At 34.1% G+C, this 57,671-nt stretch carries 49 protein-coding genes, 1 tRNA gene and 3 pseudogenes (1 of these 53 running past the window's edge); 34 read left to right on the top strand and 19 right to left on the bottom strand.

Translation table 11 applies throughout. From position 1 onward, the window contains the following. The first annotated feature begins 96 nt into the window (after positions 1-96). The gene (locus AB3210_RS04250) at positions 97-504 is read left to right on the top strand and encodes a transposase (protein ID WP_019236369.1); all 408 of its coding nucleotides are present in this window, start codon (positions 97-99) and stop codon (positions 502-504) included. 231 nt (positions 505-735) lie between these two features. On the opposite strand, the gene gltX is transcribed toward AB3210_RS04250, so the two are convergent. Beyond that, the gene (gene gltX / locus AB3210_RS04245; RefSeq protein ID WP_052264733.1) at positions 736-2,070 is read right to left on the bottom strand and encodes a glutamate--tRNA ligase; all 1,335 of its coding nucleotides are present in this window, start codon (positions 2,068-2,070) and stop codon (positions 736-738) included. Positions 2,071-2,292: 222 nt separating this feature from the next. On the opposite strand from gltX, the gene typA reads away from it, so the two are divergent. Both typA and AB3210_RS04235 read left to right on the top strand, forming a co-directional pair. Beyond that, complete coding sequence (typA, locus tag AB3210_RS04240; RefSeq protein ID WP_007302691.1) at positions 2,293-4,122, top strand: translational GTPase TypA; 1,830 nt, start codon at positions 2,293-2,295, stop codon at positions 4,120-4,122. A gap of 333 nt (positions 4,123-4,455) precedes the next feature. Then, on the top strand, positions 4,456-5,682 hold the full coding sequence (locus AB3210_RS04235; protein ID WP_019236367.1) for a CCA tRNA nucleotidyltransferase: 1,227 nt from the start codon (positions 4,456-4,458) through the stop codon (positions 5,680-5,682). Here AB3210_RS04235 and AB3210_RS04230 read toward each other — a convergent pair. From AB3210_RS04230 to AB3210_RS04210, 5 genes are all read right to left on the bottom strand, one after another. Continuing rightward, entirely contained in the window at positions 5,675-8,005 is a 2,331-nt protein-coding gene (locus AB3210_RS04230) for a hypothetical protein (protein ID WP_019236366.1), read from the bottom strand. The genes AB3210_RS04235 and AB3210_RS04230 overlap by 8 nt on opposite strands. Before the next feature lie 101 nt (positions 8,006-8,106). After that, on the bottom strand, positions 8,107-8,640 hold the full coding sequence (locus tag AB3210_RS04225) for an HK97 family phage prohead protease (protein WP_007302694.1): 534 nt from the start codon (positions 8,638-8,640) through the stop codon (positions 8,107-8,109). Positions 8,641-8,991: 351 nt separating this feature from the next. Beyond that, the gene (locus AB3210_RS04220; protein WP_019078577.1) at positions 8,992-9,120 is read right to left on the bottom strand and encodes a hypothetical protein; all 129 of its coding nucleotides are present in this window, start codon (positions 9,118-9,120) and stop codon (positions 8,992-8,994) included. A 264-nt stretch (positions 9,121-9,384) separates the two neighbouring features. Beyond that, positions 9,385-10,254 carry a hypothetical protein gene (locus AB3210_RS04215; protein WP_038197751.1) on the bottom strand — a complete coding sequence of 290 codons (870 nt, stop codon included), beginning with the start codon at positions 10,252-10,254 and terminating at the stop codon, positions 9,385-9,387. A gap of 211 nt (positions 10,255-10,465) precedes the next feature. Beyond that, positions 10,466-10,825 carry a hypothetical protein gene (locus tag AB3210_RS04210; RefSeq protein WP_019236364.1) on the bottom strand — a complete coding sequence of 120 codons (360 nt, stop codon included), beginning with the start codon at positions 10,823-10,825 and terminating at the stop codon, positions 10,466-10,468. Positions 10,826-10,976: 151 nt separating this feature from the next. Between AB3210_RS04210 and gap the strand changes: the two genes are divergently transcribed. From gap to AB3210_RS06800, 4 genes and pseudogenes are all read left to right on the top strand, one after another. Beyond that, the gene (gene gap, locus AB3210_RS04205; protein ID WP_019236363.1) at positions 10,977-11,948 is read left to right on the top strand and encodes a type I glyceraldehyde-3-phosphate dehydrogenase; all 972 of its coding nucleotides are present in this window, start codon (positions 10,977-10,979) and stop codon (positions 11,946-11,948) included. Positions 11,949-11,951: 3 nt separating this feature from the next. Continuing rightward, on the top strand, positions 11,952-12,710 hold the full coding sequence (gene tatC / locus AB3210_RS04200; protein WP_007302699.1) for a twin-arginine translocase subunit TatC: 759 nt from the start codon (positions 11,952-11,954) through the stop codon (positions 12,708-12,710). Between the two features lie 134 nt (positions 12,711-12,844). Then, complete coding sequence (locus tag AB3210_RS04195) at positions 12,845-13,651, top strand: AAA family ATPase (protein ID WP_230609127.1); 807 nt, start codon at positions 12,845-12,847, stop codon at positions 13,649-13,651. Between the two features lie 187 nt (positions 13,652-13,838). Then, positions 13,839-13,991, top strand: a pseudogene (locus tag AB3210_RS06800) (IS630 family transposase); the annotation flags it as partial. A gap of 185 nt (positions 13,992-14,176) precedes the next feature. On the opposite strand, the gene AB3210_RS04185 reads toward AB3210_RS06800, so the two are convergent. Continuing rightward, positions 14,177-14,329, bottom strand: coding sequence for a hypothetical protein (locus AB3210_RS04185; RefSeq protein WP_180708363.1), 153 nt, complete (start codon positions 14,327-14,329; stop codon positions 14,177-14,179). Between the two features lie 223 nt (positions 14,330-14,552). Here AB3210_RS04185 and AB3210_RS04180 point away from each other — a divergent pair, with 223 nt between their 5' ends. The 4 genes from AB3210_RS04180 to AB3210_RS04165 all read left to right on the top strand — a co-directional run bounded on the left by AB3210_RS04180 (position 14,553) and on the right by AB3210_RS04165 (position 19,202). Further along, entirely contained in the window at positions 14,553-15,737 is a 1,185-nt protein-coding gene (locus AB3210_RS04180; RefSeq protein ID WP_007302701.1) for a hypothetical protein, read from the top strand. A 157-nt stretch (positions 15,738-15,894) separates the two neighbouring features. Further along, the gene (locus tag AB3210_RS04175) at positions 15,895-16,494 is read left to right on the top strand and encodes a peroxiredoxin (protein WP_019236360.1); all 600 of its coding nucleotides are present in this window, start codon (positions 15,895-15,897) and stop codon (positions 16,492-16,494) included. Then, positions 16,481-17,428, top strand: coding sequence for a thioredoxin-disulfide reductase (trxB, locus tag AB3210_RS04170; protein WP_017532617.1), 948 nt, complete (start codon positions 16,481-16,483; stop codon positions 17,426-17,428). The genes AB3210_RS04175 and trxB overlap by 14 nt, the downstream gene beginning before the upstream one ends. A 91-nt stretch (positions 17,429-17,519) precedes the next feature. Next, on the top strand, positions 17,520-19,202 hold the full coding sequence (locus tag AB3210_RS04165) for an ankyrin repeat domain-containing protein (protein WP_214303412.1): 1,683 nt from the start codon (positions 17,520-17,522) through the stop codon (positions 19,200-19,202). 143 nt (positions 19,203-19,345) lie between these two features. On the opposite strand, the gene ubiB is transcribed toward AB3210_RS04165, so the two are convergent. Both ubiB and AB3210_RS04155 read right to left on the bottom strand, forming a co-directional pair. After that, positions 19,346-20,767 carry a 2-polyprenylphenol 6-hydroxylase gene (gene ubiB, locus AB3210_RS04160; protein WP_012481747.1) on the bottom strand — a complete coding sequence of 474 codons (1,422 nt, stop codon included), beginning with the start codon at positions 20,765-20,767 and terminating at the stop codon, positions 19,346-19,348. Further along, positions 20,764-21,495, bottom strand: a complete 732-nt coding sequence (locus AB3210_RS04155; RefSeq protein WP_007302706.1) for a metal ABC transporter ATP-binding protein — start codon at positions 21,493-21,495, stop codon at positions 20,764-20,766. Before AB3210_RS04155 ends, ubiB begins: the two co-directional genes overlap by 4 nt. Between AB3210_RS04155 and AB3210_RS04150 the strand changes: the two genes are divergently transcribed. Then, the gene (locus AB3210_RS04150) at positions 21,487-22,362 is read left to right on the top strand and encodes a zinc ABC transporter substrate-binding protein (protein ID WP_007302707.1); all 876 of its coding nucleotides are present in this window, start codon (positions 21,487-21,489) and stop codon (positions 22,360-22,362) included. The genes AB3210_RS04155 and AB3210_RS04150 overlap by 9 nt on opposite strands. 359 nt (positions 22,363-22,721) lie before the next feature. Here the strand turns inward: AB3210_RS04150 and AB3210_RS04145 are convergent, their stop codons facing one another. Together AB3210_RS04145 and rpmG are read right to left on the bottom strand one after the other, a co-directional pair. Then, a complete protein-coding gene (locus AB3210_RS04145) occupies positions 22,722-23,018 on the bottom strand; it encodes a hypothetical protein (protein ID WP_007302708.1) in 297 nt (98 codons plus the stop codon). A 709-nt stretch (positions 23,019-23,727) separates the two neighbouring features. Next, a complete protein-coding gene (rpmG, locus tag AB3210_RS04140) occupies positions 23,728-23,928 on the bottom strand; it encodes a 50S ribosomal protein L33 (protein WP_012481745.1) in 201 nt (66 codons plus the stop codon). Between the two features lie 149 nt (positions 23,929-24,077). On the opposite strand from rpmG, the gene AB3210_RS04135 reads away from it, so the two are divergent. The 5 genes from AB3210_RS04135 to AB3210_RS04115 all read left to right on the top strand — a co-directional run bounded on the left by AB3210_RS04135 (position 24,078) and on the right by AB3210_RS04115 (position 30,941). Beyond that, complete coding sequence (locus AB3210_RS04135; protein ID WP_052264748.1) at positions 24,078-25,826, top strand: Rne/Rng family ribonuclease; 1,749 nt, start codon at positions 24,078-24,080, stop codon at positions 25,824-25,826. A gap of 73 nt (positions 25,827-25,899) precedes the next feature. After that, positions 25,900-27,813 carry a molecular chaperone DnaK gene (gene dnaK / locus AB3210_RS04130; RefSeq protein ID WP_052264747.1) on the top strand — a complete coding sequence of 638 codons (1,914 nt, stop codon included), beginning with the start codon at positions 25,900-25,902 and terminating at the stop codon, positions 27,811-27,813. A gap of 72 nt (positions 27,814-27,885) precedes the next feature. Next, positions 27,886-28,170: a BolA family protein gene (locus AB3210_RS04125; protein WP_012481743.1), complete on the top strand. Its 285-nt coding sequence runs from the start codon at positions 27,886-27,888 to the stop codon at positions 28,168-28,170. 7 nt (positions 28,171-28,177) lie between these two features. Further along, positions 28,178-29,410 (top strand): cystathionine beta-lyase, encoded by a 1,233-nt coding sequence (metC, locus tag AB3210_RS04120; protein WP_019236355.1) that lies wholly within the window; start codon positions 28,178-28,180, stop codon positions 29,408-29,410. After that, positions 29,379-30,941: a Mur ligase family protein gene (locus AB3210_RS04115; RefSeq protein ID WP_007302714.1), complete on the top strand. Its 1,563-nt coding sequence runs from the start codon at positions 29,379-29,381 to the stop codon at positions 30,939-30,941. Before metC ends, AB3210_RS04115 begins: the two co-directional genes overlap by 32 nt. Before the next feature lie 358 nt (positions 30,942-31,299). Here the strand turns inward: AB3210_RS04115 and miaA are convergent, their stop codons facing one another. After that, on the bottom strand, positions 31,300-32,193 hold the full coding sequence (gene miaA / locus AB3210_RS04110; RefSeq protein ID WP_019236354.1) for a tRNA (adenosine(37)-N6)-dimethylallyltransferase MiaA: 894 nt from the start codon (positions 32,191-32,193) through the stop codon (positions 31,300-31,302). Between the two features lie 75 nt (positions 32,194-32,268). On the opposite strand from miaA, the gene AB3210_RS04105 reads away from it, so the two are divergent. From AB3210_RS04105 to AB3210_RS04085, 5 genes are all read left to right on the top strand, one after another. After that, a complete protein-coding gene (locus AB3210_RS04105; RefSeq protein WP_019236353.1) occupies positions 32,269-32,739 on the top strand; it encodes a hypothetical protein in 471 nt (156 codons plus the stop codon). Positions 32,740-32,878: 139 nt separating this feature from the next. After that, positions 32,879-33,466: an L-threonylcarbamoyladenylate synthase gene (locus AB3210_RS04100; protein WP_007302717.1), complete on the top strand. Its 588-nt coding sequence runs from the start codon at positions 32,879-32,881 to the stop codon at positions 33,464-33,466. 17 nt (positions 33,467-33,483) lie between these two features. Beyond that, the gene (locus AB3210_RS04095; protein ID WP_007302718.1) at positions 33,484-34,335 is read left to right on the top strand and encodes a DNA polymerase III subunit delta'; all 852 of its coding nucleotides are present in this window, start codon (positions 33,484-33,486) and stop codon (positions 34,333-34,335) included. Positions 34,336-34,371: 36 nt separating this feature from the next. Beyond that, entirely contained in the window at positions 34,372-35,166 is a 795-nt protein-coding gene (locus tag AB3210_RS04090; protein ID WP_019078583.1) for a hypothetical protein, read from the top strand. A 29-nt stretch (positions 35,167-35,195) separates the two neighbouring features. Continuing rightward, positions 35,196-35,846: a VirB8/TrbF family protein gene (locus tag AB3210_RS04085; protein WP_007302720.1), complete on the top strand. Its 651-nt coding sequence runs from the start codon at positions 35,196-35,198 to the stop codon at positions 35,844-35,846. Between the two features lie 14 nt (positions 35,847-35,860). Here the strand turns inward: AB3210_RS04085 and AB3210_RS04080 are convergent, their stop codons facing one another. After that, entirely contained in the window at positions 35,861-37,360 is a 1,500-nt protein-coding gene (locus AB3210_RS04080; RefSeq protein WP_372436128.1) for a proton-conducting transporter membrane subunit, read from the bottom strand. Positions 37,361-37,695: 335 nt separating this feature from the next. Beyond that, positions 37,696-39,138, bottom strand: coding sequence for a replicative DNA helicase (locus AB3210_RS04075; RefSeq protein WP_007302722.1), 1,443 nt, complete (start codon positions 39,136-39,138; stop codon positions 37,696-37,698). 102 nt (positions 39,139-39,240) lie between these two features. On the opposite strand from AB3210_RS04075, the gene AB3210_RS04070 reads away from it, so the two are divergent. From AB3210_RS04070 to AB3210_RS04050, 5 genes are all read left to right on the top strand, one after another. Continuing rightward, positions 39,241-39,323 (top strand) — tRNA-Leu (locus AB3210_RS04070). A gap of 22 nt (positions 39,324-39,345) precedes the next feature. Continuing rightward, positions 39,346-39,948 (top strand): RDD family protein, encoded by a 603-nt coding sequence (locus tag AB3210_RS04065; protein WP_007302723.1) that lies wholly within the window; start codon positions 39,346-39,348, stop codon positions 39,946-39,948. A gap of 91 nt (positions 39,949-40,039) precedes the next feature. After that, a complete protein-coding gene (locus AB3210_RS04060; RefSeq protein ID WP_019236352.1) occupies positions 40,040-42,541 on the top strand; it encodes a lipase family protein in 2,502 nt (833 codons plus the stop codon). 104 nt (positions 42,542-42,645) lie between these two features. Continuing rightward, positions 42,646-43,965 (top strand): dihydroorotase, encoded by a 1,320-nt coding sequence (locus AB3210_RS04055; RefSeq protein WP_052264764.1) that lies wholly within the window; start codon positions 42,646-42,648, stop codon positions 43,963-43,965. 84 nt (positions 43,966-44,049) lie between these two features. Beyond that, positions 44,050-45,234, top strand: coding sequence for a ribonuclease D (locus AB3210_RS04050; protein WP_052264765.1), 1,185 nt, complete (start codon positions 44,050-44,052; stop codon positions 45,232-45,234). Here the strand turns inward: AB3210_RS04050 and coaE are convergent. Then, positions 45,224-45,802 carry a dephospho-CoA kinase gene (gene coaE / locus AB3210_RS04045; protein WP_007302729.1) on the bottom strand — a complete coding sequence of 193 codons (579 nt, stop codon included), beginning with the start codon at positions 45,800-45,802 and terminating at the stop codon, positions 45,224-45,226. The two genes, AB3210_RS04050 and coaE, sit on opposite strands and share 11 nt — an antisense overlap. A 135-nt stretch (positions 45,803-45,937) precedes the next feature. Between coaE and AB3210_RS04040 the strand changes: the two genes are divergently transcribed. From AB3210_RS04040 to metG, 3 genes are all read left to right on the top strand, one after another. Continuing rightward, positions 45,938-47,341 (top strand): NAD(P)H-dependent flavin oxidoreductase, encoded by a 1,404-nt coding sequence (locus AB3210_RS04040; RefSeq protein WP_052264766.1) that lies wholly within the window; start codon positions 45,938-45,940, stop codon positions 47,339-47,341. Positions 47,342-47,424: 83 nt separating this feature from the next. After that, the gene (locus tag AB3210_RS04035) at positions 47,425-48,339 is read left to right on the top strand and encodes a hypothetical protein (RefSeq protein WP_096097170.1); all 915 of its coding nucleotides are present in this window, start codon (positions 47,425-47,427) and stop codon (positions 48,337-48,339) included. A gap of 126 nt (positions 48,340-48,465) precedes the next feature. After that, the gene (metG, locus tag AB3210_RS04030; RefSeq protein WP_052264938.1) at positions 48,466-49,995 is read left to right on the top strand and encodes a methionine--tRNA ligase; all 1,530 of its coding nucleotides are present in this window, start codon (positions 48,466-48,468) and stop codon (positions 49,993-49,995) included. Here the strand turns inward: metG and AB3210_RS04025 are convergent. Beyond that, complete coding sequence (locus AB3210_RS04025) at positions 49,992-51,839, bottom strand: hypothetical protein (protein WP_230609123.1); 1,848 nt, start codon at positions 51,837-51,839, stop codon at positions 49,992-49,994. The two genes, metG and AB3210_RS04025, sit on opposite strands and share 4 nt — an antisense overlap. Positions 51,840-52,153: 314 nt before the next feature. On the opposite strand from AB3210_RS04025, the pseudogene AB3210_RS04020 reads away from it, so the two are divergent. Next, a pseudogene (locus tag AB3210_RS04020) lies at positions 52,154-52,549 on the top strand (hypothetical protein); the annotation flags it as partial. 30 nt (positions 52,550-52,579) lie between these two features. Here AB3210_RS04020 and AB3210_RS04015 read toward each other — a convergent pair. After that, positions 52,580-52,918, bottom strand: a complete 339-nt coding sequence (locus AB3210_RS04015) for an outer membrane protein assembly factor BamE (RefSeq protein WP_007302809.1) — start codon at positions 52,916-52,918, stop codon at positions 52,580-52,582. A gap of 129 nt (positions 52,919-53,047) precedes the next feature. Here AB3210_RS04015 and AB3210_RS04010 point away from each other — a divergent pair, with 129 nt between their 5' ends. Both AB3210_RS04010 and AB3210_RS04005 read left to right on the top strand, forming a co-directional pair. Further along, positions 53,048-54,037: a ribonucleotide-diphosphate reductase subunit beta gene (locus AB3210_RS04010; protein WP_052264911.1), complete on the top strand. Its 990-nt coding sequence runs from the start codon at positions 53,048-53,050 to the stop codon at positions 54,035-54,037. A 75-nt stretch (positions 54,038-54,112) separates the two neighbouring features. Further along, positions 54,113-54,778: pseudogene (locus tag AB3210_RS04005) on the top strand (IS6 family transposase). 756 nt (positions 54,779-55,534) lie between these two features. Here the strand turns inward: AB3210_RS04005 and AB3210_RS04000 are convergent. Both AB3210_RS04000 and AB3210_RS03995 read right to left on the bottom strand, forming a co-directional pair. Further along, positions 55,535-56,353, bottom strand: coding sequence for a hypothetical protein (locus AB3210_RS04000; RefSeq protein ID WP_230609121.1), 819 nt, complete (start codon positions 56,351-56,353; stop codon positions 55,535-55,537). A 127-nt stretch (positions 56,354-56,480) separates the two neighbouring features. Next, a complete protein-coding gene (locus AB3210_RS03995; protein WP_006012580.1) occupies positions 56,481-57,278 on the bottom strand; it encodes a YgfZ/GcvT domain-containing protein in 798 nt (265 codons plus the stop codon). A 112-nt stretch (positions 57,279-57,390) separates the two neighbouring features. Here AB3210_RS03995 and AB3210_RS03990 point away from each other — a divergent pair, with 112 nt between their 5' ends. Continuing rightward, positions 57,391-57,671: the 5' portion of a co-chaperone GroES gene (locus AB3210_RS03990; RefSeq protein WP_007302813.1), read on the top strand. Its footprint extends 10 nt past the window's final position; 281 of the gene's 291 nt are visible here — the first part of the coding sequence; its start codon is at positions 57,391-57,393; its stop codon lies beyond the right edge, outside the window.

The following is a 57,671-nucleotide window of genomic DNA, read 5'->3' as shown; positions in this document are numbered from 1 at the left end:
AGGTAAGAAAGCTGCATGTAATGCTGGAGATAGGTAGCAAAAAAGTCATAGCTGCAAAATATAGTAGAGGAGTTTATTCTGATCATTACGGAACCTGTGATCTTATTGAAAGAGTTGAAGCTCAATATAAGCACACTGTATGGAGATAGGGCATATAACCGAAAGAAATTATATAAATTGTGCAATGAACTTGGGATAAAGACAAAAATTCCTCTGCAAAATAATGCAGTAGAGCATCCAAAGTTAGACTATATGGCAGAGAGAAATGCTGCAATTAGACTAATAAAGTCATATGATAAAGATAATATAAAGATGTGGAAAAGGCAAATAAACTACGGAAAAAGATCTTATATAGAAAGTTTTTTCTCGCGACTGAAACAAATATTCGGATTTAATTTTCGTAACAAATCTGAGGTTAATCGTGAAAAGGAACTGCTACTCAAGTGTTATTTGCTTAACAAATTTACTGATTTTGGTATGGCTAAATTTGAAATAGTTACATGAATTTGTCGTAAATCACCACTACATGAAGTGTTATGCAACAAAGCCCACTGGGATCCAGAAATATGGGATATGTATAGAAGTTATTTTAAAATACAACGTTTTGGCGAGATTATGGATTCCAGTGTTAGCTACTTGAATGACAGGAGCAGAAACTGGAATGACAAGAAATCTAATATTTTCACATTTCCTGAACAATGCTTATTGGTGTCATTCAAAATACATTCGGTGCATTTAAACCTTTTGTATAATTCTTTGGCTTTCTTCTAACCTTGCAATAATGCTCTCTCTACCGATAAAAATTAATAATTTAGCGAGTTCTGGACCTGTTTCTGTTCCTGTTAAAGCGAGGCGCAACTGCATAAATAGATCTTTTGCCTTTATATCAATTGTCTGTCGAATATTTTTAACCCACTCTGATAATGTGTTTTCATTACAATCACCTTGAGGTAATGTGCTTAGCGCTATTTTTATAAACTCTTTATTAAGAACCACAGGTTCTATACCAAATTTGCATATTTTCCACCATTTGGCCACTTCAGAAAACTTTTCTATATTACTCCTTATAAAATACCAAAACTCTGAGCCAATTTGACTTAAACGATCTTGCACCATTTCAAATGGCATTTGTTGTAGCACTTTGCTATTTAGCTTATACATTTCACTCAAGCTGAATTGTAAAGATGCTGAACTAAATTTTTTGATATCAAATGAGTCAATTAAAGACTGCATATCAATATAAGCTTCTATCGGATCAGATGTTCCAAGCTTTGCTAAATAGCTAGTTAGCGCCATTGATTCAATCTCATCTTCTCTTATGGACTTAATATCCAGCCCGCCTTTCCGTTTCGATATTTTGCTATCATCAAAGTGTAGTAAGGGAAGGTGGGCAAAGATAGGAATTTTCGCTTTTAATGCTTGAATCATTTGAATCTGAACTGCGGTATTAGTTACATGATCTTCCCCACGTACAACATGGGTTACATTAAAGTCAATGTCATCAATAACAGAAGGTAGCATGTACGTATAAATTCCATCTTCTCTTTTTACTACAGGATCGCTGATATGAATTGTTGCAATATTTATTTCGCCTTTAACTTCATCATTCCATTTTACAGTTTTATTTCTATCCAATTTAAATCTGAAATGTGGTTTTCGTCCTTCTTGCTCATAACGAATTTTCTCTTGCTCAGTTAAAAGCAACGCACCTTTATCGTAAACAGGGGGAAGACCTTGTTTTAATTGCAATTTTCGTTTAGTGTCTAATTCTTCTCTTGTTTCATAACATGCATAAATATGACCTTCTTTCATTAACTGTAAGAACACCTCGTTATAGCGCTCAAAACGCTCTGATTGCTTAAAACTTGAATTCCAATTTATGCCAATCCATTTTAGGTCTTCTATGATATTATCTACATATTTGATATCTGAACGCTCAAGATCAGTATCATCAAAACGTAGTAAAAATTTTCCATTTTGATTACGTGTGTACATCCAACAAATGAGTGCAGTGCGTATGTTTCCTACATGTAGGTAGCCAGTTGGGCTTGGAGCGAATCTTGTTAGCATTTAAATGATTACTTTAGTTTATTTTAATTTTATATAAATGTACTGCTAAAGCAAGATTCTTCTTTGTCTTGGTGTTAGTTGCTACAAAGTACAGCGAACATGAAACCTTTTTGTTAGAGTTCCATGATCTGCCTAAAATACTCTGAAAGCACGGCTTTAGTTATTTACTCTAAATATATTATACGTATACTTGTTATTAAATTAAATTTGAAATGATAAGAAATGAGTGAATTTAAATCAATCCGCAATATTGCAATAATTGCACACGTTGACCACGGAAAAACTACTTTACTTGATAACATGTTAAAACAAAGTGGCACGTTTCGTGAGAATCAAGAAGTTCAAGAACGAGTGATGGATAGTGGTGATCAAGAACGTGAACGTGGGATTACAATACTTGCAAAATGTACGTCAATAATGTGGGGTGATGAGAAAATCAATATCATTGATACACCAGGACATGCGGATTTTGGTGGAGAAGTGGAAAGGGTGCTCTGCATGGCAGATGGTGTATTACTACTGGTTGATGCTGCAGAAGGTCCAATGCCACAGACTAAGTTTGTGTTGTCAAAAGCACTAAAGGCAAATTTAAAACCGATTGTGATAATCAATAAGGTTGATCGACCAGACAGCAGAATTGATGAAGTACTAAATGAAATATATGAGTTATTTTTTAACCTTGATGCAACCAACGAGCAACTAGATTTTCCAGTACTCTATGCTTCAGGTAGAAATGGTTGGTGTGCTAAGGAGCTATCTGATGAGAGAAAAGATTTAAGCCCATTATTTTCAACGGTGATAGATTACATAAAACCTTCCGTTTATGATCAAAATGCACCTTTTGCTATGCTAGTTACTTTACTTGAATCTGATAAATTTCTTGGCAGAATATTGACAGGAAAGATTTACCAAGGAATCGCGCAAGTTAACTCAGATCTTAAGGTAATTGATCTTGATGGTCAAGTGGTTGAGCGAGGGAGATTAACTAAGTTACTCTCATTTTCTGGCTTAAAACGCGTTCCAGTAGAGCAAGCTGTAGCTGGTGATATCATTGCCATTGCAGGACTTGAGAAAGCTTCAGTTTCAGACACTATAGCAGCACCAGAAGTTACAACTGCGATCAGCTCAACTCCAGTTGACCCGCCAACAATGGCGATTACTATAAGCGTGAATGACTCACCTTTTGCTGGGCAAGAGGGAACAAAACTTACCTCAACTGTTATAAAAGATCGTTTATATGCAGAAGCAGAAACAAACGTTGCAATTACTGTAACTTTGGCTCCAAGTGGTGAAGCATTTGAAGTAGGTGGACGTGGTGAGTTGCAGCTTGGGGTACTGATTGAAAATATGAGAAGGGAAGGTTTTGAACTTTCAGTTTCACGGCCTCGAGTGCTGTTTAAAGAAGAAGATGGCAAAAAACTTGAACCTATAGAGGAAGTAGTAATTGATGTAGATGATGAGTATAGTGGAATCATCATGGAAAAACTTAGCTTTCGAAAAGGTGAAGTAACTGACATGAGACCTTCTGGTAGTGGCAGAACTAGGTTGACATTTTTAGTGCCATCAAGGGGATTAATTGGCTATCAAGGAGAATTTTTAACTGATTCTCGCGGCACTGGTATAATCAACCGTTTATTTCACAGTTATGCTCCACATAAAGGTTCAATTTCCGGAAGGCGTAATGGGGTTTTAATTTCAACAGACAAAGGCGAAGCAGTAGCGTATGCAATTTTCAATCTGCAAGATAGGGGAATTATGTTTGTTAAGCCACAAGATAAGGTATATTGTGGTATGATTGTCGGTCAGCATAGTCGTGACAATGATTTAGAAATAAATGTACTTAAAGGTAAGCAATTAACAAACGTAAGAGCTTCAGGTAGCGATGAAGCTATAAAGCTTACTCCACCAAAAATAATGACACTGGAGGATATGATAGCATATATAGACGATGATGAATTGGTAGAAGTAACTCCAAAATCTATACGTTTGCGTAAGAAGTTCCTCGATCCAAATGAACGTAAACGTGCAGGAAGGGCGAAGAATAAAGAGTAATCAACGTTCCTGATAAAAAGCTGGATGAGCTACTCGGATAACACCATCATAAAGGGAACCAGTGTCAGTTACTTGAGCAGGTACTGGGATGACAAGAGAAGGCTACAAAGGTGTCATGCAAGTAGCTCATCCAGCTTTTTTATAATCATCGAAAACATTGTATTTTAACATTACTTTTATACTTATAAGTTTCTAGGCACTGGATTTGTTGTAGACTTACTCTATCACTTTACCCTCTTATTTTACCACTCTCCTGCCTATATATTTTTATATGAGGATTTTTGCAAAAGTTTCGCATTTTTTGTAACATGATTTTCAGTATGTGTAACCTAAATGCAAATTGATCACGAAACTAGTGTAATTATTGAGGCCATAGAGAAATTTGGTGGTGAGGCAAGGCTTGTTGGTGGATGTGTTAGAGATTCAATTTTACAGCGTGACATTCACGACATCGATCTTGCTACTAATCTGCTGCCTAATCAAGCAGTTAAAGCGTTAAAACTCCGTAATATAAAAACTATTCCAACTGGCTTAAAACATGGAACTATTACTGCGATTTTAAATAAAAGATCCTTTGAGATTACAACGCTAAGGCATGATGTAAAGTGTGACGGTAGACATGCGAAGGTAGAATTTACTAATGATTGGCAAGCTGATGCTTCAAGGCGCGACTTTACGTTTAATGCTCTTTATGCGGACAAGCATGGCCATATATACGACTACTTTGGTGGCATTCAGGACTTAAAAACACGAAAGTTAAACTTTATAGGTAACGCTGAAGATAGGATTAAGGAAGACTATCTACGTATTTTAAGAGCGTTTCGTTTTCACGCTAAAATATGCATAGGAGATTTAAGTGATGAAATATTGGATGTGTGCAAAAAGCATTCACACATGATTCAAAACCTCTCTGGAGAGAGAATAAGAGAAGAAATATTTAAGTTGTTGGAATGCAATGATCCTGCTCCAACACTTAAGAGCATGCAAAAATCTGATGTTTTACAAAAAATCATTCCAAAAGAAGTAAAATGTGAAATTTTATCTTCACCACTTCTTATCAACACTAAACCTCTTACAAAACCCTCAGCGTATGTCCATACGCCTTTCCTAGATCCCACAATCGATGCACTAACAAAATTAGCTTTGCTTCTTAGGACTGCCGAAGATAGAGTTAGTCTTGGAGAAGAAGTGAGCAAGTTTTTACGTCTTTCAAATAAGCAAAAGAAAAAGCTATTATTTTTATTATCAAACAATATTAAAACAGAGCTTTCAGAAAAAGAGCAAAAGAAATACATATCTTTATTTGGTAAGGAATTATATTGTGACTTAATGAAGATTTGTGGTATTGAGTCTGGAATAAATGTTGATGAGTATATTTCATTTGCTAAGATGTTTAACATTCCAAAATTTCCTTTATCTGGTGATGATTTAATAACTATAGGTCATCAACCAGGGAAAAGTTTAGGTAGAAACTTGGAATTGCTACGACAACATTGGGAAGACAGCTCCTACACTTTAACAAAGGAGGAGCTGATACTTTATGCTAAAAGTTTTATCTAGACTTTGCTTCTTGCTTCACACTTACCGGAGTGCTATTAGTGTGACTCATGGAAGAGTTAGGTGTGTATTCTTTTTTAGCTTTATCTGTTAATTCATATTCATTGTTTTCTTTTGAAGTTTGAACGCACATTTTCTGATCTGGAGATAAAAATTTATCTCGTATGCTTGATGCTAGTTGTAACAACTCGATATTACTTGAAAAAAATTCCATTCTACCTTTTATTAACTCCTCCGAAACAATTTCTTGGAGATTGCTATTATCTTTGCTATAAAAGTTGTTCAAGACAGAATCTGTAATTGCATTAGCAGCTTCCTCATCCCAACTTAAATTTTTCATGCATTTTTTAATAGAAAGTAACAGCTTGTCTTTTAACACACCATCACGTAACTCCTTATCTATATTTCCAATATTACAATATTTTTTGACAACTCCTTTAACTTCAGCTTCTATGATCTCACTTGCTAATTTTTTCAAATTATTTTTTAATAATTCAAGTAACTTATTGCTTTCAAATTTACCATCACTTTGATTTGATAGAGATTTTATAGTTTCACCAAGCACGTTATGGCAAAAGTGTTTTCCTTCAAGTTCAGGAAAACCTTTTTTCAACTCTCTATTTTTATGAGATAAAAATTCCTTGAGCTTCTTATTACTGAAAAGATTATAAGAACCATTTGAAAAGCTTGACTTCATAGAATGAAAAAGTGTTTTTTTTGTAGTAGATGCTATACTAATTGCATCTACCTCTTTAGTTTTTTTATCCATATCTTCTAACTTTGTATCAACATTTCTCTTCTCTTTTTTCAATTCCAGTAACTCTTGATTATTTAACTTTAGTTGTTTCTGTAACTGTTCTTGCGCAACTGACAAATTTTCCTTTAAGCTATCTATTTTAACTAACAGACCTCTTTTTTCTTCCTGTGGTTTTGTAATATCAGCTTTCGCTTGATATTCTGCTTGCTTACGTTCCTCTTGTAACTGCTCAATCTGCTTCTCTTGCTTTGCAAGTTCTTCTTTTAACATTTCTGTCAGATTCGAATGAGTTTCCTTTAAGCTATCATCTATTCCCGCTGATTCCCACTCTTTACTTTTTTCTAATGCCTGTACTTGTTCTTGTAGACTAGTAATCTTACTTTCTAATTCTTTTTTCTCTGTTTCAGTAGCATTTAGTTTACTAATTGAATCACTTTTGTCTTTCTCTAATTGTTGTTTAAGATTCTCTACTTCAGCATCTTTTTCCTTAGCTTGTTCTTTCAATTCATTAATTTCACTTTCTAAATCTTGTTTCTTTTTTTCAATGGTATTTAGATTAGTCTTTTCTTGCTCTAATTGTTGCTGAGCACTTTCCAATTTTTTTTCTAAATTTAGTATTTTTTCCTCAGCTTGTGTGAATTCTGCTTGTTTCTCCTTAAGTTGATTTTCTAATTGCTTTATTTTAGTATCAGACTCGTTGTTTAACTTACTCAATTTACTATTAAGTTCTGTGTTTTGCGCTCTTAGGCTTTCATTATCTTTCTTCACAGTTTCATTTATATCTTTATTTTCACGAAATGAATTTATCAAATCGTCTTGCTCTTTTATTTTTTGGTCTTTTGTAAATATAGTTTGCTGTTGTGCATTATTTTTATTCTCCATTTCCTTTTTCTCTTGTTCTAATCTTTCATTTAATTGCGTTAAACTACCTATTTTCCCATCTTTTTCTTCTACCCTTACTGAGAGCATTTCTATTTTATTTGCAAATTCTTTGCTGCACTCAATTAATTCTTTCTGCAAATGTAATATCTCCTCAGACTTTTCCTTGAACTGTGCTAAAAATTCTTCTCCTCTTTTTTGTGCAATTTTTACCAATTCACTATAGTTCTTTTTAAGTCCTGCAAGTTTAGACTTTAACTCTTCATTTTCTAATTCTAAGTCTTCAATCTGCTGTGCTTGTGCTGCAAAAAATTTAGCAAATATTTCTTTTTCCTCTCCTAATGATTTTACTTGTTCTTTAAGTTTAGTAATTTCTTTCTCTTTTTTAGTTAATTCCTGATTTAAATTTGACTGATTTTCCTCCTTCTTACTACCTTCTTTCAACTTTTCTTTTAATCTCTCATTTTCATCCTTCAATTCCTTTTCTCTGTTAGAATTTAAAAGATCATCAGTCTGAACCACATTATCTGCAATATTGTAATGTAGGATACTCTTTGCCCATTGATTCCACTTTTCTGGCAACATTCGTCCAATTGTTTTTAGATATAGCCAAGCAAGCACAGTGGATAAGCTATATTTTTTTTCCTTTTGTTTAGGTTCGTAATTAACCTTATTGTTAGCATTTAGCATAAAATTACCTAATTTTTAAAGTATTGAAGTTATATATATTAATATAATTATTAAATAAATTATAATATAAATGTTAAATTGTGTGAAAATTTTTATAGATTTTAAGTAGAAATACACATGTTCGTAAGCACAGAATTTGCTTTTTCTATTGCTCTTGCTAACATTTCTTGTTCATTGTGCTGATTTTTCACGTTGATTACCTGAGCTGCCAAATTTGCAGGGAAAGTGACCAAACTAACTTCCCATAGCTCCACTTGTTTTAACACTCGAGCTCCGCTTTCATGATCAACATCATACTCTATTGGTATATAGCCAATCGAAAGCCCGTTAATAGTTCCAGTTTTGAGCATTAAATATGCTTCCTCTGCTTTTTGAATACCAAAAAGCAAATGTGCAGTTATATATAGGCCAATATCATTTTCGCAAATATCCGTAATATTACCTATAGGCTCGCTCGGATTGTGCTGCCAAAGAAGTTTTATCTGACTTTTATTTAAGTTATTCTTAAATGCTCCTGGTAATATCAGATCATTTTGCTTATCAACTATATTAAAAACGCTCGCATAGCCAGAAAATACTCCGTTTTCTTCTATGCTTTTTATTGATAATGGTGAATAGAGAAATTTCTTATTCATAAGTCCTCCTTGTAAATTATGGTATTGGGTTTGCCAGCGCTCTGAGCCAGCTTAAAATGTTGTATAGATTGTTTTCCTATATCTCAGGATGAGTATAAGGCACTACAATATAATTCTATTGTATGCAGTGCTTTGAAAATGTGGAAGTACTTTTTTAGTTATAAAATTTGTCATTTTATATACATAAGGGTAGGGTTTGTTGCACATTGGGTTGTTCAACAGCAGCGTTTTCCAGATTTGTAGAAACAGCTTCGTTTGTAGCTTTTCCTAGAAGGAAGCCAAATCCCAATGAAACAGCGGCTATAAAACCATTCATTAATGACTCTGTCCATCTCGTATTCTTGATAGATTTTAGAATATATCATTATTGGCTTCATTCGGGTTTAAATTTCTTCCCAACTCTTCTGATGTTTTCTCCCCAGCATCTTGGGATTTTGTTGATGAACTTTTCTGTAAGTTTTCTAATTCTTGTGCGTCCATCAACACCTCACTATTAAAGCTTAAGTACAAATTATACAGCACTATAATTGTTTAGTCAAGGTAAATACTAGTATATTAAGTAAATATTTACTATATTAATATGATTGCTTAAATTCACAACTAATTGTTTGGGGGAATAAAAAGATTGTGTTTTGTAGGTGATTTTCGTAGCGGAAGGTATTACCCCAGTTTTACAACACCCGGGGTAACGATAAAGAAGGAAGTAGGGAAAGTTATTTATAATAGTTTGAAGCTATTACAAGTTTATATGCTCTGTCCTTGAATATTTGTTTGTTCAATAGTAGTACTTTCCAAATTTGTGGAGATAGTAGCAAACATCCTTCTCGCTAAAGCCGTTGACAATGTAGCACCAATTCCAGCTCCAGTTGCAGCTATAAAACCAGGGCCTAATAATTCCATATTTGTTTCAGTGCTGCTGCTAGTTATATTGTTAATTAACATCATCGCGCCTGCTCCTAAAGCTGCTACTAACCCAATCCTTGACGGTTTACTTGTTGCATCAAGAGAATATTGTACTACTTCTCTAAGCTCTGAATTACTGTTTTTTAACGCTACTGCTATTGATGCTGGTAACATGACCATTATTGGCATGGATAATAGTCCTCCAAGTGTTGCACCAATAATTTCACTCACTTTTGATTTTCCAAGATTAACTCCTAGATTAACTCCTAAGGCTGTTATACCTAATACTCCAATTGAGGTGATAATCCTTACATTTCTCTCTTCCATTTCTCTCACATGCGCCTCATATTGTATTGTAGCTTCTGCTACCGCTAACCCAATACTATTTGGTTGCTGTGGAATCTGATTTACTCGCCCTAACTCTTGTGAAGTTTTCCCTCCAATACTTTTGACGGCATCTTCTAAGTCTAATAACGATCTGTTATTTAACCTTACGTTATCTTGACTATCACAAAAGACAATGTAGTCTAAAATTGTCATTCTCAGATTATTCATTTCTATATCATCATTAATATGATCTTTTAATATACTTATAATCTCTAATGCTCGCTCCTTCATATCTCTTTCTTCTTCTGCACTAGCTGGTGCAAGTATGAGAAAAATTATTCCAAGAAAATCTTGTTGTAATTTTTTTAATTGTTCTAAGCTCATAATAATTAACATTAATATATATTATTAAATAATATAGTACTATAGTTACTTAATCAAGATTTATATTAATATATTAAGAAATAAGCACTAAAAAATGATATCCTTAGTCGTAAAATACAAAAAGAGCGGAGCACCCAGTGCCACAACACTGGATAACGATAAAGAAGGAAGTAGAGAAAGTTATATGTAATAGTTTAAAACTATTACAAGTTTATATGCTCTGTCCTTGAATATTTGTTTGTTCAATAGTAGTACTTTCCAAATTTTGTAAAGATTCAAATTCTTCTTGCATATCCAGTATGTCTTCTATTACTTGCTGATCTTCATCTCTTTCTTCTAATTGAAATGCTGCTGCTTCTTGAGGTGCTTCTAGCAGTTTTTTTAATATTTCTGTGCGCAGTTTCTCTGTTATTGATTTCCACTGTAGCATTACTAGCATTTCATTTTGCAGCACTGACATTTTCTGTAGTGTTTTCACTTTTTCTGACAGTCCTTTATTTTCTTTTTGCAATGCTTCTATTTTTCTTTGCTGATACTGATTATCTGAATTTGTCATTGGTAATCCATGCATAACCTACTCCAAGTTAAAATTTAGACATTATTAATTAAGTGATACAGTTTCTTTAGTCAATCAATATATTATAACATTAGGATTAACAACTAAAAGAATAGAATGAAATATCAGGCAATATTCCGTATAATTAAACTTTTAAGATGGAAAAATGACAATTCGTGTAGGAATTAATGGTCTTGGTAGAATAGGCAGAAGTGTATTGCGTGCTATTTTTGAAGTAGAAAACTATAGCGAGCAAATAGAAGTTGTGGCGGTAAATGGGTCGCTCAGTGCTGAGCAGCATGCACATTTGATTAAATATGACTCTGTTCATGGCAAATTTAACGGCGATATTGATTTTAACGAGTCTGAAAATTGGCTATCTATAAATGGCAGGAAATTTTCTTTATATAGAGAACGTAGCCCTGAAAATATTCCTTGGAATGTTGATGTAGTGCTTGAATGCACTGGTGCATTCAACAAGCGTGCGGAAGCAGCAAAGCATAATGCAGAGAGAGTAATTGTCTCTGCTCCAGTTTCAGATGCTGATGTAACTGTAGTTTACGGCGTAAATAACGATATGCTAAAAAAGGAGCATAAAGTGATCTCAGCAGGTTCTTGTACTACAAACTGTCTGGCTCCGATTGTACACGTTTTACACTCCAATTTAGGTATAAAAAGCGGTTTTATGACCACTATACATGCCTATACGAATGATCAAAATATTCTTGATGGCAACCATAGAGACTTACGTAGGGCAAGAGCTTGTGGCCTTTCTATGGTGCCAACTACAACTGGAGCAGCAAAAACAATTGGTTCTGTCATTCCTCAGTTAAAGGGTAAGCTAGATGGTACTGCTATTAGAGTTCCGGTTAGCAACGTTTCTATGGTTGATTTTAAATTTACGACTGATAAGAAGGTAACAGCTGGAGAAATAAATGAAATGTTTAAGAATTCAGCAAATCATGTGCTTTCCGTATGTAACGAGCCTTTAGTTTCAATAGACTTTGTCCATAACCCTTATAGTGCAATTGTGGATTTAGCTGGTACATATGTCACAGGTGATATCTGTAGAGTTGCAGCGTGGTACGATAATGAATGGGCTTTTTCACTGAGAATGTTAGATATAGCTTTATTGTAAAGTATGAACGAAAACTCACAAAAATATGCTTCATTTTATGAGCACTTTGCGGAACTTAGAAAAAGGGTTATTTTTTGCTTTCTATTTTTTTGTGTTACCTTCGGGTTTTGTTACTACTTTAAAGAAAATATATACCGCTTTTTACTTGCACCTTTAATAGAAGTTACAAAAGATAGCAATGATTTTTCTCTAATCTATACAGACTTAACAGAAGCGTTTTTTGTATATCTCAGGGTTGCAATAATGAGTGCACTGTTGTTTTCTTTTCCTGTGTTTGCATGGCAATTCTATATGTTTCTAGCACCTGGCTTATATAAAAGAGAAAGGGCAGTGTTATTGCCATACTTAATTGCAACACCGGTTTTGTTTGTAACGGGAGCCGCTGTAGTTTACTACTACATATTTCCCTTAGCCTGGAAATTTTTTATTGCTTTTGAACATAGCGGTAAATCTTTCGGTATACCAATAGAGTTTATGCCATCAGTTAGTGAATATTTAGACCTTGTTCTTCAATTCGCGTTCGCTTTTGGTACTGCATTTCAAATTCCAGTCATACTAACCTTAATGGTGAGAGTAGGGCTAATCACTGCACAAAGTTTGTCAAATAAACGGAGAATTGCGATAGTGGTAATTTTCATTATTGCTGCAATCTTAACTCCACCTGATGTACTAAGCCAAGTAGGGCTTGCAATTCCAATGTTGGTATTATATGAGCTGTCTATTCTGATATGTAGATATATTGAGAAGAAAGCAAAGGATTGAATCAAGAATATTATTTATAAACAAAGAATGAGCACCGGAGCACTTTTTCTTGAACATTGAAATGGGATTATGTAAACTGCCCTTATTGATTTTTTAGTAGACGCCAAGTGAATTAAAATATTACGAGGTGTGTTATGATAATAGTTGTTGGTGGTCAAAAAGGTGGTACTGGTAAAACGACCATAGCCACAAATATAGCGGTGATGCGTGCTAGGGAAGGTAGAAATGTCCTTCTCTATGATCTTGACCCATTAATGCTAGCTACCTTGTGGGCATCCCAGCGAGACAAGGACAAAAGTTTACCGAAAATTAACAGTATTCACAAGGTGTTAGGCCAAATTAACATTGGTGTAGTAATCAGAAATGAGCTACAAGCTTTACAGTCCAAATATCAAGATATTATTGTTGACGCAAGAAGAGTAGATGAAACTTTAAGGGCTGCCTTATCATTAGCTAATCTAGCTATATTTCCGATTCTTCCATCTGCAGCTGATATGTTGACGTTTAACACTCTGAGCAACTTAGTTAACGGTGCTCAAAGTTGTAACAAAAACTTTCAAGCAAGAATCCTACTTAATCAAATGAATACTAATCCAGTTGTAACCAAAAAAGGAATTGAGAAATGTGATGCTTTTTTAAGCTGTTTTGAACACTTAACAAGGTTCGATAGTTTTTTGAGTCAGCGAATTGCAATTGAAGATGCCTATGGCGAAGGTATGGCAATTGTTGAATCAGCAGACTTAAAAGCAATTAGGGAAATTGAATCTGTTTATGAGGAAGCCTTATCTACTGTTAGAAAATCAGAGCCAGCACAGTCAGTGTTAAGGTTGCCACCTAGTTTACATCAAAAATTGAGGGAAATAGCCTTTATAACAAAAGATACAGTTTCTAACATTGGATTCAGGGCTTTAACGGAATACATTAAAACTTTAGAGAAATAAGAAACCAATCAAAATGAAGAAGAGAGGTTTGTTTCCTTGATTGTCTTTCAACTATTTTTCTGAAGTTGGAGGTTCGATAGGTTGCTGTGTAAAAGATTAGGAAGTAGTTTTGTTAGTGTTGAAAATTATAGCTCTTTTCCTAATAGTCGGAACATGATGGAATAGGTAAAGTAGTGAGGAGATGTGAATGCCAGCAGCATATAGTTATGATTTAAGGAAAAAAGCATTGGATGTAGGGGAAAGTAGAGCATTTGTAGCCAAGAGGTTTAAAGTTAACATTCTATGAATGGCAAAAAGGTGCAAGAAAATAGGCGATTTTAAATCAAAATGTAGATCCAATAGAGCGTGATTGATATCTTGCTAGTAATAGTGTAACAGCTTTTATTAAGATATTTTTTGCCATATGGCAGCAATAACAAAGTTAGAAAATTGATGGCTGAATATGTTGGCATTGATAAACAGTATATTATGCTTCAAGCAATATTTACTTTAGTAGCTTCTACAACTTTTTTTAGTATATTGGTGCTATGTACCAACAGCAGTATTTGCACTTGCTACGTGTTTCTTTGTTAAAAATGATGTACATGCTGCATTTTCTGCAAAAGAACTTTCTCCTGAGTTTGCCGAAATTATTACTGAAAAAGTAGTAAATAATGTTGAGCTCAATGCAGAAGACAACTCTCAATCGAGAAGCTACTTGTATGAGACTGTGTTATATAGCGAAACTAGATTTCACTTTTACACACCTAGATAAGGGGTAAAAGCAGATACTAGAATGACGAAATCGTTATTCTGCTACGCATTATCGCCGTATAACTATAGCTATATATGAACTAAAAAAGTAATATTCACTAGATCTTAATATTTTAGATCTATATTTCAATAAAATATTACAATTAGTATGAATGATCCATTTAAAAGTGAGGATTATAAAAAAAATCTCGATTCTCTGATCAAAGCTATAAAGCTAGGGAATTCAGAGAAACAATATGGTAAAACAGTAACAGATTTATCTCATGCTTTAGAGGGTTTTACAGATAAGGCAGAAGATGTAGCTAAACTTGTTATACGTGATGACTTGAATAATTGTGTAAAGAAGGCAAATAAAAAGCCATTAATTCTTAGGATATTCAATAGAATATTAGGAAGAGATGTTTCGATTAGGAATATAAGTAATTTTATAAAAGATAAATTGCCTCCTTCAACTGCTAGAACAGCAATCGAATATACAGATGTTATTCAAAAAATTTCAGATTTAGAGCGAATAGAAAGAAGTCAAGATAAATATAGGTCATATGGAATAAATTTAGAAAATAGACAGCAAAAGAAAAATCTCTTATATGAGCGAGAAGATTCAGGTTATGGAGGTTCATTAAACGAAGATCCTGAGTATGAAGAAATATCAAATTATCAAGAGGAAAAGAGCAAATCTTTAACAAAAGATTTGCGTAATCTACAATCAATTAAAGAGGAGCCGATTTATGCAACAATTCCTAAAGAACATATAGAAGCAAAAAGAGAAAATAGGAAGAAACAACAACTTCAATCTCTTGCACCACCAAAACCACCAAGAGTACCACCAGTACCAGAGAAAATGTTTACTATCAATCAAAAAATTAGACAAGAACCGAAAAAAGATAAACCTGCAGTACCACCAAAGCCTAAAGATTTAGGCGAAAAAGTAAGCACAGAGCAAAAAATAGTAGTGGAAAAATCAGCTGAGAGTAACCCTACACTACCACTAAAATCTGAAAATCAAGATGGTAAAGAATCAGCAAAAAAAGCTGATGGACCAAAAGTACTAGTAGTTGCTATGAAAAAAGAAGTGACTCGCGAGAGTAGTAAAGTAAAGGCATTAAAAGAAAGATTTGAGCGAAATCAAGTAAAGAACGTGTTGCCTGCTGAAAACAAAACTGCTTCAGTAACACAAACGGATATCAGTGTGAAGAGAAAACAATCTCGTTCATTTCCAGTAGGGAATAAAAAATCTTCGATCAACCATCTTGCCAGCAAAAATTTACCTTCCACGAATGTAAGTGTAAAAGAAATGGTTAAAAAATTTGAAGGGAGAAAAGGTGAAAGATAGTAATATTTGGGTATTTCCCTACTCATGAAAATTAGCTCTTATCATAACATTTTTACAGCCATAAGAGGAAGTTTTTATAAAATTGGGGCTAAAGAAAACTTGCATGTAAATGTATCAAGGTATAAAATTATAAATATTAAGAATGAATAGGTTAGTTATGAATCTTGTAACAAAATCCGCTATCGATTTTACTGCTTCGGCTGTTCTTGCTAGTGGAAAAATAGTTGATGATTTCTGTTTAAGTAAACATATAAAGGATAAGTATGCTATCCTTTTTTTCTATCCACTTGATTTTACTTTTGTCTGTCCAACTGAGTTGATATCATTTAGCAACAAAATAGAAGATTTTTCAAAACGTGATGTTGAAGTGATAGGAATAAGTATAGATTCAAAATTTTCACATTATAAATGGCGAAACACTCCAGTTAATGATGGTGGTATTGGAGAGGTTAGCTACAATTTAGTGTCTGATATCAAAAAGTCTATATCAAGAGACTATGGGGTCTTATATGATGACTCAATTGCACTAAGAGCAACTTTTGTTATTGATGATAAATTTGTTGTACGTCATCAATCGATAAATGATTTTCCTTTAGGGCGTAATATCGATGAATTCATTAGAATCATTGATGCAATAAAACATAATGAAGAGCATGGTGAAGTATGTCCAGCAGGGTGGAAAAAAGGCAAGCCTGCGATGCAGGCAAGCGATGAAGGAGTGGCTGATTATCTAAACTCACACAGTGCAGAATTATAAATTGAGTACAAAAGTTCTTATTATTGGATCTGGAGCAGCGGGTTATGCTGCTGCTATATATGCAGCACGTGCAAATTTAGAGCCAATTGTAGTAACAGGAATGCAACCTGGTGGTCAGCTTACAATTACTACGGATGTTGAAAACTATCCAGGTTTTATTTCTATACAAGGTCCAGAACTCATGGAACAAAAGAGGTTGCATGCAGAGAAGGCGGGAGCAAGAATAATAGACGATGAGATAAAAAGTGTAGAACAACTTGAGGATTCTAATGAGTATAGATTTAGATCTTGTGGTAATGCTAGTGACTACTATTCGAATGCAATTATAATCGCAGCTGGTGCGCAAGCGAAGTGGCTTGGCCTGGAGAGTGAAAAGAAATTTCAAGGTTACGGAGTTTCGGCATGCGCAACTTGTGATGGTGCATTTTTTAGAAATAAAGTTGTAGCTGTGGTTGGTGGTGGAAATACTGCTGTTGAAGAAGCAATATTTTTAACTCGATTTGCTAAGGAAGTTATATTGATACACAGGCGTGATAAGTTAAGAGCAGAGAAAGTAATGCAAGACAGGCTCTTTAAAAATGATAAGATAAAGGTAATATGGAATCATACCGTAGAGCAGATTCTTGGAGAAGAAAATCCTAAAAAAGTTACTGGCATTACAATTAAATCGACAGACATCAATAAAACCCAGGAATTGAAAGTAGATGGAGTGTTCATTGCAATTGGGCATGCACCAAATACAGGTATTTTTAAGGGCTTTGTTGAAATGGATCAGCAAGGTTATATAATTACGAAACCTGGAACAACTCTAACCAGTAGGGCAGGGGTGTTTGCCGCTGGCGATGTTCAAGATAAGGTATATCGCCAGGCAGTAGTTGCCGCAGGAACAGGGTGCATGGCTGCACTTGATGCAGAAAAATTTTTGGAATCATAATTAGTTCTAAAATTTTTAACTAAATTACTTGCAATTTTCTTTGTTTTTTTTATAATTATGTTAATAAATTATAGGTTGAGGAGAATTTAGTATGCTTTCGGGAAGTAATGTAGATTTTAGAAGAAGGGTTGTTAGTGATGTAGGATTACGAACTCAAAATCAAACAACTTCAGGACAATCAACAACAAAATTATTTAAAGCTATTGATGATGAAAATCTAGGGGATTTTAAGCGAGCTCTGGCAGAAGGTGCGAATGTTAATGCGTTTGATGAGGGATATACACCATTAATGACTATTATCATGGGTGGTGATGATAGTCCTACAAACTTAAAAATGATGACTTTGCTTTTACAGCACCAGAATTTAAATGTTAATATTCAAGAAGCTAAAGAACTCAATACAGCTCTACATCTAGCTTTTCGTATGGAAAATAGGAGTTTCGTACAGATGTTACTTAGACATCCTGAATTGAATCCAGTCATTAGAAATGATTATGAAGATCGTTATGGGAGCAGAAAAAGTTACACTCCTAAAGAATATATTGAACAAATTGGGAGAGAGCAGGAGAAAGATTTTTCACATCTTACAAAAGAAATACAAAAAGCACAAACAGGAAAACAATTATTGAATGCTCTTTCTCATGGAAATTTCCATGAAGCAAAAAGACTATTAAATGAAGAATTCAACCCTAATTGCTGGAAAAGAAATTTCAATGGAGAAATAGAAACGCTGCTTAGCCTGATTATCAAATCATGTTTACAAGGAATAACACAAGATAACGAGGAAGTATTGACTAAACTTTTAGAACATAAAGACCTAGATTTTAATCAAATAAAACCGATACCAGCTATAGAGCAAAATCCATGGGTGAAGCAAATAATTGAGCAAGTTATGAAGGAGCGATTAACTGATGCTATTAATAGAAAAGATTTGGGTGATGTAAAAGAATTAGTAGAAGATCACTGCTTCATAAATCGTGCAATTGTCAACGCTGTGTTGGGGAATGTTAATAATCCAAGTGAATCTATTAAAAATTATCTCAATGAGAAATTTCCTGCAAGTGCAGAGCAACCTGTAGCAAATACACATAATGTTCAATCAGAAATAAACGATGAGTTTATTGCTCAAGAATTGCAGCGACTTGAAAACCTGGAAGGTGAACTTGAAAGAACAAAGGCTCAACTTGCAGAAAAAGAGCAAGAGTTGAATAGGACCGTAGATGAAAGAACAAGAGACACTGACAAAATTTCACAGTTAGAAAAGGAGTTGAGACAAGTAAGGCAGGGTAATCAGGAAAGAATTCACACTCTCACTGATCAAGTAGCTCGACTTACTAGAGAAAAAAGTCAACTTAAAAACCTTAGAGATGAGCTTGAAAGAACAAAAACTCAACTTAGAAAAAAAGAGCAAGAGTTGGATAGGGTTGTAAGTGAAAGAGACACTAACAAAATTTCACAGTTAAAAAGGGATTTTAGTCAACAGAGATCAGAACTTCAAACTCAAAATCAAGACTTAAATAACAAAAACAGAAAACTTTCAGAAGCAAGCATTTATAATAGAAGGCAAAGTAACTATGCCTCTGCCTCTTTTGTGTTATCTGGAGCGTTTGCTATTGGTGCATGTTTAACAATATCGAATTTAGAAATATGTATTTCACTTGCTGTAGCTGCATTTGTCTTCCTTACAATTGGATGCTACTGTTCATATAAAGCAAGTACAGTACTGAGTGATGTGATAAGCACTGAATTTGGTAATGTTATCAGTTTAAGATAGAGTTAAGGTTTTTACTTCTTGTCTAAACTCTTCTGAAAATTTTTGTACATCCTGAAAATACCTTGATAATTCGAGTGAATGTAAACCTGAGTGGTTTCAAGACTGAAATAGTTGTTGTAAACTTGCTTCTATTATCTTTTAGTTCAAGAAATTAAAAGTTTAACGATGAGAATTATAATTACAGACCAAAGTAAAAAGTAGGCTTTTCCATTTGATTTATTTTTCACCTGTAATTTTTTGTCAGCTATTAGGTTTAATTTTTCTATAAGGCTAAATATTCCCTGAATTGCTTTTATGGGATAAGAGCTTTTAATTTTTTCCCTATACCCTATTTTACTTTCATGTTGATTGTTTATCCATGTTTCAACTACTTTCCACATATTGATTTCTGGATAGACTTTCCTACATGTTCCTTCTAATAAAATCATAGTTTTCTGCAGCAATAACAATTGTGTTTGAACTTTCATATCAAAATCACCAGTTATTTTTAGTAGCTGAGTAAGTAATCGAGCAAATGAAATCTTCTGTATAGGCTGTCCAACAATGGGCTCACCTATTGCTCTGCAAGCTGTAACAAAATTTCTATGCTGTGATGGAACATAACCGGCTCTAAAGTGCATTTTTGCAACGTGATCATAATCCCTATTTAAAAAGCCTTTGAGTATCTCTATAACGTAATAGCATGTCTCACGATCTATTCTACCCATGATTCCACAATCCAGGGCAATAATATTGTTATTACTATCGATCATTAAATTTCCAGGATGCATATCAGCATGAAAAAAACAATCCCTATATACCTGATTACAAAAAGATTCTATAAGATTGATAGCTATTTGCTTTCGGTTATTCAGCTTTTCAACTTCGTATATTGGTATAGCTTCCATCCATTCTAATGTTAAAACCTTTTTTGAAGTTCTACTCCAATCTATTTCAGGTACGTAGAAACCTCTGTCATGTTTAGTATTTTCCTTCAGTTCCGAAGAGTGGGCAGCCTCAAAGCGTAGATCTAACTCTAATCGGCAAATTTCAGCAAAAGTTTTGACTAATTCAACTGGCTTCAGCCTTTTTGATTGTTCACTAAATTTTTCTGCAATTTCTGCAAGCCAAGAAAGCATTTTTATATCCCTTGAGAATGTTTTCTCAATATTTGGCCTCAAAACCTTTACAGCAACTTCCTTACCCTCAATTGTAACTGCTCTATGCACCTGAGAAATTGATGCTGCTGCAATTGGCTTTTCAGAAAAACTTGAAAAAATATCGCTTAATTTACAATTAAACTCACTTTCTATAGTTTTAACTGCTATTTTATACGAAAATGATGGCAATCTATCACATATCAATAGCAAGTTATTTGTTATGTCCTCATTTAAAATATCAGTGCGTGATGAAATGGATTGCCCAAATTTAATGAACACCGGACCTAATCTTTCAAGAGCACGCTTTAGTTTATGACCTTGTATTTTATTTATTGATTTTTTTGATGGTGGAAGTAAATAAGGTAACACATTGTAGCGTGTTAGCACTGTAGTTATTTGCAGAAGACGTAGAATATTTTGAATCATTTCGCTGCGTAACTGCCAAATATTTCATTTATCTCCATAATTTCATCAGGTTTACCTTGATAATAGATAGTATTATTTATGCAAATTATGTAATCTGAGGATGGTAGAGCAGAGTTAAGGTCATGAGAAGTCATGAGAATCGACACTGATCGTTCTTTTGCGATTTTATTTATAATATCATAAAATTTAGATCGTGCGTTAATATCCATTGCACTGACTGGCTCATCTAAAATGATCAAATCAGATTCTGAAATTAAACAGCGTGCAAGCAGCAGTAATTGTGTTTGTCCTGCAGAGATTTCTAATACTTGATTTTTTAGGATGTTACCGATACCAACCAATTCTATTGCTTCTGTAACAATGGGTTGATTTTTCTTCAATTTCTTCGAGGAGCTATTGAAAAGGAAAGACTCAACTGTTATTGGCATCAAATTACCAATACTAAAATTTTGTGGCATATAGCTAATTTTTATATTGTCAGCGAATACAATACTGCCAATAAAACCTTTATTTATACCAGCAACTGCTTTCACTAAAGAGGTTTTACCTCCGCCATTTGGACCAAGTATTGTAACTATATCTCCTCTTTGTACTGATATGTTGATATTATCAAGAACTTTTTTGTTACCGTATGAAAGAGTAAGGTTTTCTATTTTTAGAATGCAGTTATTGACACTACTTAATTTTTTGGCAAAAATTGACTTCTTCTCAACATTTATATGAGACATTTACTGTTTTTTTTTCTATTACTTTCATTTACATTATACTACAATAGTGCCTTTTCATCCAATTTAAAAATTGTAGCTACAATCAAACCTATACACTCACTTGTAGCTTCTGTTACAGATGGAATTTCAAAGCCAGAACTACTAATGTACGAAGTAGTGTCTGAACATAACTACATGCTCAGGCCTTCAGACGCAAGTAAATTAGAATCTAGCAATATTATATTTTATATCGATGATTCTTTGGAAACATTCATTAAAACTTTCGCTAAAGAAAATAAGAAGTTAATACCGCTATCAAGTGCAATCGATCTACTTCCTGCTCGAACACATTCATTTTCTAGTCACATTCAAGATGAAAAAGATTTGCATATTTGGCTGAGTCCTGAAAATGCAAAAAGTATGATACTTTCTATCAGTGCAACATTATCTAATATAGATAAAGAAAATGCCTATCGATACAATACTAACGCAGAGGAGGCTATAAGAAAGATAGACCAAGAAGTAGAAAAAATTACGAAAGAATTGGATGAGTTAAAAAATCAAAAATACATAGTTACTCACGATGCTTATCAATATTTCGAAAAATATTTTGATTTAAGTTACCCAAGCGCCATTCTTTCTATAGAAGAAGATTCTTACATAGGTATGAAGAGTTTAATGAAATTAAAAAAGGTAATGAAAGAGGAAAACGTTAAATGTATTGTTTCTCATTCACGAGAGGATAGCATAAAGCCTAATGTCTTTTCTAGTGACGTAAAAATGGTGATTCTTGATCCTATTGGATCAGATGTAGAGCCTGGAAAGGATGCATATCTAGATATAATCAGCAGCATTGCACAAAATTTCAAGTCTTGTTTCACTGAGTAATGAGTTCTTTTATCTATTCAGATAGCATTGCAAACTTAGTGCTTTCTATTCCAATCACAGCTATACCGACATTATCTACCAGAAGTATATCATCCCAGTCTGGGATTCAGTTAAGTTGGTAAGCATAAAAATATTATGTTAAAGCACAACGTTCTTGATGAGATTAGGGCAAGCCAATGTCAGCTACTTGAATGACACCATTTGCTATGCCCTCAAAAATGAATGCTCGTACAGCTGTGTGCCAGCTACTTGCATCTGCTATTTTTACTCATAATTATCTTGCCTGAACGAACTTAAATTCAAGTAGTTAATCATAGAAACAAAAAAAAGAAGATAACCAATATCTTCTTTTACTCTAATTAAAAAGACATTGAATTGTAATTGTCTATTTCATCTGATATAAGCGATAATTTTATGCTCTCAAAACGGAGATTACTTGCAATATCTGTTAACTGTTCACTAAGTGTTACTTTTTCTGGTGAATGGTGTTCAGGAGCTTTAATATTTCTATTACAGTCAGCCTTACACCAAGATCTATTAATTTTTGTCAATAAATCATTACCCTCGTATTTATTTTCACACTGTCTGTGGCACAAATTAAGTAAATCAACACCATGCAATGTCAATGAAGCAGAATCTTGTGTAAATTTTACCATAATATAATCCTTAATCTTATTATATCTATATTAACATATAAATGTGAATATTATACTAATATAGTTACTTTTTATGGCAAGTGGTTTTTGGTTATTTTCTAAACTTTCTTTATAAAAACCATAGGCGCCTATTGGTTTTTAGCTAAAGTAAAGATCAAGTATCTGGAATTCTGGACATAAAATCCTCCTGTGTAAAAAAGATTAGAAAAAAAGTGCGGCGCACATACGACAGAGATTAAGTATGTGTGTGCACCTACGTACGCTGAAGAAGATACGCCACATTTTTTAATGAATTTAATGAAAAAAGTCTGCAGATAAAGATAAATTTTGAGCTCTTAAAATATCTTTTACTATGATTATAGTCAGATTTAAAATATGCGCAAGCAATTTTTTTCTGTAAAAGTTTAACAAAAGAATTCAAAAGTTTGTGAACAACCTCTAAGTGTATGGTCCCAGAGTGTGATGGTATATAGACTATCTGGATCATTTAAAGTGTCAGATCAAGTCCCATTTAAGCAATAAAAAGACCAGATCAGGACAAAAACGCTACCATTTTCAGCCCTTATTCAGGTGGCTCAATTTCCCGTAACTTATATAAGTTACCGTAATCTTTCAAAACCTCAAACAGACTTTCTCTAATGCAAAACAGTATAACTAGTGAGCAATAAGCTACACTCCTTTTAGCTGTAAGCTTTGCATGATAATATACTTACTTTAATTTTTCTTCTTTAAATAATACGTGTCTTCTGACCACTGGGTCATACTTCCTAAACTCGAGCTTCTTGGGAAGGTTCTTAGGATTACGTTTTTTTACACAAAAATAGCCTGTTAGTTTCTCTTCTCCAGTTTTTGTTGTTTTAGTTGCAGTGCTAACTAGCTTGACAAGCAAAGAAGCATTTTTTTTCGCCATAATTGTTAGTGACATAATAAACTCTATGCAAGTTTATTACGCAAAACACTGAAAGTCAACCCAATAATGCAGATCGCAAAATTCTTGACAATCAATAATATATTAAGTAGTATAAGAACGTTTCAGAATGAAAAGTAGACGGTAAATAAGTGGTGAGTGATGGCAAAAGGTTATTGTTGATAGAAAGTACTACCTGTTCTAACGAGGTAAGGGTTGCCCTACTAGTTAATGGTAGGGTTGTAGAGTTTGAACAAGAATTCAAGGAAAAAAAACAATTAAGAGGTAATATATACGTTGCTTATGTAAAGCGTATAGAGCCTGCTTTGCAGGCCGTGTTCATTGAGTATGGAAAAAATAAGCAAGGTTTTTTGTCTTTTTCTGAGATATCTCTAAATTATTTTAATATTCCAGAAAAAGAGAAGGAAATTTTCCCTGATGAAGACTATTCGAGCGGTGTGGACTGTTCAAATGATAATTGCACAGAAGAAGGCCTAGATTCTACAGCTAGTAATGAATCCAGCAGTGGTTTTGTGAGGGAGGTACCTTTACATAGAAAATATAAGTTACAAGATGTGATTTCAGTAAATCAAAAGTTATTGGTTCAATTAACTAAAGAAGAACGAGGAAATAAAGGAGCTTCATTTACAACATACGTAACTTTGGTCGGTAGATACTGTGTTTTCATGCCCAATTCCATAAGTAGGGGTGGAGTATCTCGCAGAATTGAAGATACCAACGTTAGAAAACAGTTAAAGGATATATTAAATTCAATAAATTTACCAAAAGGCTCAGGTTTAATAGTAAGAACTGTTGGTGCAGGAAAAAGTAAGAAAGAAATTGAGCAAGATTACAATAATTTGACCTTATTATGGCAAAATATCCAGCAAAACTTCTCTTCTTTAAATGTTCCATCATTAATTTACAACGAAGCAGATGTAGTTATGAGATCTGTACGTGACTTTTGTAGTAATGATACAGAAATTATAGTATCTGATAGAGAAGTTTGTGAAGCGGTAAGAAAATACACTAAAAATGTGTTACAAGGAAAATTGCGTCCTAGATTATATAGAGGTTCTGTTCCAATCTTTACTTACTATCGAGTCGAAGATCAAATTTCTGAATTATATAGCAATAGAGTAGAATTGCCATCTGGTGGGTCTTTGGTGATAACCTTAACTGAGGCATTTGTTTCAATAGACGTAAATTCAGGGAAAATGACAGGAGAAGATAACATAGAAGAAACAGCTTATAGAACTAATATGGAGGCATTATCTGAAATATCAAGGCAAGCGAATCTCAGGGGCTTATCAGGGTTAATAGTTGTTGATTTTATTGACATGTTGAAACTTGAGTATTGCAAAAATGTTGAATTTGCTATCAAGCAGGCGTTTAAAGATGATAAAGCTAAAGTTCAATTTAGCTTTATCAATGACTTTGGTTTAATGGTCTTTTCAAGACAAAGAATTAAACCAAATATACAGGAAATTAATACTACAGAGTGCTTACGCTGTAAAGGTATTGGAAGAGTGAAATCAAACGAAGTGGTTGTTGCATCGATACTAAGGGATTTGCAACATATTGCTAATAAAAATCAAAATAAGTCCTTTGATTTAATAGCACGCAGTGCAGTTATAGCGCACATTTTTAATAATAAGCGTGATATGGTTTCTACAATCGAAAAAGAGTTCAATATTACATTAAATGTTAGTATTGATAATAGTTTAGATGCAGATACATTTATTTTAAAGCAAGGAGACCATATTAATTTTAATGATTATAAGCCATTGCAGAATTCTGGATGTCAAATTGTGAATAGCAGGGATAAAGAAGCTGGTAAACTACCGGGCAACTTTTGGTTAACTAAATGGCTTTCGCGCCTTTTGGGCTCTAACAACTAAACGGGACTTGTAATTAACGAGTTTTATACTTATATATTTTACATCAGATAATATTTAAAAGGGAGTATTCATTATGGGAAGAGCAATAGGTATAGATCTTGGAACAACAAATTCTTGTGTTGCAATAATGCAAGGCAAGGATACAAAAGTAATTGAGAATAAAGAAGGAGCAAGAACTACTCCATCTATAGTTGCATTTACTTCATCTGGAGAAAGGTTGATTGGCGCTCCAGCAAAAAGGCAAGCAACTACCAATGCAAATAATACTTTTTTTGCAACTAAGAGATTGATAGGTCGCCAATATAGCGATCCTGAAATGAAGAATCTAGGTGTACCGTATAAGGTATTTGCAGCAAAAAATGGTGATGCATGGGTTAAAACAACTGATGGTAAAGAATACTCTCCTAGTCAAATTGGTGCATTTATACTACAAAACCTGAAAGAAGCAGCTGAGGCTTATCTTGGGGAAGAAGTAAAGGATGCTGTGATAACAGTGCCGGCGTACTTCAATGATTCTCAACGTCAAGCAACAAAAGATGCAGGAAAAATTGCTGGATTAAATGTCCTCAGAATAATTAACGAACCAACTGCTGCAGCACTTGCTTATGGTCTTGATAAAAAGCACGGACACACAATAGTAGTGTATGATCTTGGTGGTGGTACATTTGATGTTTCAGTTCTTGAAATAGGTGACGGAGTTTTTGAAGTAAAGGCTACAAATGGTGATACTCACCTTGGAGGGGAAGACTTCGATAATGCAGTAGTAAATTATTTACTGGGTGAATTCAAGAAAAGTAATGGCATTGATTTGAAAAACGATCCAATGGCTATGCAAAGAATCAAAGAAGCTGCAGAAAAAGCAAAGGTAGAATTGTCAAGTGCAATGGAAACAGAAGTAAATCTACCGTTTGTTACAGCTGATGCAAGTGGCCCAAAACACTTAAATATGAAGCTAACAAGAGCAAAGCTTGAAAGTTTAGTGAATGATTTAATTGAAAGGACTATAATTCCTTGCAAAAAAGCTCTTGAAGATGCTGGTTTGTCTGCTAGTCAAATTGGTGAAGTAGTTCTTGTTGGTGGCATGACTCGTATGCCAAAAGTCATAGAGAAAGTTAAAGAATTCTTTGGCAAAGATCCACACAGAGGGGTTAACCCTGATGAAGTTGTAGCAATTGGAGCTGCAATACAGGCGGGAATCATTCAAGGTGATGTAAGAGATGTATTACTACTTGACGTAACTCCACTTTCTCTTGGTATTGAAACTCTAGGGGGAGTGTTCACTCCACTTATTGAACGTAATACTACTATTCCCACAAAAAAATCTCAGGTGTTTTCAACTGCAGAAGATAACCAAACAGCCGTTACAATTAAGGTACATCAAGGTGAAAGAAAATTGGCGATTGATAATAAACTGCTTGGTCAGTTTAGTTTAGAAGGAATACCACCTGCTCCTCGCGGGGTTCCTCAAATTGAGGTGACATTTGATATAGATGCAAATGGAATAGCGCATGTTTCTGCAAAGGATAAAGCTACTGGAAAAGAGCAAAAAATACGTATTCAGTCTTCAGGTGGTTTATCGGAGGATGAAATAAATCGGATGGTGAGAGAAGCTGAGGAAAAAGCACAAGAAGATGAAAAGCGTAAGAAATTTATTGAAGTGAAGAATCAAGCGGATAGTTTAGTTCATTCTACAGAAAAATCTTTGACAGAATATGGTGATAAAATTTCTCCAGAAGATAAATCTGCTATTGAGAATGCAGTTAATGAATTAAAGGAAGTTAGTAAGTCTGATAATATTGATGATGCTGATTCAATACAACAGAAGGTTACTAATCTTTCTCAACTTTCTATGAAGCTTGGAGAAGCTATGTATAAGGAATCTCAACAACAACAAGGTGGAGAAAGCTCATCCACAACAAATAATGAGGAAGAAAAAGTAGTAGATTCTGATTATCAAGACATGGATAATAAAGAAGAGAATAAGTAATTCGATTGTCATCCCAGTGCCCAGATACTGTGGGATGACAAGAGGAGCGTATTGTTGCTTAAAGGAACTATTGTGGATATTATTAAGACAATAGAAGAAAAATTACGCGATTCAATAGGTGTAATTGATATTAATATTATCGATGAATCAGCAAAGCATGTAGATCATTATTTTGTTTCTTCTTCGACACTACCTTCACATATCAAATTAGTATTAATATCTAACGACTTTTCTGGAATGAGCTCTTTAAAGAGGCATAAATTGATCTATGAATTATTAAAGAGTGAAATAGAGCGATTACATGCGATTTCTCTTCACTTGTATACGCAAAGCGAATACAATCTAAAAAATAAATAGTAGAAACGTGAGAGAAGAGTCTTTATTAGTTAAAGCAGGAAGAAAATTTAATGATTATAAAGGATCGATGAACCCACCAGTTTATCATTCTTCTACCATATTATTTCCTACTTACAAGGATTACTTAAGTGCAGCGAATGGGGAGAGTATATATGATGTGATCAATGATGGTGTTGCAAGGGATTACAGCTATAGTAATGTTGGTACGCCTACTGTTCATTATTTTTCAAATGCACTGGCTGAAATTGAGGGTAGGGGACAAGCACTCATCTACCCTTCTGGATTATTTGCACTTACTTTTGCTATTTTGACTTTCACTACAGCAGGTTCGCATGTTCTGATACAAGATAATAGTTATTATAGGCTAAAGAGATTTGCCGAAAATGAACTACCAAAAAGAGGAGTAGAAGTAACTTTTTATGATCCGACACAGGATATAACTGATTTAGTTCAGAGTAACACTTCACTCATCATGATTGAGACGCCTGGTTCTATAACGTTTGAGATTTCGAATGTAGAGCATATAGTAAAAGTTGCTAAAGAACGTGGAATCGTAACCGTTTGTGACAATTCATGGGCCACTCCTTTGTTGTTTAAGCCGCTTGATTATGGAATTGATGTTGCACTATACGCGGTGACAAAGTATCTAGCCGGTCACTCAGATTTAGTGATGGGAGCTATGGTTGCTGAAGGTAAAATTTTTAAATTGCTTTATGAGAGCTATAAAAATTATGGAGTCACCATTCAATCGCATGACTGTTACCTTGCACACAGGGGACTTAGAACACTGCAAACACGCATGAGGAAGCATCAAAGTACAGCAATGCAAGTAGCAAAGTGGCTGGAAAAACATCCAAAAATCAAAAAAGTCTTATACCCCGCACTTTTTTCCTATTCTCAGCATGATTTATGGAAAAGTTATTTCAAAGGGGCAAGTAGCGTATTTAGTATAGTACTCGATAGAGAATATTCATGTGAGGAACTAAGCTGCATGGTTGATCACATGAAAATTTTTGGCATCGGTGCTTCTTGGGGAGGATGTGACAGTTTGATATTACCAATAGAACATAGATCTATGTCAAGATCTGTAATGAATTCAGATTATGGTGGAAGTTTTGTGCGAATATTTTGCGGACTAGAAGATCCTGAAGATTTGATTTTTGACTTGAATACTGCATTAATAAGACTGCCATGTTCAAGTGTTAAAGATGATTGTGAGACTGAAAGAGCTACTGCATAACATTGTAAATGCTGACTTTGATATTGAAATCAAAGGCGTCACATGTAATCCTAAGAGAGTTAAAGAAGGTTACCTTTTTGTTTGTGTGTCAGAAAGGAGTAAAGAACACGTAACATGTCTTCCTAATGGATGTGTACACAACTGTGTAGACGTTGTAATACAAGGGGCCAAGAAAGATGTCATCCCAGTGCTCAGACACTGGGATCCAGAAAATTTAATTGTAAACAAGCATACTAGACAATTGTATAATGAAAACTGGATTCCAGTGTCCGCTACTCGAATGACAAGTACTCCAAGTTTTGCAGTGCTTTACCACTCGGACCCTCAAGGAATATACAGTGAAATAGTCAGCAGGTTTTATCAATTCAAACAACCTAAATATGTTGCTGCTGTAACTGGTACGAATGGTAAAACTTCAGTGGTGGAATTTTGTCGCCAGATTTGGCAAGATAATGTAGCGTCTATAGGAACACTGGGAACATGTGTCAATAATAATAGAAAAGATAATAGCCTTACAACGCCAAGTGCAGATGATCTTTATTCCACATTGCGTGACATAAATAATAAGAACGTAGAACACTTAGCATTAGAAGCTTCAAGCCATGGAATCGATCAATACAGAATCCATGGACTCAGGCTCAATGCTGCAGCTTTTACTAATTTCTCTCAAGATCATTTGGACTATCACAAAAGTATCGATGAGTATTTTGAGGCCAAGAAAAGGTTGTTTGATGAGGTATTGCCAAAAGAAAAAACAGCGATTTTAAATGCAGATATAGGCGAATATGGAGAGTTGCTCAACATAGCTGAAAAGCGTGGCAACAAAGTTATAACCTATGGAAAAAAAAACTCTGACATTACTTTATTAAAGCAGATACCCACTGCCAATGGTCAATACCTGACAATTCAAATCGGTGATGAAATTTATAACGCATTTTTTCCGATTTTTGGGCAATTTCAAGCATATAATTTGTTGTGTGCAATCGGTATAGTTATTTCATCTGGTATGGACTATCAAAGAATGTGTATAGATAAACTCGCTTCTCCATCTGGAAGAATGGAAAAAGTGAACACTTTTGCATTTGTCGATTACGCTCATACTCCAAGTGCACTCAAACAAGCTCTGTTGTCTTTAAAATGGCACTTCAATAAAAAGATAGTTCTAGTGTTCGGTTGTGGCGGGAATCGTGATCAAACAAAACGTGCAGAGATGGGTAAAATAGCACAAATGCTTGCAGGTAAAGTTATAGTCACAGATGACAATCCGCGCGATGAAGATCCGGGGAAAATTCGTCACGATATTTTGTTACATTGCCCTGATGCACTGGAGATAGGAGATAGAAAAAAAGCTATAGAGAAAGGTATAAATATAGCACATGATGAAAATATGATTCTGCTAGTTGCAGGAAAAGGACATGAAAGATTCCAAATAATAGAAGGCCAATCCCTTGAATTTAGTGATGTTGAAGTTATTAGAGAGGGCCAAAAATTTGCTACTGCTGTTTTGCTCTCTCCTTCATCCAACGCCTGAATGGCTTTTTTCCTTAAGTCATAACTGTACGCTGCTGGCATTTTTACCTTCTTGTTACACTAAATCACTATCTTATCTTGTTCCTACTATTATGAGAAGAGCTATACAAGGATATGAAAGTGGAGATTGTGGTTACAAGATTAGTGAGAGAATATAGAAAAATTTAGGATGAAATATTGCGTGATATAGTTCATTTAGTGATAAAGGCTCTTACAGGTATAGTAGCGCTTCATAAGTAAGAATATTTTTACAAAGAATTTAATAATCACAATTTAGGCAATGATGAAAGTTCTTTAAGAAAAAAGTTTAATACTATCAAGAAAAGTTTGCATAGGCATAGCAATATAATACATAATAATCAAAATATTCCAAATTCTGTCAATTTATTTGCACAGTCAATCACTTGAGAATTCGGAAATTGATTTTTAAACCAAGTGTACTGGCGTTTTGCATAATGCCTTGTGTTTGTTTGAGCAATCTGTATTGCTTCGTCTAAAGTAATCTCCCCTTTTAAGTATCTTATAATTTCTGGTACTCCATGTGCTTTCATAGCTGGCAAATGTGGAGATGGGTTCATGCTAAGTAGGTTTTTTACTTCATCAATTGCTCCATTTTCAACCATTTCAATAAAACGAGAATTTATTTTTCGGTATATATCCTCACGTTTAGGTAGAATTGTATATACCTTAAAATTATTGAACAAAGGAGGCTGTCTATTTTCTTGCCATACAAAGATTGTCTTGCCAGTTTCAGTGATAACTTCAAGTGCTCTTGAGAGGCGATGTGAGTCATTAATAAATATTTTACCTTGAATCCTTGGATCTTTGCTTAGCACTAATTTGTAGAATTCCTCTTTACTTAAATTTTTTCTAAGTTCATTTACGTTTTCTCTCACTTCCTGGCTTATTTGTGGAATCGATGATAATCCCTTGATTAAGCTGCTAATGTAAAGCCCACTTCCTCCAGTGATGATCGGTATTCGTGAATTTTTCAGCGCGTTGTTAACTTCCCTATTTAAATCCTCTATCCATAAACCTACGGAATAATTTTCTCTTGCTGAAACATAACCGTATAGCCTATAAAATTCTTTCTGCTTTGGTGGTTGAGCAGTAATTACGGGAATCTCTTTGTATACCTGCTTTGAGTCACAGTTTATTATGCTAATGTTTTTATGCTTTTTTATCAAGTTATCGCATAATTCTGATTTACCTGAGGCTGTAATTCCTGTAATAATTACTATATTATCTTTCATTTATATTAATTTAACTAACCTATGATAGGGTGTAGTAAAAATTTGGATTCTACAATCTAAAATTTGGAGACTTTTATGGCAGAAAATGATAACGATAACTCGTTTACTAAGCGTTTTACAAATAGGACTTCTAATGAGACAAGAGGAGGTTTTTCCAGTAAGTATTCATCTCAAAATACCAAAGAACATGCACTAGGAGCAAAAGGAAAAATTTCTGAATTGGCAAACAAAAAAGCTGAAGCCAAGGAAGCTTTTTCTGAAAGTGGCGGCATAAAGAGTAAAAGCAGAACTATCAATGAAAGATCCTTTGCTGATGCAACAAGAAGAAGTAGATCAGATCTCATATATCTAGTTCGTGGTAAAGATCGAGGAAGATCAGCTTGGCACTATGTATTAGTTGATAAAGATAAAAGAGAAATGTTTCTGGCAAAAAGTAGAACTGGCTCTATAGATGTTGCAGATTATGGAGAGATTTTATATTCAGGATGGGGAGATGATCCACCACAGACGATAGTCGATAAAATCAATGAGGAGTTCGGATTGTAGTAAATCTGTTGTAAAAACGAGCAGTTGCTAATAAAATTTACTGTAAGTATACAACAGTAGCCATTTCGGTATCTTAATTGCTACCATATAGCGAGATAACTGTAAACCCAGAGCTATTGTAGACATAAGTTTTAGCTATATGGTATTTGAAGTAATAAATGCAATAAAAAATAATTTGTTAGCATGCTTTCCAACAGAGACAGTATATGCTCTTGCTTGTAATGCGCTAGGTAAAGAATCTATAGAAAAAATATACCGGATAAAGAAGCGTTCTCAAAACAAGCCACTCTCTATATTTGTTAGTGATGTTGATAGTTTGACAAATATAGCAAAGGTAAAAGAAGAATATATCAATTTAATAAACTACTTTTCTCCTGGACCAATGACCTATATTTTACCACTTCAAGATAACAGTATATTACCAAATGAGTTCTTTAAAGATAGTATAGGCATAAGAATTCCTGATCATCCTATTGCGATTTCAATATTAAATGAACTGAAAACTCCAGTAGTTGCAACTAGTATTAACATTTCAGGAGAAAAAAGTATATGCAAAGCAAGAGATATACCTCAGTCTATTAAGCAACACTTATCTGCAGTAATTGAAGATGATGAATTAGTTTCTGGTATAGAATCTACTATTATTGACTTAACTGGAGACAAGATTAAGGTTTTAAGAAAAGGTAAAATTTCATTACAAACAATAAATAACGAATTTTCAAACTAAGATCTATAGGAGAAAGAATGAAAAAGGTGATAGGCCACAACCAAGCAAAAAAAAAGATAATGAACAACTTGTCTGTTCAATCTTGGCTGATCTGTGGTAAAAAAGGCATAGGAAAAGCAACACTTGCACAATCCTTTTCTAATTGGTTTCTTATCAAAAATTACGATGAAGTAGCATTAGACTTACACATTGTTGAAGGTGATACAATAGGAGTGGAAAAGGTGAGAGAAATGAAAAATTTTCTGTACCTAAGCCCCATTCAATCAGAATATAAGATAGCTATAATAGATAGCTTGGAGGCAATGACTAGCAATGCTAAAAATGCAATATTAAAGATATTAGAGGAGCCGCCACAAAATTCTAAAATACTTATAATTAGCCATAAACTATATGATATACAAACCACCATCCGGTGTAGGTGCTTTCAGCTGAATTTACTTCCGTTAACTTACGATGAAACAAAGCAGGTTGTTTCATCTCAGTGTAAATTCGACGATAAAATATTTAGTGAGATCATTACTTTGTTTCCCGGAACTCCGGGAGTAATAATAAATGCAATAAACAGTGGTGCTTATGAGTCACATAAGCATTTTTATACATTTTTCCGTAATCTAAATAATTCTGATATAGTTAATAAAATAATTAATAGTGAAATTGAGCTAGAACTAGCATCACATATCATTCAAACCTCCATTTTAGAAAGTATAAAGAAAGAAGTAAATAATGTTGAAATTTTGCTAAGTCAATGGAAAGAAATAGATGAACTTTTCGTTGCTGCAAAGCAATTTCGCTTAGATAAAAAGCATGTTTTAGCTAATGTAGTTAACATCATGACACAAAAATATAATACTTTTAACATAAATTCATGATAAAATCCTGATAATTTAATACTTAAAGTATATAGTTTGACTGATAATAAATTAACTTTATGGCAATCAATAGAAGTTTTAACAAAAACCATATTGAACATGCAGAAAGAATTGAGTTTACTCAAGAATACAGCTTTAGACCAAGACGTCACTTTAGAAAAAGGGAAGGAGCTGTCAAGTGGTATCTATGAAGCAAATTTTAAGCTCAATAAGGCAATCAATATAGCTACTTTGCCAAAAATTGGCCATCGCATGCTCAGTGGCGAGTTAGTCATACTTAATCATATTACGAAAGAAGAAGTAAAGATTCCTAGAGATTTTCATTATCTTAAAGTTATTAAACTCAATCATGATGACTATAAACTAACGTTTTGTAATTTTTTAGGTAATGAGTTTTTTGAATATAAAAAGTATGATCCACAATATTCTGATCTTTCAGATGAATATAAATTCGTGGATTTTGGTAGTGTAAAAAAGACTAATAATCTAAAATTTAAGGAGTATGTTGGTCATGCACCTAAATTTTTTGCTGTAGAAGGTCTTATTGAGCCTGGATCTGAAAACCATGTAATTGATCTATTTGAGCTAGTCAGAGAAGGTAAAGGCAGAAAAGTGGGAACCCTTGCTGATGAATTTGGTTATTTTGATGATCAAAATAAATTACACTACTATAATTATCACAAAAGTGCAGAAAGTAATACTTATGATCCTGAAAGCTTCAGTGTAAAAATGATAAATTTAGATGTGAAGAAAATTGATAAATTTCATCTTATTGCAGAACAAGGTGATATAATCATTCATACTATTTTGGAAAATTTAGACATATTTTAAAGTTTTTTTAGAGTTATTATAATTAGGTTATGGAAGTTGAATCAGTAAAAAACAAAAGTTATTTCAGGAAAGCAGTAGAATGGTATTGCCACAGATACCTGTTCTGCGTTGTAGAAAGATCTTGGATGGCGTTAATAACGTTACTTCTCTTAGTATGTTTATTTTTATCATTACTAAACATATACCTATTACTTCCTGTTAAAAAAGATTTAAATTTTGTGAAGTACACGAACCACACAGAAGATGAGTTTTCTACAATACATAAACTTAGTTTTAGTAAAAAAGAAGATGAATACACTTCCATAGCAAGGTACTTGGTAAGTCAATACGTCGAAGCATACGAGTCCTCTCAGATCGTTGAATCAAAGTATCAAGAAAATTTTATAAAAAACAATTCTATATATAAAATCTATCAAGACTTTCAGGAAAAAGTAAACAATGAAGCTGTTTCATCCACAAAAAAAATTACCAACATAAACGTAACAACACTATCTATTGACCGATCGATCAAGGACTTAGTTAAATTTGCTGGAAATGCCACTGTACTTTTTGCAGCTGAGCAAAATAAGAAAATGAAAGACTATGCTGTGGAGGTTAGCTTTACTTTATCAAACATGAAAGCAACTCTAACTGGTATAATACCATTTAAATTTATTGTTAACGGCTATAAATACAGCTGATTACATTTAAAAAATTACTTGGTAGCTAAAAAAATAACTAAAGTGCATACAGCAGTAACAACTGGAGGTAAAATTAGAAGCATTGGTGTCTTTTTAATAAAATAATTTCTAGAAGGTTTTAAGAAAAAGGCATTGTAAATTATCGGTAAGAAGTATAGAGCGTTGAGTATAGTACTGACAATTAACACCAGAGCTACAAATACAGAAAGTGTTACATTACTAGAGTTAAAAACAGCTTGAAAAATGAAAAATTTGCTCCAAAAAGTCGGAGCAGGTGGTACCCCTATCATGGACAATGCACCTATAGTAAATGCTATCATACTAATTGGCATACTACGTCCTATACCGTGAATTCTATCTATGTATTTCTCACCTGTTTTCGTTATTATTGCTCCAGCAGTGAAAAATAAAGTGATTTTTGCAAATGCGTGGCAAACTAATTGAAAAATTGCAATCCTCATGCTAAATTCACTAAAAATTGAAGCGAACAATATAATATATGACAACTGAGAGATAGTAGAATAAGCAAGCAATTTCTTTAATTCCTTTTGCTTTAATGCAATTAACGATGCAGTAATAATAGTAAATCCAGCAGCGTACGGAAGCCATCCTCCAGCAAACCAACTTTGCTGTGCAAAACGTTGCATATTATCGATGCCAAAAGTGTATAATATAACTTTGATGATGATGAACACTCCTGATTTCACAACAGCAACAGCATGTAGTAGTGCGCTTACAGGAGTTGGTGCAACCATTGCTTTTGGCAACCAAAAATGCATTGGCATTAATGCAGCTTTTCCTATTCCATAAATCAGCATAGCAAAACACACTGCAATAAAAGTTATGAACGAAGTATCAAACTTGAATATTCCACCTCTTACAAAGTCTAAAGTATGGAATTCATTATATAAGAGACCTATTGCAGGAAAAAATAACACTAAAGAAGAGAAAAATAGTAAACCAAAGTAATAGCGTCCTGCAATTACTGATTCATTTGTTGAGTTGTGAGTAATCAGAGGGTATGTACTAATAGTTAGAAGCTCGTAAAAGACAAATGTAGTGAGCAAATCTCCAGAAAAAGCAATAAACATTGCACAGCTAATCGCTATTGAAAAAAAGCATAGAAAACTCGAGTAGTTACTATCAGCATAGTTATTTCGCATATAACATATTGCATATATACTGGTTAGTACCCACAAAAATGATATTAATAAACTGAATATTGCTCCACTAGACTCTAACTTTAAACTAATATGCAAATTATTACCAAAGTCCATGAGAATAAATTGAGAATGATCACCATACACCAAATATAAAGTGCATAGAGATGTATACGCAAATAGAAGCATAGAAGAAACAACAGTAATGCTATTGTTCACTCTGGGCCATTTACTAGTAAAAGAAATAGCTAATGCACTTAAAAGTGGGATCAACGCAGTAATTAACAAATAATTCTCAGTAATAAAAAGTGGCAAGGAAAGAGATATTAAAACAAAATCCATTAAGTAATTCATCTTTCTGTTTAGGTAAAGCTAAAATTATATTCAAGTTACAGAGAATTTGCTATTTTTTAGTTGTATATCGGAAGTGTTAAATAAACCATACGCATCAAGTTAAGAAAAAGTGGCGTAAGGAAGAAAGGAAATAAGAAAAAACTATTTTATATATTAAGTAATAAGGTTAGTAATTTATAGATCTTTCTAAAAAATCATCTTATCCTAGATAAGAATTTCCTAAAAAAATAAATGTAACAAATAAAATGCCAATCTTAAATATTGCTATGTTTCACGATAGCTTCTTAATTTGGCACGTATGGTTTGTTAAACACTTCCAGAATTACTCAAAACCGCTACAGACTATATCTTTCTGTATAATCTTTAAATGCACCTCTATTGGAGTCAAAATGTAGCTTCACACTGCCAATTGGCCCGTTTCTTTGTTTTGCAATGATCAGCTCTGCAATATTTCTAATTTTCTCCATTTTCTCTTGCCACTCTCGATGTTTATTACTTCCTTCATTTGGTTGCTTTCTTAATTCATAATATTCTTCTCTATAGAGGAACATTACTATATCTGCATCCTGCTCTATGCTTCCTGAATCACGTAAATCAGAAAGTTGTGGTTTTTTATCATCCCTTTGCTCAACAGAACGAGAGAGCTGTGATAGTGCAACAATGGGAATATTTAGTTCCTTTGCAATTGCTTTTAAACCCTGCGTCACTTCTGAGATTTCTTGCACTCTATTTTCACTACTCCTTTTTGTTGTTCCTCGAATTAATTGCAGATAATCTATAAATACCACCTCTACATTGTATAGTTGATATAGCAGTCGTATTCTGGTACGAAGGGCACTAATTGATAGAGCAGGAGTATCGTCTATTATGAAAGGTAATTCTGATAGATCTGTACTAGCATTAATGAATTCATGTAATTCAAAATCACTAATTCTCCCAGTCAGTGCCTTATAATAACCAATGCCTGAATCTATAGTAATCAATCTTGCGGTTAATTGCTCTGCTGACATTTCAAGTGAGAAAAAAGCTACGTAGTGTTGTTTATCTGTTCTTTTTTGCAAAATCTTACAAGCGTTAAGTGCGATGTTCAGTGCCAATGCTGTCTTTCCCATTGAGGGCCTTGCAGCTATAATTAACAGATCAGATTTCTGCAAACCACCAAGAAGCTGGTTTAGATCTTGAAGTCCGGTTGTAATACCTAGAGCCTCTGGGTTATTCTTCAGCTTGCTAATCTTCTCAACCACATCTTTAATTGAACTTGCAAGCTTTATGTATGTTTTCTCACCTTGCTTTTTTACTGCTAAATTGAACAATTTTGTCATTGCTTGCTCAATTTGTACCTGTGCAGGATTTTCGATGTCATAGTTATAACTATCGTCAATTGTCTCTTGTCCGAGCTTGATTAAGCATCTTCTTAAATAAGTATCACGGATTATTCTGGTCAAGCTATAGATATCAAGAGCAATACTTGCCTTCGCTGCAAGCTTTGCTAGGTACTCAACTCCACCACATTCGGCAAATGCTTTATCATTTTCAAAAAACATCTTAAGGCTTAGTTCATTGGCAACTATGCCGTGTTTTCTGGTTTTAGATATCTGGGTAAAAATGCTTTGATGTAGTGGATCGTAGAAATTGTCTGCTGCAATTATATCTTCAACTGCATCACAAATTCTATTATCACGAATCATTGCACCAATGAGCATTTGCTCTGCTTCTAAATTATGTGGCAATTTACATATTTCTTCTCTTGAATTAATAAGGTTAACTAATTCATTCATTTTAAGTTTTTAGAGTAATGATTGATTATTGTAGAATATTCAATCTCGACTTAAAAGAGAAAAAATTTGACTAATCCTGTGTTGCTTATAGCATTAAAATAGGCCCCTGTGGTGGAATGGTAGACACGGCAGACTCAAAATCTGTTGCTTGCAAGAGCATGCTGGTTCAAGTCCGGCCAGGGGCACTCAAACATTGGAAAGTGCTTTATGTTACACAAGTTTTTTAATCGTTCATTTGCCATTCTTTCTTCTATAAATGCTATTCAAAGGATAAAGAAAGATGAAAATGGAATATGTTACGTAACGGGACTTAGACGCTATTTGTCAGTGCTGCTTGATTTAATCATCATCGTTTTATTTTTACAGTTTTGCGGTCAGGCCTTAAATCAACTCTTTATGAGCTCGGAGAGCAGTAAAATATTAGGCCAAATTGCTGCAAAATATCAAATGCAGGTGCCACTATCTGCAGAGGAAACAGCAATGCAGAGTAAACTAATAAAGTTACTAGTTCTAAATCAGATAGTTCAATTTATTATGCTTTTTAGTTATGTAGCATATATGTGGATAAGATTTGGCGCTACACCTGGAAAATTCTTACTTGGACTTAGAGTTGTGAATGCACAAACTTTTGAAAAATTGACTCTGAAACAAGCAACAAAGAGGTTTTTTTCCTTCATATTGTCAACTGCACCATTATTCTTGGGTTTCATATGGGCAAGTTTCGATAAACGCTGCCAAACTTGGCACGATAAGATTGCAAATACAGCAGTTGTCACAAACAAAAGTCTTAAGTGTGATAAAATGAACTAAATTCGTTTAAAATAAGAAAATTTTAATAGTTTTATTGATAAATTTGATCAAATGCTTAATTAATGATATACTAAAATAGTAGGTAAAAAATATGCCAAGTATTACTCATGATCAAAGTATGGATTCTATTAGCGATAGTATTGTACATATTGATGATAATGAAATAAAAGAATGCGTAATTGAGGCACTAGAACCATTTAAGAACGAATTAGAAGCTCAAAGTTTTGACCTTAATGGGCTAGGAACTTCTGACCTAGTTAAAGCATGGAAGAAGATAGAAGATTTTAAAGGTGCTGAGTTAAAGGATGCTTCTGACCTTGCTGATCTGATAAAAGGGCAAATTGCAGAATTTGATGAAGAAAAATTATGGAAAATGTGTACCTTTAGCAAAATTTCCTATGGTGATGTGGATAGAAAATTAGAGAAAGGTAAATACAAAACTAAAAGGAAGTTTGAAGAAGAAGGTTATCAGATTATAAGATTTTACGATAATGAACTTATTGAAGATAAATATTGCTCAGATGTTGATTATAAATTAGAGCAACACGATGTTGGCTATGCTTTAACTGGTAAAAATTCATATAATCGAGATGCTGGTTATATTTTTATTAAAGATAACGAAGTAGATATAGCTTACCATGGCACTCGTGATTTAAATGATGTGAAGGAAGATCTGCGTGCTTCTTTAACTAAGTTGCCATTTTTGTCTGGAGATAATTATGTTCACTCTGGTTTTTACTCTCTATTCAAACGTTCTTGGCCCAGCGTACATAAAATATTACAAGGGCATGCTAATGATAAAGGATTAGCAATCAAAGATTTAAAAATCAATGTTACAGGCCATAGCATGGGAGGTGCTCTTGCTAGTATAACTGCTTTATGTCTTAATAAAACAGAAGGTGCTGAAGATGTTCATGTTGCAACTTTTGGCTCTCCAAGAGTGTTCTACAATGGTGCTGCTGAAGTTTACAATGAGTGTCTTGGACATAATACTATTAGAGTAGCTTGTCAATCAGATCCGGTACCATGTTTGCCACATGGTAATGCTGGTATGCACTATAAACATGTAGGTAAACCATTAAAATTAGAAACAGGTAAAACTCTGGAGTATTTAGAACTACACTATCATAAAATCGATACCTATTATAACCTTATTGAGAAAATAGAGCAGGAAAAATTTAAATCGGATAGCGAAGCATCTAAGTATCGTCATATTGCTTATATTTGTGGCCTATTTTACCATGCAGTTTTGTCATATGTTGATGTGGATGATAAGGAATTCTTTGAAGAAGTCAGAGAAGAAAATGAAGGCATTAAGCTTTCTGAGATACCAATTCAACGTGCTCCAAATTTAGAAGAGGAATTTAGACAAGGAAAACAAAAAGTAGCTCAGCTTACTAATGAAAAAATTCAACTAGAGGGAAGGTTAAATAGTATACAACAAAGTTTGGTTGGAAAAACTAAAGAGTTAGATGATGAAAAAGGAAAATTAACACAAGAACAACAGAAGACTAATCAACTCAATGATCAAGTAGATAAACTTACTGCAGAATTTAAAGGGACAAAAGATCAGCTTGCAGAAAACAAAGCAGAGTTGGATGAGCAAATTAGCAAAGTAACTAGGCTTAACGGTACTGTAGAAAAACTTGAAGAAACAAATGCTGGATTAGAAAGAAAGAATAGTAATCTGACTAATCAACTGAAGAAGCTTGAGAAAGCAAAAACTAAGCTAGAAGAAAAGGTAGAATGTGCAGAAAAAGAGCTAAAGGATGCTAGAGCTCAATTCAGAGAGAGTGAGGGAGGGCTAAGGGAAGTAAAAGCTCAACTTGAACAGGAAAATAGTAATTTGTCTAGTCAAGCAAGGGAGCTTGAAAGGAAATGTGAGCAAACAGAAGTTCAACTTGTAGCATCAAAGCAAAAATTAGCTGAAGAAACTAGTAAAGTCATGCAACTTAGCAAAGAATCTAATGAAGCAAGAGCTCAGCTTGAAAAGAAGAAAAAAGAGATTGGAAGGCTAAAAGATCAAGTAGATCAAATGACTATACAAAACAATCAATTGGAAGGGCGGCTGGATGATGCAAAGCAAGGTCTAATTGATAAAACTGATGAAGTAACCCGATTAACACAGGTTGCTGATACGCTAAATGGTCGGGTAGCTCAATTGACTACACAAAATGATCAGTTGGAAGGGCAGCTGAATGATGCAAGACAATCGTTCGCTGATCAAATAATGCAACGCGAAAATGAAAATAACGACTTAAAGACAAAGCTGCAAGAAATTGAAAACAAAAGTGAAGTACTAGAGAAGAGTCTACAGAAGCAATTTGAAAGCAAGAATGAAGAGCTAAGTGAAAAATTCTTGAAAGCAAGAACTTACAGTAAAAGGCAAGGTAATTATGCTTCTGTTTCTTTTGTATTATCTGGAGCACTTGCTGTTGGTACAAGTCTAACAATGGTTCATTTAGCAATGTGTGTTTCGCTTGCTGTAGCTGCATTAACTTTTCTTGCAGTAGGATGTTACTGTTCTTATAACGCAAATACCGCACTTAATAACGTTGAAATCGAAAATGGTAGTTATAGAATAGCTGCTTGAGTATTAATTTAAATATTCTTTATTGCTAGTTTTATATCATCACTTTAATTTGGTTGTATTTTACTAAAAAAACTTTAGATTTATTTTATAATCGATACTCAAATATGATTTGGAATTTATTGCAGACAGGGCAAAAGGAAGGCTATAAAATTGCGTATACCAATGCTCGTATTATTGACCCGGAAACTAAACTTGATATAAAAGGTTCATTATTGACTGAAGGGGGTAAAATTGTTGATTTTGGCGAATCATTATTTTCAACAAGTGGAGTTGATGAAATAATAGACTGTAAAGGGCTTGTTCTAATGCCAGGCCTTATTGACATTCACGTACATTTTCGTGAACCAGGTCAAGAGCATAAAGAAACTATACATACAGGCAGCAAATCTGCAGCTGCAGGGGGCGTTACAACTGTAGTTTGTCAGCCAAACACTGTTCCAGCGATTGATAGTGTTGTCTTGGCTCAGTATTTGAAATATAGAGCATTTGAAACTTCGCATGTGAATGTGGAATTTTACGCTAAAATCACCACTTCGGAAGAAAAATTAACTGAAATGGCACTCTTAAAGGAAGCAGGTGCAGTTGGGTTCACCGATGATGGTATGCCAGTTATGAATCCAATGATTATGAGACAGGCACTGCTTTATTCAAGTATGCTTGGTGTTCCTATTGCTCAACACGCAGAGGATTTGAATCTATCTGCTGGTGGCGTAATTAACGAGGGTAAGATTTCTGAAGAATTGGGAGTAAAGGGAATCTTGAGTGCATCGGAATCGGTTATGGTAACTCGTGATATACTGCTAATGAAGAACATAGAAAATGTACACTACCATATTTTACATGTCTCTTCAAAAGATTCACTTGATGCTATTAAACGTGCAAAAGATTTGGGGTTAAATGTTACATGTGAAGTAACTCCTCATCACTTTACTTTAACTGAAGATATAGTAAAGCAACATGGAGCAATCGCAAAAATGAATCCGCCACTTCGTACAGAGGAAGATCGTTTAGCTATGATTGAAGGTTTAAAGACAGGTGTGATTGATTGTATTGCAACCGATCATGCTCCGCATGATCTTAGTTCTAAAGATTTGCCACTTGAAAATGCTGCATTTGGTATTGTTGGCCTTGAAACAATGCTGCCCATTTCACTTGAACTATATCACAGTGGACAAATGGGTCTACTTGATGTGCTTGCAAAATTGACATATAAGCCTGCAGATATCATACATGTGCCACGTGGCCGCATACAGAAAAACCTTGCAGCGGACTTAATTTTAGTTGATTTGGATCATGAATGGAAAATTAAAGTTGACAACTTTGCTAGTAAATCAAAAAATTCCCCTTTCGATGGACGCAAAGTGAAAGGGCGCGTAATACGTACCGTTGTGTCTGGCAAAACTGTATATTTACAGAAGGATTAGTTATCATACAGTTGCGTTCTCAATTTCAATCAATTGTAAATATTCAATATAAGTGGTAAAATATAGCCACTGAATAAAAAATATATGCTAATTAGTACGACATCGGAGCTGGAGAATGCATGTGAAGAATTGATGGCAAAAGATCCAAAATTTATAGCAGTGGACACAGAGTTTATTAGAAACAATTTAACCTACTATCCTAGATTATCACTAATTCAAATTTCTTACGGAGAGAAGAGTTTTATTGTAGATGTGTTAGTACCGGGAATTGACTTATCGCTTATTAAGAAAATAATGCTGAATCGAGAAATAACCAAAGTTTTTCATAGTTGTCGGCAAGACATAGAATCCTTACTCACCGTGCTTAAATGTGTTCCTACTCCCATTTTTGATACCCAAGTTGCTGCTATGTTTTGTCATTATTATCACGACTTTATTGGTTATTCAAAAGTAGTAGAGCAATATCAGGGGGTAGCGCTGGATAAAATTAAAGCTAAAAATTCAGACTGGTTAAAACGGCCATTATCTGAGGATCAATTAGATTATGCAGTAAATGACGTGATACACCTATATGACCTACACCAAATATTGTGCAATAAACTTGAAGAAAATAATAGGATAGGCTGGTTTCAAGAAGAGATGGAATCAATAGTTGATGTTAATAAGTATTTGCATAATCCAAAAGATGCATGGAAGAGGATTAAATTTAATTATGAAGCAAATCCAAGGTTGATGTTAACTGTTAAAGCAGTTAGTGAGTGGCAAGAGACCTTAGCACAGCGTTACAATATAAATCGTAATAAGGTAGTCAATAATGCTGTAATAATTGGTCTTATTGAAAAAAATGTGGAGCGTATTGACGAGGTTTTAGATGACCTTAAGAGAAACACAAAAAATATAAAAGAGGAAGATTTATTAGAATTTATGAATATTTTCAATGAGAATGAGAAGGAGTTTGTGCAGCAAAATTATACTCTGTCGGATAATTATGATAAATCTGTCTTTGATATACTCTCGATTATTTTAGAGAGCAAATGTAAGGAAAATAACATATCGAGAAAGTTAGTTTCGTCAAAAGATGAGTTAGCTGGATCAATATCTGGGAAGATAGATAAATTGTTCAAGGGATGGAGATATGATTTTTTCGGCAGATCAGTAGAATCGTTTTTGAATGCAGGCTCAAGGTTTGAAATTTTAATGGTAAAATCTGCTGATAGTACAGCTAAAATTCGGAGTAATCTTGTGGAGAATAACCGTATCACGTGTTGAGGTCTAACGAGTTTATTATATCTTTCACTTGAGAAAGAACATTTGCGCTGGTATCGATGATAAAGTCGCTCATTTGCTTTTTTTCTTCAATAGGGAGCTGAATACTAGACATTAGATCCAGCTTTTTTTTATCCATATTACGCTCACTAATCCTTTGAGCTTGCACAACGCTATCTGCATGGATAAAAACAATAAAATCGCAATACAAATGGAATCTCGTTTCCAGCAGGAGTGGAATGTCTAGAACTAGAAGTTTTCTGTTGTTTTCTTTCTCATGAGCAATAAAAAATTCTAATTCATTTTGCACAGCGGAATGTACTAAAGACTGGAATTGCTTCCAATTTTCATCATGTGCTAAAAAATATTTAGACAATACTGTTCTATCAATTTTTCCATTTACTACTACCCCAGGAAATTTTTCTTCTGCATAACTTATTATGTTTTTGTCCACTTTATAAAGCTGGTGTACGACAGAGTCAGCATCAAACAAAGCGGCACCAAATTCTTTAAAGCAATTGGCTACAAAGCTCTTTCCGACTGCAATTCCACCTGTTAGACCTATTATCATATATCAAAGACTTCTTAAAAAGAATATGTGTCGTAGCTGTTATGTCTACTTAAAACTGAATTTGTGTGCATTAAAAGAAAAGCTATTATTTTTTTAGCAATCAAGTAAAATAGAGTGAAAGATTAAGAGGAAATTTTGAAAAATAAGATAAAAAAGATAGCAATTTCAGGGAAGGAAGTATGGCCAATCATCGAGGGCGGCAAAGGCATTGCAGTCAGTGATGGAAGGTCAAGTGGAGCATTTGCTGCAGCAGATGCTGTTGGTACGTTTTCTGGTGCAAATGCTAAACTTATTGATGACAATGGTGAGTTGGTGCCGCTGATTTATAGAGGTAAAACAAGAAATGAAAAGCATGAGGAATTAATTAAGTATAGTATTGAGGCTGGAGTTAGTCAAGCAAAAATAGCGAATGAAATATCAAAGGGCCGTGGAAGAATACATATGAATGTGCTTTGGGAAATGGGAGCAGCAGAACAAGTCCTTCATGGCATATTAGAAAAAGCAAAAGGTTTAGTTCATGGCATCACTTGCGGTGCTGGTATGCCTTACAGGCTTGGAGAAATTGCAGCTAAATATCAAGTTTATTACTACCCTATTATCTCATCGGCGCGCGCTTTTAAAGCGTTGTGGAAACGTGCTTACCAAAAAATATCTTCTTTTTTACTTGGTGGAGTAGTATATGAGGATCCGTGGCTTGCTGGTGGTCACAATGGACTCAGTAATAGTGAAGACCCAGAATTACCGCAGGCTCCATTTGAAAGAGTTGCAGAGCTTAGATCTTTCATGAATGAGGTCGGTCTTTCTGAAACGCCAATTGTTATGGCGGGGGGAGTGTGGAATTTGAAGGATTGGGAACATTGGTTTGACAATTTACAAATCGGACCAATAGCTTTTCAGTTTGGCACTCGTCCACTTTTAACAAAAGAAAGTCCGATTTCTACAGAATGGAAAAAGAAGTTACTTACTTTAGAAGAAGGTGATGTATTTTTAAACAAATTTAGTCCAACAGGATTTTACTCATCTGCAGTAAGAAATAGCTTCATATATGAGCTACAGGAACGAAATTCACGTCAAATGAAATTTTCAGAAAATGTGAGTGGAGAGTTTAATAATGAATTTGCAATGGGTAGCAGAGGTAGAAAGATTTACCTCACTGCAAAAGACAAAGAGCTAGCAAATGCATGGATTAAAGCAGGGTATACAGAGGTAATGAAAACTCCAGATACAACTGTTATTTTTGTGACGCCAGGCAAATTTGCGGAAATAAGACAAGATCAAATTAATTGCATGGGATGTTTGAGCCATTGTCTGTTTAGCAATTGGAAAGATCATGGTGACCATTCAACAGGGCGAAAGCCAGATCCACGGAGTTTCTGTATACAAAAGACACTGCAAAACATTGTACATGACGGCAATGTTGAAAATGAACTCATGTTTTCTGGGCACAATGTGTACAAATTTAAGCAAGACCCATTTTATAAAAATGGTTGCATACCGACAGTAAAAGAATTGGTAGATAGAATATTGGTTGGTTTATGACTAACTTGACAAGAAGACATTATTCTATATAATTTATAGTAATAATTGTTTATTAATTTAATCTTAATTTGAGGGGAATATCTATGCGCGATAGTGTTTTAAAAAGGTACGCACTTGCCTATATAAAAGAAAATGGCAGTGATAAGAATGTTCAAGAATTTTTACGTTCTCGTGGTATGCAAAATATTGAGAACTGGAGTGATAAAAATTTTGAAAATGCGTATAAGGAATTTAGGCGCTATAACCCAACTAATGAACACAATATAGGAAGTGATCGACGTGATAGTAGGCAACAACCTACAAGCCCTCAGGTTACACACGTACATGTACACAATAATAGAGGTTTAGATTTTTGGGATTATTTACTACTTAGCAACCTGTTTAGTGGTCATACTACAGTGATAAATAACCTTGGTTCCGGTAGCAGTAACCAGCCATGCAGAGAAGATAAGAAAAAAGACGCAGAAGACAACAGGAAATTATTAGCTTTAGGGATAGTAGCTGTAGTTACGTGTGTTGCTTTCCATGCTTTAATGTGTGTTTGGTACAACAGCAGCGAAAAAACGGCTAGAAAATCAGAAAAGGTAGATTACCTGGATAATAAACTTAAAATGTTCAGAAATATAGAATTTGCAGTTGGTGCAATTTCTTTAGCAGCTTTGGTAGGTTGCGCTATTAACCCAGTCTTACCAGTTTGGGGTTTAGTCATTCTTGGTATTAATTCTCTTGTATGTTTTGCTGGTGGTGTGGCTTTTCATATGAAACATGAGAAAGAGTCAGAAAATATTAAGAAGGCTGAAGAAGCGGTAATTAACTATCATAAATCAGAACCTGGATATGATTTGGGAGATTCTTCTAATCTTGAACCACCACCTCCTTACTCTCCTCAAGATCCTAATACTGCTTCAAGTGCTCCTTCTTATGATGGCACACCTGGGTATGCATTTGGTGATCCTAATGCGACACAACAGTTTGGAGGTTGTGCTGCTAAACCATAAGTTACTAATCGAGAATACCGCTGCAACGCGCAGCGGTATAATGGATTTTCAGATTGCTTGTCTGGTAGGATATGTATTGATTTTTATTACTAGTGCAGATACGATAAAGCTTTAAACTAGTACAAAATGGAGCAATTTGAGAGCTTTTACATCACTACGCCAATATATTACGTAAACGACAAGCCACATATCGGCCACGCATATACTTCCCTTATCTGTGATGTTACAGCTAGATTTATGAAATTAGCTGGAAAGAACGTCAAATTTACTACTGGTACAGATGAACATGGACAAAAAATTGAAAAAGCAGCTAAAACAAAGGGAATAGAGCCAAAAGAATTTACAGATGAAATAAGTGTTACGTTCAGAAAATTAGCTGAGCTAATGAACTTTAATTCTGATGATTTTATCCGCACCACAGAAGAACGTCATGAACAAGCAGTTATAGCTCTATGGAATAGGCTTGAAGAGAGAGGGCAAATATATCTGGATTCTTACTCAGGTTGGTATTCAGTTCGTGACGAAGCGTTTTATCAGGAATCAGAGTTGATAGATGGCAGAGCACCAACAGGCGCTGAAGTTCAGTGGATAAAAGAAGAGAGCTACTTTTTTCGTTTGTCAAGTTGGCAAAATAAATTACTAGAGTTATACGAAAATCATCCGAATTTCATCTTTCCTGAGAGCAGAAAAAACGAGGTGGTATCGTTTGTAAAATCAGGACTTACTAACCTTTCGATTTCTCGTACTAGTTTTAATTGGGGAATAAAAGTACCAGGGAATGACAAGCACGTAATTTATGTTTGGATAGATGCGCTCACTAACTATCTCACGTCAATAGGCTTTCCTAATATAGAAGATGAGGAATATAAGAAGTTTTGGACAAACTCCTTCAACATTCATGTGATCGGTAAAGACATATTGCGTTTTCACGCTGTATACTGGCCAGCTATTCTTCTTGCAGCAGATTTACCACTGCCAAAGCAAATTGCAGTTCATGGTTGGTGGCTAAACGAGGGGGAAAAAATATCCAAATCCCTTGGTAACGTTATAGATCCAATTAATCTTGCAGAAGAGTTTGGTGTTGATCAACTACGCTATTTTCTCCTTCGGGAAGCAAGTTTCGGTCAAGATGGTAATTTCAGTAAGAAGAACATGATCAGCCGCATAAACTCAGAGCTGGCAAACAATATAGGCAATTTAGTGCAAAGAACAATTTCATTTCTGCACAAGCAATGCTTTGGAGTTGTACCAGTGGTCGATCGCAATTTGCTTAAAGATGATGAGAGTTTACAAAATTGCAAAGCCATAATTGATCAAGTAATGGATCATCTATCAAAGTATGAATTTAACCAGATTATACTCCTGATTATCAATATCTCTTCCAAGGCCAATGCTTACATAGATAAAAGTGCACCCTGGACACTCAGTAAAACCGATAGAGAGCGCATGAATTTAGTGATTTATAAATTACTCGAATATATCAGAATAATTGGTATTTTATTGCAGCCAATTGTTCCAAAGTCAGCAGAAATAATACTTGACCAATTACAGACTCCAAAAGAACAACGTGATTTAAAATCTCTGTGCAACGCATGTGTAAGCTTAGGTGTTACATTACCTAAGCCTACGCCGATTTTTTTGAGGTTTGATATTTAAAGAACCCTTAGTAAACCAGGCTGAATTGGTCGTTGTGTAGTTAATTTGCTTAGTTCAACAGAATCAACAAAGGTACCTTGCTGTTTTGATGTGTTTATACCGTTGTCTACTTTGGAAGAAATGACTTTATTTTTGTTTTGATCAAGCTGCTTTATGATCTCGGCTACAGGAGGATTTGATGAATCTTCTACCTCACCTGGTTTTGTTGAAGAAGAAGCTGAATATGGATAATTATCCCTATTCTTCATTTTCTCTTGTTTTATATTATCACACTGAAAAGACATAGAATCTTGGGATGTATCCCACTCTTCATCATCAGATACATTACTACTATTGCTCAATAAATTATTACTAGGGCTATTTAGTAATGGATTTTCACTGGACATTATATTCTTTAATACTATTGGTAAGTTTAGCGGTTTTACGGGTTTCTTTAGCTCTTTATTGAACGTTTTCTTTGGTTCTGTAGGTAATCCTTCAAAACTATCAAGAGAATCATCTTGTGCGTCTAAGGAATCTAGCTGTTCATATTGACAATACATTTTCTTTCTTCGTCCTAGAACTGTTCTTTTCAAACGATCATTCATATAATCTCCTTGTTGCATACTCTCGCTATTGCTTGACTTCTTTGCTTCCTGTTCTTTTAACCTCTTCTTCTCAATCTCGTCACGCTTTTCCTTGCTCATGAGGTTTTTTCCTTGTTTTATTTCTGCAAACAAAGCATCAATTGCAGGCCCAGAAGGGAAATTATTCCCTAAAGATGGAGGAGGAGGTGGCGGTACAATGGGTGTTTCAGGTATTACTGGAAATGATGGTGTAGGAGTATTGCTGTGTTCAAGTCCTTTTGCTTTCTGTAAATCTTGTGATTGATTTTGACATACTTCGTTGTTTTGCTGTTGTACGTTGTCCTTTCCAACAATTCCTTTCCTTCGGCTTTTGAACTTTTTGTGCAAATCAGCCATCAAATCTCCATTTTCTTGTTGCTTGCCACCTCCTGAGGGTATGGATTTATTATTAGCATTATTCTTTAGAGTAGGTGATGTTGGTGCACTGGATGTTCCAAGCGTTACTGAAAGTGATGATGTATGAGTATTGCTGTGTTCAAGTCCTTTTGCTTTCTGTAAATCTTGTGATTGTTTTCTACCAGGATCAACTCCTTTCTCGCTGTTTATTGCAGAAAGGTGTGAATTGATAAGATATGCAGCTAAGCTCAACATAACCAATGCAGAAACAAAAGCAATAACTGCAGAAGACACTGGCACTGCAGCACTACTTAATACCTCTAAAATGATGAAACACGTGTATACTCCAGCTACAGTACTGGATGTACATAATAATAAAATAGCAATTGAATATTTTAAGCCAGTTGCCTTTTTTTGTTCTGCTACAGATGACTTTTGATTTTCACTATCAGAGTGTACACCATTATGTTGTTCAGTCATAGGTTTTTTCGGCATAACCTGTTTAGTATTGCTTCTATCATTTTTAGTTTTGTCACTCGCATTATCTTCTTCTTTTGACTGAGCGCTATTTTTGGTTTCTGGATTCTTAACATGAATACTATTCTTGCTTCCTTCATCTGCAGTTTCGCTATTTACATTATGTTCTTCTTGTTTTTTCTTAAATAGTGGATTGTTTTCAAAATTAAGAGATGATTGTTGAACAGGACTCTTAGATTGACCTTTTTTTGGTTCAGTGTGACTGCTAATTCCTGATGTAGCCAAATTAGAAGGTTTTTTATTATCCTGTGGAAGTTTCCAATTCTTTAAACCTCCGGATGGTAAAGGAGGTGGTGGCGGAGCTGATGATGGTGTGTTACTATTAGATAAATCATTAGTAAGCATTTTTCTTCCTTATTATTAATATTATATTAATGATAATTAAATTATTAGTACTTGTCAATAATTTATGAGTAAGTTAATACTAAGATAATATATAATAAAAAGAAAAGAGAGAGGAGCAGTCTTCTAAGAAGAAATAGAAGCTGTTTTAAACCTCAAGTCATCACTTTGTTACTACAGCACATTATCGATGTTTTGGTATTCAGAATCATAAAAATAGCTTAGTGTTAGCTATTTTTATAATAACCTCTCTTAAACAATTGATATTTTACAGTGTTTTTGGTAAAATAATAGCTTAAGGCTTAGAATAAAAGTTTATGAGTGAAGCACAAAGTCCAAATATTGCAGAATGGCAGGCACAGCAGCAACACCAGGAAGCCGCTAGTGAGAAAAGTGGTTTCGGTCTTGGTCATAGTGACTCTGTTGCAACAATTGTGGATGGAATGAAGTGGATGTTCAACTTTCATGAAGGAGCAATTGCTGCTTATAATAATGTGTTTGAAGGTTTGGTCAGTGGTAGCAGTCTAGTAACGTTATTTGGGAAATCAGGTAATATGTTTGGCATAAAATTTCTTGAAAGTCTTGCTGAATATTTTTCAGGTGGAGGTGGAGAAGATATGCCATCAGAAGGAATGGGTATGGACTACGGTGATGAGGGGCATCATCCGGATGATTATCCCCACTCTAACAATGAAATAGCTCAAAGTGCTGATACTTGTAATGAAAAATAGATCAGCAAATTTTCAATCAACAACAGCTAAAGACCTTTCTGCAACGTTGATTTCTCTTATATCTGTAACTTCGTCATTCTGATTAAACGAAATTTGCAGAGACTTACTACTGTACTTCCTTTTTCCCAAGAAGTTAGCTTGTTTAATTTTATATGAGACATAGTACCAAACATTTTCGTCGAACTTTGATACTAGTGTTGGCGATCCTAAAGTATGAACCACTTTTTCTCTATCATCACCTACTTGTATTTTGCTCCACAGTTCAATATTAATGCCAGGAACTCCGTGATTGTGAATAGTGTGAGTGCAGCTCACTGTAAATAATAAAATAAAAGATATTAATACTCGCATTTCGTCAATTAATTATTTGAAATCATAATACACTGATAAACTATCTGTCGTCAAATTTCAAAAAAGTTAAATTGACTGATTCTCAATATCATTTAATATAATATTTACTTCAAAATAATTAGGTACCTTATGTCATTGCTAGAAGCAGATCCAATATACAAGCCTTTTAATTATCCTTGGGCATATGATGCATGGTTGCAGCAACAAAGGATACACTGGATACCTGAAGAAGTTCCGCTTGCTGATGATGTGAAAGATTGGAAAACTAAACTTTCGAATGTAGAGAAAAATTTATTGACCCAGATTTTTAGGTTTTTTACTCAAGCAGATATTGAAGTAAATAACTGCTATATGAGGCATTATTCAAATATATTTAAGCCAACAGAAATATGTATGATGCTTGCAAGCTTTTCCAATATGGAGACTATACACATTGCAGCCTATTCATACCTTCTAGATACGATTGGCATGCCAGAAAATGAATATCAAGCATTCTTAAAATATGATGCTATGAGAAAGAAGTATGAATATATGTTAGAATTTGAGGAAAGTAAAAAGCAAGATAAAAAACATGTTGCTAAAACTTTAGCAGTATTTGGTGCCTTCACTGAAGGATTGCAGTTATTTGCATCATTTGCAATTTTGCTCAATTTTCAACGGTTTGGAAAAATGAAAGGTATGGGGCAAATAATTGCTTGGTCAGCACGTGACGAAACCTTGCACACCAATTCAATTATCAATTTGTTCAATACGTTTATTAAAGAGAATAATGAAATTTGGAATGACGAGTTCAAAGAAGAATTATATTCTGCATGTCACACTATTGTTGAACTTGAAGATGAATTTATAAGTCTTGCTTTTGATTTAGGAGATGTTGAAGGGCTATCTGCAGAGGAAGTGCGCAATTATATACGTTACATAGCAAACAGAAGGTTAACGCAATTAGGTCTTAAATCTATATATAATGTTAAAGATAACCCTATTCCGTGGCTTGATGAAATACTAAATGGCGTGGAACATACAAATTTCTTTGAAAATAGAGTAACAGAGTATAGCCGTGCAGCAACTCAAGGCACTTGGGAGGAAGCTTTTGCTAAAAACGATACAAAAAGTGAATAGCAGTAACTTCGGTTCTGTCGCATTTGTAGGGAAGTAGAAAAAAGAATGATATAATTGTCTAAAAATAAAGCAAAGATGTTTCGTATCAATAAAAAATTATTGCCATCCTTCAAAGGATTTAGCTTTTCAGCGATGTTATCTGTATACATGAAATGTCGATTCTCTTTGAGCTATCGAGATTTGGAAGAAATTATGAGTATAAGGGGAGCAAAAATTGACCATGCTACGTTACAAAGTGGGTTATCACCACTGATAGATTAGGCAGTAAGGAAAAGAAAGAAGCAGGTTGGTAGTAGTTGGAGAGACCTACATTAAATTAAACGGTAAATGGGTTTATTTATATAGAGCACTATTGGTAATACTGTAGACTTCCTCTTATGTGTTAGTAGAGACAAGTCTGCAGCACTTGCATTCTTTCGTAAAGCCTTCAGGAGTAACTATCTTCCTGAGAAAATTGTCATTGATAAAAGCGGCAGTAATACTGCTGCTCTTGATGATTTGAATGCAGAAATTTCTGAAGATTATAGAATCACAGTTCTTCAAATAAAATATCTAAATAATATTGTTGAGAGGTTTATCAAGAAGCGAATAAAGCCTATGCTTAGTTTTAAAAATTTTCATTCCGCAAAGATTACTATTACAGGTATAGAAAATATTCGCATGATTCAGAAAAAACAAATTATCGGAGCTAATGACAATGTTTCTACTTTTGAGAATTTTGCTATGTTAATGGCTCTATAACTCCTATAATCCCAGCTTTAATGATCTTCTTTTCTATGGTTTATAGATGCAACAGAACCAGATAGGTTGCTGTGTAAAAATTTGGGAAATGTTTTTGTTAGTATTAAAAATTACATAATGTGTATTATGGAAAATATAAGAAACACAAGCTTTCAGCAAGAGAAAATGCAATTTTTGCTCTTCTCAAACAGCATAAAAAAGTGCCTGTTGAACCTCCAGATTAATGCTCAAAAATGTTCAATTGATACTTTAAAAGTATTACTTTAAAAATACCTAAAGTATCACTTCAAAAGCACTTAAAAATTTTATCTTTTAGGAAAAATTTTCCAAGACTACCCCCTTATTGGCTTTTGTTAGAAAAATATTAAAACTATAACCAAATATGTAATCTTTTATATGATTGTATTAGCTTAGCTCCCTTAATGGTTGTTTCTTTTTTTTTTTTAAATATTAAAATAAATATAACTTTTCAGAGTTATCCACAGTTTTTTTATTCTCAATTATATATTAGTATTTGGAGATCATATTTATTATAGATCTCCAAAGTACTCAGAAATGTAAAATTATATACTCTACTAGGTTATCAACTTAGTTATTAACAATTCTGTGAATAACTTAAACAAGAAAAAGGGGCTTTTGTGCGAGTTTATGGTTATACATATCGTAAAACAAGGTATCTAAAATCCTGTTAATAGATACTTCAAAAAATTTGGAGAAAAGGAAGAAGCTTCTTCCTTTTTTTACTTAACTACACTGTTACACGCCTGGACTTGCATAAATTTCTTCTGATAGTAGATCAACATTATCTACATTCCCACTAGGCTTTGATATTTTATATGTAATACCACCAGCAACAAGTCCAGTGAGTACAGCAGCAGCTACAGCTATGCCAATTAAAGCCAATATTGGTAATGAAGCACCAGCAGCAAAAAGTCCACCACCAACTGCTAATCCAGCTATAACACTGCAAATAGCACCAGCAACAATTGCTTTACTAGTTGGGCTAAATAGCTTATTTTCAACATTTGGATTTATTTTATCCGTACTGCTTTCAGCTTTCACTCTATTTTCAATAAGGTCTCCAATTGAGGTTATCAATTTCTCAAGATTTTTTTTTTGCTGTACACATTTTTCATTTATCAATTCTCTCTCTATAGCATCTTTAATTTCTTCAAGCTCACCTTTTTTTAAAGAATCGAAAAATTCTTCTTTAAAAGCTTCTAGAACATTATTTAAAACTTTTGATGGATATTGGCGACTAGGATCTGTAATATATTCAATCAGTGAAATAGATTCCATCTTACCTTGATTTTTAGAAGATAAAATCTTTGCTCTTACAACTTCTTTAAGCAAAACTAGTTCTTTCGCACGCTTCAAAACTGCTTTAAGATAGTCTACACGAGTTGCTTCATAAGTTCCAATTATTGACTCCTGAGTTTTTTCATTAGTTTCACTAAAAATAGTAAGAAAATCTTCTTTTGATACTCTTCCTAAAAGTTCACCAATATCTCCATTATCTCTAAATCTTTTATATAATTCTTGAAATGATTCTTTCTGTTTTTCTGTTAATGGCATATCAAACTCTCCTATTAAAAATAATAATATACTTTAATTATGATATATTTAAATAATAAAGTCAAGAATTTAACTAGTATTGCAAACACTTAAACAAGAAAAAGGGGCTTTTACTCGAATAGATATTTTATAACGTCTTAATGCTAACTCCACCGACATATAAATTTGCGTGGCTTTTTCCAGTATTAAGCAATGCAAGTCCAATATTGTCGACACTAGAGCGTAGTTCTCCTACTTCTTCATTATGTTCACTGATTACTTTAGTGCCAATATTTGGAAGTGCATTTTTTCCCTCAACAAGGTAAAGTTTCCTTCTGAATTTTTCTTGTCTGCTCATTCGATTTACAACTTCCTGACCTATATAGCACCCTTTATTAAAGCTTATACCATTTATCTTATCGATTAAATATTGCAGCGGAAATGATGAATTTTGCACCATATCTTTTGCTCCATCTGGGACAAGGTTTTTAATTCTAACTTTTTCATACTGAATAAAATCTCCAACCGGTTCTTTTATTTCATCTTCATGTATGATCCTCATTCCTAGCAGCTTGTGCCTTGGATCTTGAAAAATAACTTGTGACTTACTACTACACTTCGCCAACTTAGCATCAAACAAAACTCCAACCTTATATAGTGAACTAATGTCTTTAATCCTCACTCTAAGGTAAGTTTTGAGCAAGTCTAATTTTTCAATTATTTGCTGTAGATGGGCATTTTCACACTCCAAATAAATATATTTATCATGCTCAATGAGGAAAAAATCGTACAGATATTTTCCCTGAGGGTTGAGTAATAAAGAGTAAATTGCCTGCTGGCTACTTAGTTTATTAATATCATTTGTTATAACACCCTGAAGAAAATCTCTCGTATCTGGTCCGTATAAAGATATTAGACTACGGTTTGCTAGCGGTATGTAACCCATAAAACTTCTGTTCAAATCTTAATTATACACTTTTACTAACTCCAACCCTTGAAATGTAACCTTTAGATGACTACATAGAATTGTAGGTTAATCTATTAATGAGGAAACATAAATGTCAAGTGTAAATTTGAATGTATTAGATGATAACGTGCTAATAAAGCCTATTACTGAAGAAAAACAAGGTGGAATTGTACTACCATCAAGTGCTGAAAAGAAGCCTACTAAAGGTGAAGTTATAGCAATTGGTAGTGGTTCACGCAACTCAAGCGGAGAGCGTATAGCTTTAACTGTAAAAACTGGTGATAAGGTTTTCTACAGGCAGTGGGCTGGCACAGAAGTAGAGCATGACAATGAAAAGTATGTCGTGATGAAGGAGTCAGACCTACTTGCTGT

It is taken from the genome of Wolbachia endosymbiont (group B) of Scrobipalpa ocellatella (assembly GCF_964188425.1).
Taxonomy (GTDB): Bacteria; Pseudomonadota; Alphaproteobacteria; order Rickettsiales; family Anaplasmataceae; genus Wolbachia.
Note: the sequence above shows the minus strand (reverse complement) of the source record. Positions and strands in the feature narration are given on the sequence as shown.

Excerpts from the sequence above, each read along its gene's own strand:
- gltX (WP_052264733.1), bottom strand. The coding sequence starts at position 2,070 with ATGCTAACAAGATTCGCTCCAAGCCCAACTGGCTACCTACATGTAGGA.
- typA (WP_007302691.1), top strand. The coding sequence starts at position 2,293 with ATGAGTGAATTTAAATCAATCCGCAATATTGCAATAATTGCACACGTT.
- AB3210_RS04235 (WP_019236367.1), top strand. The coding sequence starts at position 4,456 with ATGCAAATTGATCACGAAACTAGTGTAATTATTGAGGCCATAGAGAAA.
- AB3210_RS04230 (WP_019236366.1), bottom strand. The coding sequence starts at position 8,005 with ATGCTAAATGCTAACAATAAGGTTAATTACGAACCTAAACAAAAGGAA.
- AB3210_RS04225 (WP_007302694.1), bottom strand. The coding sequence starts at position 8,640 with ATGAATAAGAAATTTCTCTATTCACCATTATCAATAAAAAGCATAGAA.
- AB3210_RS04220 (WP_019078577.1), bottom strand. The coding sequence starts at position 9,120 with ATGGACGCACAAGAATTAGAAAACTTACAGAAAAGTTCATCAACAAAA.
- AB3210_RS04215 (WP_038197751.1), bottom strand. The coding sequence starts at position 10,254 with ATGAGCTTAGAACAATTAAAAAAATTACAACAAGATTTTCTTGGAATA.
- AB3210_RS04210 (WP_019236364.1), bottom strand. The coding sequence starts at position 10,825 with ATGCATGGATTACCAATGACAAATTCAGATAATCAGTATCAGCAAAGA.
- gap (WP_019236363.1), top strand. The coding sequence starts at position 10,977 with ATGACAATTCGTGTAGGAATTAATGGTCTTGGTAGAATAGGCAGAAGT.
- tatC (WP_007302699.1), top strand. The coding sequence starts at position 11,952 with ATGAACGAAAACTCACAAAAATATGCTTCATTTTATGAGCACTTTGCG.
- AB3210_RS04195 (WP_230609127.1), top strand. The coding sequence starts at position 12,845 with ATGATAATAGTTGTTGGTGGTCAAAAAGGTGGTACTGGTAAAACGACC.
- AB3210_RS04180 (WP_007302701.1), top strand. The coding sequence starts at position 14,553 with ATGAATGATCCATTTAAAAGTGAGGATTATAAAAAAAATCTCGATTCT.
- AB3210_RS04175 (WP_019236360.1), top strand. The coding sequence starts at position 15,895 with ATGAATCTTGTAACAAAATCCGCTATCGATTTTACTGCTTCGGCTGTT.
- AB3210_RS04165 (WP_214303412.1), top strand. The coding sequence starts at position 17,520 with ATGCTTTCGGGAAGTAATGTAGATTTTAGAAGAAGGGTTGTTAGTGAT.
- ubiB (WP_012481747.1), bottom strand. The coding sequence starts at position 20,767 with ATGATTCAAAATATTCTACGTCTTCTGCAAATAACTACAGTGCTAACA.
- AB3210_RS04150 (WP_007302707.1), top strand. The coding sequence starts at position 21,487 with ATGAGACATTTACTGTTTTTTTTTCTATTACTTTCATTTACATTATAC.
- AB3210_RS04155 (WP_007302706.1), bottom strand. The coding sequence starts at position 21,495 with ATGTCTCATATAAATGTTGAGAAGAAGTCAATTTTTGCCAAAAAATTA.
- AB3210_RS04145 (WP_007302708.1), bottom strand. The coding sequence starts at position 23,018 with ATGGTAAAATTTACACAAGATTCTGCTTCATTGACATTGCATGGTGTT.
- rpmG (WP_012481745.1), bottom strand. The coding sequence starts at position 23,928 with ATGGCGAAAAAAAATGCTTCTTTGCTTGTCAAGCTAGTTAGCACTGCA.
- dnaK (WP_052264747.1), top strand. The coding sequence starts at position 25,900 with ATGGGAAGAGCAATAGGTATAGATCTTGGAACAACAAATTCTTGTGTT.
- AB3210_RS04115 (WP_007302714.1), top strand. The coding sequence starts at position 29,379 with ATGATTGTGAGACTGAAAGAGCTACTGCATAACATTGTAAATGCTGAC.
- miaA (WP_019236354.1), bottom strand. The coding sequence starts at position 32,193 with ATGAAAGATAATATAGTAATTATTACAGGAATTACAGCCTCAGGTAAA.
- AB3210_RS04105 (WP_019236353.1), top strand. The coding sequence starts at position 32,269 with ATGGCAGAAAATGATAACGATAACTCGTTTACTAAGCGTTTTACAAAT.
- AB3210_RS04100 (WP_007302717.1), top strand. The coding sequence starts at position 32,879 with ATGGTATTTGAAGTAATAAATGCAATAAAAAATAATTTGTTAGCATGC.
- AB3210_RS04095 (WP_007302718.1), top strand. The coding sequence starts at position 33,484 with ATGAAAAAGGTGATAGGCCACAACCAAGCAAAAAAAAAGATAATGAAC.
- AB3210_RS04085 (WP_007302720.1), top strand. The coding sequence starts at position 35,196 with ATGGAAGTTGAATCAGTAAAAAACAAAAGTTATTTCAGGAAAGCAGTA.
- AB3210_RS04080 (WP_372436128.1), bottom strand. The coding sequence starts at position 37,360 with ATGAATTACTTAATGGATTTTGTTTTAATATCTCTTTCCTTGCCACTT.
- AB3210_RS04075 (WP_007302722.1), bottom strand. The coding sequence starts at position 39,138 with ATGAATGAATTAGTTAACCTTATTAATTCAAGAGAAGAAATATGTAAA.
- AB3210_RS04065 (WP_007302723.1), top strand. The coding sequence starts at position 39,346 with ATGTTACACAAGTTTTTTAATCGTTCATTTGCCATTCTTTCTTCTATA.
- AB3210_RS04060 (WP_019236352.1), top strand. The coding sequence starts at position 40,040 with ATGCCAAGTATTACTCATGATCAAAGTATGGATTCTATTAGCGATAGT.
- AB3210_RS04055 (WP_052264764.1), top strand. The coding sequence starts at position 42,646 with ATGATTTGGAATTTATTGCAGACAGGGCAAAAGGAAGGCTATAAAATT.
- AB3210_RS04050 (WP_052264765.1), top strand. The coding sequence starts at position 44,050 with ATGCTAATTAGTACGACATCGGAGCTGGAGAATGCATGTGAAGAATTG.
- coaE (WP_007302729.1), bottom strand. The coding sequence starts at position 45,802 with ATGATAATAGGTCTAACAGGTGGAATTGCAGTCGGAAAGAGCTTTGTA.
- AB3210_RS04035 (WP_096097170.1), top strand. The coding sequence starts at position 47,425 with ATGCGCGATAGTGTTTTAAAAAGGTACGCACTTGCCTATATAAAAGAA.
- metG (WP_052264938.1), top strand. The coding sequence starts at position 48,466 with ATGGAGCAATTTGAGAGCTTTTACATCACTACGCCAATATATTACGTA.
- AB3210_RS04025 (WP_230609123.1), bottom strand. The coding sequence starts at position 51,839 with ATGCTTACTAATGATTTATCTAATAGTAACACACCATCATCAGCTCCG.
- AB3210_RS04015 (WP_007302809.1), bottom strand. The coding sequence starts at position 52,918 with ATGCGAGTATTAATATCTTTTATTTTATTATTTACAGTGAGCTGCACT.
- AB3210_RS04010 (WP_052264911.1), top strand. The coding sequence starts at position 53,048 with ATGTCATTGCTAGAAGCAGATCCAATATACAAGCCTTTTAATTATCCT.
- AB3210_RS04000 (WP_230609121.1), bottom strand. The coding sequence starts at position 56,353 with ATGCCATTAACAGAAAAACAGAAAGAATCATTTCAAGAATTATATAAA.
- AB3210_RS03995 (WP_006012580.1), bottom strand. The coding sequence starts at position 57,278 with ATGGGTTACATACCGCTAGCAAACCGTAGTCTAATATCTTTATACGGA.